Here is a 55,878-nt window from a genome sequence, read left to right on the forward strand (position 1 = left end):
GGTTGCGCAACTGGCGATAGTTAACATCCCGATGGGTCGCGGGTACGGCCTCAGCGCCCCGGCCCCGCCGTCGCCGCTCCCTGCCCCGCGCCGCCACGATCAGCCCCGCATCGCCTTGCCCTCGGGATCATAGGGCGACGGCGCGATCACTCGCGCGGGCCGCTCCACCCCGACCACGTGCACCGACAGTTCGGTTCCCGGCTGTGCCTTGTCGCGGTCCACCAGCGCCATCGCCAGCGACTTGCCGATATAGTGGCCATACCCGCCCGAGGTCACGAAACCCACGCGTTGGTCGCCCGCCCAGACCGGCTCGTACCCGCTGGCATCCGCATCCAGCGCGTCCACCTCGAGCGTCACCTGAACCTGCGCCGGGCCGTTGCCCTCACGCTCGGCCAGAGCTGCGTCCTTACCGACGAAATCCTTGTCCCAGTCGATCCAGCGGTCCATGCCGGTCATGCCGGGGGTGTAGGCCTGGGTGAACTCGGCCGACCAGATGCCAAAGCTTTTCTCAAGCCGCGTGGACAGCATCGCGTTGAAGCCGCATTCGCGGATGCCTTCGCTGGCTCCGGCCTCAAGCAGCGCGCGGCGCAGGGCGATGTGGTCGCCATAGCGGCAGTTGATCTCATAGCCCTTTTCGCCGGTGACCGACATGCGGGCCACGCGGGCGCGCACGAGGCCGATGTCGTAGTCACCGCAGCCCATGAATTTCAGGGTTGAGATATCCTGCTCGGCCAGTTTCTCGACCACCGCCTGCGATTTCGGGCCAACCACGGCAAAGCCGCAGACCTCCTCGCCCAGGTCGCGCACGGTGACCCCGTCGATCATGTGATCGTCGAACCAGCGCATGTGCCAGGCCCGCAGGTAATAGCTGCCCATGATCCACCAAGTGCCGTCGCCCCAGTTCAGAACCGTCAGGTCGCCCTTGAGCCGCCCGTTCTCGCCCAGCATCGGCGCCAGTTTCGCGCGGCCCGGTCCCGGCAGGTTCGAGGCCATCACCTTGTTAAGCCAGATTTCCGCATTCGGCCCCGAAACCTCGAACCGTGAAAACCCGGTGATGTCCATCAGGCCTACGCCTTCGCGGATGGTGCGGCATTCCTCGGCCACGATGTCGAAGGCATTCGAGCGTTTGAGCGTCGGCGTTTCCTCGAACCCCTTGGGCGCGAAATAAAGCGGCACCTCGAGATCCCAGCTGACCCCCCATTTGCAACCCGCCTCGGTCATTGCGTCATGGGCTGGCGACATCTTCAACGGGCGTCCGGCGGGCAGCTGCTCGTTCGGATAGGTCATCACGAAGCGTCGGGAATAGAATTGGCCGGTGGTTTCGCGGATGTAGCGCTTGTTCTGGGCAAAGTCGCCATAGCGCGCCACATCCATCGGCCAGGCGTCGGCCTCGGGCTCGCCATGGATCATCCATTCGGCCAGCGTCTTGCCGACGCCGCCGCCCTGCAGGAACCCGGCCATCACCGCGCAGGCAGTCCAATAGCCGCGCTTGCCCGGCACCGGACCGACCAGAGGGTTGCCGTCAGGCGAGAAGGTGAAAGCACCGTTCACCCATGTCTTGATGCCCACGTTCTGGATCGCCGGGTAGCGCTGGAAGCCCAGCGTCAGTTCGTTCTCGATGCGGTCCAGCTGCTCCTGGAACAGCTCCTCGCCATAGTTCCATGGCGCGCCGTCCATGGCCCAGTGCTCGTGATCGACCTCGTAGATGCCAACCAGAACGCCCTTCTGGTCCTGCCGCATGTAGGTGAAGCCCTCCAGATCCACGGTCATCGGCATCTCGAAATCGGCCGCCGCGACCTCGGGCACCGTGTCGGTGATCAGATAGTGGTGTTTCAGCGGAGATACCGGCAGCTCGACCCCGGCCATGCGCCCCACCTGCTTGGCCCACAGGCCGGCAGCGTTGACCACATGTTCGCAGGTGATCGTGCCCCGGTCGGTCACCACCTGCCAGCCATCGGCGGTCTGGATCAGTTCCTCAACCTTGGTTTCCTCATAGTATTCCGCCCCGCGCTTTTTGGCTGCGGTAGCATAAGCCTGCACGGTGCCCGTGGTATCAATATAGCCTTCGCGGTCGGCCCACATCGCGCCCAGAATGCCGTCGGTGGACATGATCGGGCAGCGTTTCTGCGCCTCTTCCGGGCTCAGCAATTCGCAATCGTCTATGCCGATGGACTGGAAGATGCGGTAATTCGCCTGCAACCACTCCCACCGTTCGGGGGTTCCGGCCAACGTCAGACCACCGGTCATGTGCAGACCGATATTCTGACCCGATTCCTTCTCGATCTCGCTCAGAAGGTCGATCGTGTAGGCCTGCAGCGCCGCCATGTTCGGATCGGCGTTCAGCGCGTGGATACCCCCCGCCGCATGCCATGACGACCCCGACGCCAGACGCCGTCGTTCCAGCATGACCACATCCGACCAACCGAACTTGGCTAGATGATACAGAACCGAGGCGCCGACGACGCCACCCCCGATCACCACAACGCGATACTGCGATTTCATCCCGACCTCCCCTGGACGATTCCAAAAGGACGCTAGGGGCACTGTTCACTTCTGTCTAGACATTTCTGTACAGTGCTGTCAGGCACTGGCGCTGGGCCGCGCCTGCACGCTGTCGAACCAGGCTCGGGTTGCCGTGTTGCCCTCGGGGATGCGCATCTTGATGACACGGGCGAAATCCACGAAAACGAAGGTCGAGATATCGGCCAGCGAGAACGCCTCGCCCGCGATGAAGGGGCTGTCTTGCAAGCGTTCTTCGAGCAGGTCGAAGAACGCCCCGACGCGCGCGATGCCGCGTTCGGCCAGTTCAGGGATCTGCGCGTGGTTCTGCGGGCCGGGAACGGCGCGGTCCTTGAAGGCCGGATGCGTGTTGCGCAGCGCGTCGGCGATGGGCGCCCCGCCCTGTTGTTCGACGATCGCGTTCCACATCAGCACCAGCCCTTTCTCGTCCGGCGTCCGCCCCATCAAAGGGGGCTCGGGGAAGCGCGCCTCGAGATAGGCGGCGATACCGAGGTTCTCGGTCAGAACGGCGCCCTCGTCGGTAACCAGCACCGGAATGGTGGCGCGGGGGTTCACCTTGCGAAACGCCTCGCTCAGTTGCTCGCCCTTGGCGATCGAGATGTCGCGGGTTTCGATCTGCAGCCCTTTTTCGGCGATGAACATGCGGGCGCGGCGCGGGTTCGGAGCGGTAGAGCAATCGTAAAACAGCATGGGCGGTCCTTTGCGTGAACGTCACGCGAAGGTTAGACCGCCCGCCGTGCCGGGATCGAGTCCCTGCGCAAAGTGACCCTGCGGAACGCCGCTCAGCGCCGGTAGATGAAGCAGCGACCCGGAACCGCGCCTTCGGGGAGGGGCTGTTCCGTCAGCGTTTCGAAATACATCCGGTCGCTCGAGACCATCAAACCGCCTTCGGCCAGTAGTGGTTCTATCAGCGGCGACACGAAGCGGGCGAAGGCATCGTTCTTTTCCCTGTTGTGGCCGCCCAGATCGGCGTGAATCAGGCTGGCGGTTGCGCCGAACCGATCCAGCGCGGCGGGCAGCGTATCGCGCACGTCGCCCAAGATCAGACGATCTTCGGACGGGGTTGAATCCGGGTGCGAGGCCACCGCGCGCTCGAACACATAGACCGGACGATCCTGGATGCGCTGGATCATGTGATGATAGGTCCGCCCGTTGCCCAGCCCCAGTTCGAACACCGGACCGGCCATGCCGGACGTCTGGGCGATGGCGGCATCCAGGCAGGCCCGCTGCGAAACCATGCGGTCGATGAACAGGTCCAAGCGGCTTTGTTGATGTGGCACGATCTGATCTCTCCGTGATACCTTTGCAGGCCCGTTGGCGCGGACCGGTCGGGCCTTGGATGACAAAAACTCAAGGCTTTGTGTAGGGACAATGCACCAAGGGACGCGAGTCCGCGACGTTTTCCCCCAAGAAGGTGTTTGACTAGTTGCCCCCGGGCGCGCGAAACTGCGTCCAAAAAACAGGGAGTTGATCAAAGCCATGCCCACCGGCGGCCAAACGGGCGGAACCTCCGCATGACGGCCTTGCTGTCTGTCCGAGACCTGAGCATTGGTTTCGGGGACGGAGACTCCGTCGTCAAAGATGTGAGCTTCGATGTCGAGGCCGGACAAACGCTGGCTTTGGTCGGAGAGTCCGGGTCGGGCAAGACCATATCATGCCGGGCGGTGCTGCGTATCCTGCCCCGCGCGGCGCAGATACGGAAGGGCACGATCACCTTCGGCACCGGGCAGGATCAGCTTGATCTTGCCACGCTCGGCGAGCGCAGGATGCGCGACATCCGGGGGAACCGGATCTCGATGATCTTTCAAGAGCCGATGCGGTCGCTGTCGCCGCTGCACAAGATCGGCAACCAGGTCAGCGAAGTCTTGTGGCTGCATCGCGGGGCCTCGGAATCCGAGGCCCGCAAGGAAGTGCTGAAACAGTTCGAACGTGTCGGCTTTCCCGATCCCGTGCGGGCCTATGACTCGTATCCTTTTGAAATGTCGGGCGGGATGCGACAGCGGGCGATGATTGCCATGGCCATGGTGGCCAAGCCCGACCTGCTGATCGCCGACGAGCCCACCACCGCGCTGGACGTGACGACGCAGGCGCAGGTTTTGGGGCTGATCAAGGACCTGCAGCAGGAAACCGGGATGGCGCTGATCCTTGTGACGCATGACCTGGGCGTGGTGGCCAACATGGCCGAACAGGTGGTCGTGATGCACAAGGGCCGCGTGATGGAGGCGGGTCCCGCCGCGCTGATTCTGAGCGAACCGGCGCATCCCTATACGCAGCAATTGTTCGAGGCCGCGCCGGAAATCCCCGACGAGGACGCCGTAGGTATCCCCATGCCGGACGAGGATCTGATCCTCGAGATGAAGGGCGTTTCCAAGACCTACACAATGCGGTCGGGCCGCGGGTGGAAGGCCGACAAGCTGATCCACGCCTGTCGTGGCATCGACCTGAAGCTGGCAAGGGGCAAAACGCTGGCCGTGGTCGGCGAAAGCGGGTCGGGCAAGACCACGGCCGCGCGCATCGCGTTGGGCGCAGAACTGCCCGATCCCGGCGGCGAGGTTCTGTTTCGCGCCACGCCGCAGGACGATCCGATCCTGGTGCACCAGATGACGCGCGCCGAACGTACCGTGTTCCAGCGCAAGGCGCAGATGGTGTTTCAGGACCCTTACAGCTCGCTCAGCCCGCGGATGCGCATTCAAGACGCGATGACCGAACCGCTCGAGATTCACGGGATCGGCACCTCGGCGGAGCAACGCGAAAAGGCGGCCGAGATGCTCAAGCGCGTCGGGCTGAACGCCGACATGTTGAAACGCTATCCGCATGCCTTTTCCGGTGGCCAGCGCCAGCGACTGTCGATTGCCCGCGCGATGATGTTGGACCCCACGCTGATCATCTGCGACGAACCGACCTCGGCGCTGGATGTTTCGGTGCAGGAACAGATCCTGACACTACTTGAGGAACTGCAGGACAGCCTGAACCTGTCCTATTTCTTCATCTCGCACGACCTAGCAGTGGTGGCCCGAATCGCGGACGAGGTCGCCGTGATGCGGCAGGGGCTGGTGGTCGAACAGGCCCCGCCCGAGACGCTGTTCTACAATCCCCGCCACCCCTACACAAAGGCGCTGATCGCGGCCCAGCCCGAGCCCGACATCAACCGCCCTATCGACCTGAAGCTCGTCGCCCTAGGCGCCGGATCACCGGACAGTTGGGATGACGCCTTTCGTTTCTCGGACACCGTGATACCTTCACTGGTAGAGATGGAGCCCGGCCATAAGGTACGTTGCCATGTTTAAGACCCCTCGATTACTGACGCTGGCCACCGTTCTGGCCTCTGCCTTCGGGCTTGCCGCACAGGCGGACACCCCGCCCGATCTGCAGGAAAGCACATTCTGGAAAACCGAGGTCGATGCCGGGAACCTGCCACCGATACAGGACCGTATCCCGCAAGAGCCGCTGATCGTGGATCTGGAGGCCAAGGGCCGCGCCTTTGGCAAACAGGGGGGCACCCTGCGGACCATGGTCACCCGGTCCAAGGACATCCGCCAGATGGTCGTCTATGGCTATGCGCGGCTGGTGGGCTATGATGCCGATTACAACCTGGTTCCCGACCTGTTGGCCAGCTACGAGAACGAGGATAACCGCAAGTTCACGCTGCATCTGCGCAAAGGCCACAAATGGTCCAACGGCGAGCCCTTCACGTCGGAAGATTTCCGGTACTGGTGGGAGGACGTCGCCAACAACGAATTGCTCAGCCCCTCGGGCCCACCCGATTTCCTGCGGATCGAGGGCAAGTTTCCCGAGGTCTCGTTTCCCGATGAAACGACCGTGATCTATGAATGGGAAGATCCCAACCCGAACTTCCTTCAGTCGCTGGCGCAGGCGCGCCCGCCCTTCATCTATCGGCCGGCCGAATTCCTAAAACGCTATCACGAGAAATACGCCGACAAGGAAGAGCTTGCATTCCAGGTTGACGATGCCCGCGTCAAAAGCTGGGCCGCGCTGCACAACAAGCTGGACAACCTCTACAAGTACGACAACCACGAACTGCCGACTCTTCAGCCTTGGTTGAATGCCAGCTCGGGCAAGAAGATCCGGCACAATTTCGTACGCAATCCCTACTATCACCGCATCGACGCCAAGGGCGTGCAACTGCCCTATATCGACGTGGTCGAGATGGAGATCGTCGCGCCCGGCCTGGTCGCCGCCAAGGCCAATGCCGGCGAGACCGATCTGCAGGGCCGCGGGCTTGACTTCCGCGATGCCTCGATCCTGAAAAAGGGCGAGGCGCAGGGCAACTACAAGACCTTGCTGTGGAAGACCGGTGTCGCCTCGCAAATCGCGATCTATCCCAATCTGAACTATGAAGACGCGGTCTGGCGCGATGTGCTGCGCGATGTACGCGTCCGCCGGGCGCTGTCGCTGGCGATCGACCGGCAGACCATCAATCAGGCCCTGTATTTCAAACTGGCGCATCCGGCGGCCATGTCGGTCCTGCCGGCCTCGCCCTTCTACAGTGAGGAGAACGCGCAGGCCTGGGCGCAGTTCGATGTCGACCAGGCCAATGCCCTGCTGGACGAAGCCGGCTTGGACAAGCGGGACAGGAACGGCATCCGTCTGCTGCCCGACGGCCGCTCGATGGAGTTGGTGATCGAAACCGCCGGCGAAAGGCAAGAAGTCGAGAACGCGCTGCAGATCGTCACCGACACTTGGCGCGAGATTGGCGTCAAGCTGGTGATGCGCCCGCTGGACCGGGACATTCTGCGCAACCGGGTGTTTGCCGGAAACACGATGGCCTCGGTCTGGTACGGATGGGACAACGGGATCCCGCAGGTCTATACTTCGCCGCTGTATGTGGCGCCCACCGACCAGGTGTTTCTGTCCTGGCCGAAATGGGGTCAGCACTATCAAACCGGCGGCGGTTCCGGCGAGCCGCCCGATCTGCCCGAGGCGCAGCGCCTTCTGGAACTGGCCCATGACTGGCAGGTCGCCACCGACGACGACCAGCGCCGCGCGGCTTGGGAAGCCATGCTCAAAATCCACGCCGAACAGGTCTATGCCATCGGCATCCTGAACGGAGCGCCGCAACCGATCGTGTTATCCAACCGCCTGCGCAACGTGCCGGAACAAGCCATGTGGGCATGGGAACCCGGCGCACATTTCGGAGTGCACCGGCCCGACGAATTCTTCTTGGCGGACTGACGAGGGCTGACCGATGATCATGCTCCGCTATGCGGTGTATCGCTTTTTCACGATGCTGCTGACGCTTCTGGTGGTGTCGGTGATGATCTTCGTGATCATCAACCTGCCGCCCGGCGACTATCTCAGCAACCAGATCGCGGAATTGCAGGCCTCGGGGCAGTCGGCGGGCGTGGCCAAGGCCGAGTTCCTGCGCAAGGAATATGCGCTGGACCGGCCGATGTGGCAACAATACCTGATTTGGATGGGGTTTATCCCCGGCCCCCACGGGTTCGAGGGGCTGCTGCAAGGCAACTATGGCTGGTCTTTCGAATTCGACCGCCCCGTGGCCGAGATCGTGGGCGATACGCTGTGGCTGACGGTCGTGGTCAACCTGGCGGCCATCCTGTTCGTCTATGCCGTGGCCCTGCCGTTGGGCGTGATGGCGGCGGCCAAATCCCGGACCTGGGTCGATTACACGACCGCTTTCGTGGGCTATCTGGGGCTGGCCACACCCAACTTTCTGCTGGCGCTGATCCTGTTCTACTACGGCCACCGCTATTTCAACCTGCCCATCGGCGGGTTGATGGACCCGATCTACGAAGGCCAGCCGATGAGCTGGGACAAGATGAAGTCGATCCTGGTGCACCTGATCGTACCCACCTTCGTGATCGGCACCTCGGGCGCCTCGGCGATGATGCAGCGCCTGCGTGCCAACATGCTGGACGAACTGGGCAAGCCCTATGTCGAAACCGCCATCGCCAAGGGGATGGCGCCGTCGCGGATGCTGACGAAATACCCGCTGCGCGTGGCATTCAACCCCTTCGTGGCCGATATCGGCAACCTGCTGCCCTCGATGGTGTCGGGCTCGGTTCTGGTGTCGGTGGTGCTGGGTTTGCAGACCATCGGCCCCACTCTGCTGACGGCGCTTAAAACACAGGATCAGTTCCTGTCGGCCTTCATCCTGATGTTCGTGGCCCTGCTGACCCTGATCGGCACCATGATTTCCGACATCCTGCTGGTCATGCTTGACCCGCGCATCCGCTACGAGGGGCGTGAGGCATGAGTAGACTTCCCGATGGCCGCTATGTCGATGACGCCCCGTTCGACCCGCAGGCCGCCCTGCAGGAGCTGGAGCGCAAGGACCTAGACGCTCCCAACTGGGTGCTGGTCTGGCGCAAGTTCAAGACACACAGGCTGGGCCTAATCTCGGGCATCTTCCTGCTGTTGTGCTACCTGATGCTGCCCTTTGCCGGCTTCATTGCGCCCTACGGGCCGAATGACCGCAACGGAGAGCACCTGTACGCCCCGCCTCAATCGGTGAACTGGTTTCACGACGGAGAGTTCATCGGGCCCTTCGTCTATCCGACCGTGGCCGAGGCCGATCTTGAGACCTTCCAGTGGAAATTCGTGACCGACACGGACGACCCGCGCAAGATCCGGTTCTTCTGCGAGGGTTCGGAATACAAACTGGCTGGGTTGATCCCTTCCAACACGCACCTGTTCTGCCCGCCCGAGGGCACGACCCTGTTCCTGTGGGGGTCCGACCGGCTGGGCCGCGACGTGTTCAGCCGCATCCTCTACGGCGCGCAGCTGTCGCTGACGGTGGGCCTGATCGGCATTTCGGTCTCGTTCTTCCTGGGTATCCTGTTCGGATCGCTGGCCGGCTATTTCGGCGGGCGGATCGACTGGGTCATCAACCGCGTGATCGAGATCCTGCGGTCGCTGCCCGAACTGCCCCTGTGGCTGGCGCTGTCGGCGGCAGTGCCGTCGAACTGGTCACCGGTGGCTGTGTTCTTCATCATCTCGATCATCCTCGGCATCCTCGACTGGCCCGGCCTGGCCCGTTCCGTGCGCGCCAAATTCCTGTCGCTGCGCGAAGAGGAATATGTCCGCGCTGCCGAGATGATGGGCGCCAGTTCCGGCCGGGTGATCCGCAAGCATCTGCTGCCCAACTTCATGTCGCATCTGATTGCCTCGGCCACGCTGTCGATACCGGCCATGATCCTGGGGGAAACGGCGCTCAGCTTCCTGGGCCTCGGCCTGCGGGCACCGGCGGTCAGCTGGGGCGTGATGCTGAACGACGCGCAGAACCTCGCCTCGATCGAGATCTACCCTTGGACCGCCATCCCGATGCTGCCGATCATCGTGGTGGTGTTGGCTTTCAATTTCCTGGGTGACGGGCTGCGCGACAGTCTGGACCCCTATCAGCAATGAGCCTGCTGGCGGCGCTTCCGCCGGCCGGGGCCTATCGGGTCAGCGGGTCCGGTGCGCTGCCAAGCGCCTTTGCCGTCTCGGACCTGGCCACCGCCAGTTTCGCCGCCGTCGGGTTCGAACTTGCCCGGTTCATGCAGGCGGCCAACCTTGCCGCAGCGACGCCGGCCGTGTCGGTCGATCGTCGTCTGGCGTCCCTCTGGTTCGGGTATTCCTTAAAGCCCGACGGGTGGGAAATGCCGAACCTCTGGGATCCGATCGCCGGCGACTATCAGGCTGCCGACGGCTGGATCCGGTTGCACACCAACCTGCCCCACCATCGGGCGGCCGCGCTCAGGGTGCTGGACACCCTGGCCGACCGCACTGCGGTGACGCAGGCCATCCGCAACTGGTCGATCTCGGATCTGGAGACCCGGATCGTGGCCGAAGGCGGCGTTGCGGCAGCCATGCGCAGCCGCACCGAGTGGCTCGACCACCCGCAAGGCCGCGCCGTCGCCCGCGACCCCTTGATCGGCTGGCACGGTCCGCGCCGGATCACGCTGCGCGACCGGCCCCGGGCAACCGCCGCCCGCCCCTTGTCGGGGCTGCGGGTGCTGGACCTGACCCGCGTTCTGGCCGGGCCAGTCTCGACCCGGACACTGGCGGGTTTCGGGGCGCAGGTGTTGCGAATCGACCCTCCGGACTGGGACGAGCCCGGGGTGATCCCCGACATTTCACTGGGCAAGCGCTGTGCCTATCTGGATTTGAAATCGCCGGCAGGAATGGACCGACTGCAGGAGCTGTTGGCCCAAGCCGATGTGTTCGTGCACGGCTATCGCCCAGGGGCGCTGGACGCACTGGGCCTCGACAAGGCCAAACGCGACGAGATTGCACCCAACCGCATCGAGGTCACGCTGGACGCCTATGGCTGGCAGGGGCCTTGGGCGGCTCGGCGCGGATTCGACAGCTTGGTACAGATGAGCGCAGGCATCGCCGATGCCGGCCGTCTGTGGGCCAAGGCCGAAAAGCCGACCCCGCTGCCGGTTCAGGCTTTGGACCACGCGACCGGCTACCTGATGGCCGCCGCCGTCCTCTCGGCCCTGACCGAGGCCACCTTGGGCCGTTCCGTCATGGATGCCCGGCTGTCGCTGGCCCGCACGGCCGAGCTTCTGGCCAGCCTCGCCAAGACCGAGACCACCGAAGACATCACCAAGCCGACCCCTGCGGACTATGCCCACGACACCGAGCAATCGGGGTGGGGGCCGGGTCATCGTCTGAAGCCCGCACTGAACGTCGGGCCGGCCGGCATGCACTGGCCCCTGCACGCGTCCCGGCTGGGCACCTCCTCCCCCGTGTGGGAGCCGTCCTGACCCCACGCGCCACCGCCGCTCGGTCAGCGGTCATCGCCGCCCGGCCCGATATCGTCCAGATAGTCTTCGTCGATCGCGGCCTGAACCGCACCGGTCACCGCCTCGCGCTGCTGCGGCGTCAGGTCGCCGGCCTCCTTGCCGTCGGCCAGTCGCACAGTCACTTCACGGTGGGCGAACTGGATGCCTTCGCGCGCAAACAGTTCCCTGATCTCCTGATAGACCCGCTTGCGCACCAGCCATTGATCGCCCGGCTTGGTCATGAACTTGACCCGGATGATCATCGCGGAATCCTGCATCTCGATCACGCCCTGCGATTTGAGAGGCTGGATGAAATTGTCGCCGATCACCGGATCGCTCAGCAATTCCTGCCCCAGCTTCTTGATCAGCTTGCGCACCTTTTCGACATCGGTGTCATAGGTCACCCGCAGAGGAAGCTTCATGATGACCCAGTCGCGGGAATAGTTGGTCAGCACCTTGATCTCGCCGAAGGGTATGGTGTTCAGCGCCCCCAGATGGTGGCGCAGCTGCATCGACCGGACCGAGATCTTTTCGACCGTCCCCTTCACGTCGCCGATATCGACATATTCGCCCTTGCGGAACGCATCGTCCAACAGAAAGAACGCGCCCGAAAAGATATCCCGCACCAGCGTCTGCGCCCCAAAGCCCACCGCCAGGCCGACGACACCGGCGCCGGCAAACAGCGGGCTGACATTGATGCCAACCTCCATCAGGGCGATCAACCCGATCGAGACCACCACGATGGCCAGAATGGCGCCGCGGAACAGCGGAAGCAGTGTTGCCAACCGGCTCTGGCTGGCTTCGCCGCCCTCGTCGCCCAATTCGGCCTGACCGCCACCATCCTCGACTTCTTCGGCGATTTTCATATCGATCCAGATCCGGAAGAAATGGAACAGGATATACCCGATGAACAGGATCACCATCACGTCCAGCGCGCGCCCGACGGGCAGATCCTCGCTCCAACTGGCTTCGGGATTCCAGATGACCACCAGCGCATAGATGCCGACCACGAAGGCCAGAATGCCGGCCACCCGCCGGGCCAGATCCTCGTAGGTGACCATCGTGTGGCGCCGCTGCTCGGCCTCGGGCGTTTCCGAAGTCTCGCGCGCCTCGTAATCCGTGTCTGCCTCGGCGTTTATCGCCTCGATCTGGCGATTGCGGTCGAAATACCGTTCCAGAACATAGTTCATGGCTCCGTAGGCGATGACCACGGACATGAAGATCAGATAGCTGCTGGCCACGATCGGAATCGAATCCTCGGTTTCGAGAACCAGATCCACCGCCAACTTGAACCAACTGAACACCAGGTAGACGATCAGCACCGGCGCCCATCCGAAGGATACGAAGCGCAGCAGCCACGACACCTGATCCGGCCTGCGCCCGCCCCGGATTGCGTTCGAGATCGCCCGCGCGTTGAACAGGATCATCAGGATGTTTCCGACCAGCCCGATCAGGGTCAGGCTGCCATATACCATGGCATAAACGTTGTAGTTGAGGCCAAAATCCGCCACCCAGGTCGAAAACAGAACCGCGGTGATGTCGTAAGTCGCCAGCGCTGAGGCCCAGATGTAAAGCCGCTTGGCGTCCCGGTCCGAAAACGGCGGCAGGCGATATTGACTGAGATAGGGTGACAGCACCATGCGCCACAGGTCCGAAACCGTACGCGACAGGAAAAAGGCCGTGAAGATGGCGGTCACCGTGAACTGGATCGAGACGTCCTCAGACTGGCCGAAGAACAGATAGCCCACCAACAGCGCCATCAGCATGGCAAAGACGGTGGCCCCGATTCCCATCAGGAACCGGAACACGAGGAATGGCATCTTTTCTCGATACCCTTGCGGGTTTTCCTTGATCCGGGCGACGACCCACCGTCGGGCAAAACGCTTGCCGTACAGCTCGATCGACAGCCACCGACCCAGCAGCAGGAACAGGATGTTCCAGCCCAGAACCTCGAGATAGGTCATGATCCGACCATCGGGGCTGGTCTGTTCCAGAATGTATCGCACCTCGAAGATCGAATAGGGCAACGCCTCGAACCGCGAACGGACGGCCTCGCTGAATTTGGCAACGCGCTCCTGCGCCTTCATCAACTGCGAGCTTTCCGACATCGGATCATGCGGCGCATCCTCAGCCCGAGCGGTGGACCCGGCACCCGAGGGCACCACCTTTCCGGCACTGTCAATCACGATGACGCTGGCCCCTGCCTCGGTTGCCGCGCGTATGGCGGCGGCAATATCCGAGTCGCTGCTCGTCGCGACCTGGTCGTCCGACCCCGTCGGATACCCCGGAATCAGCGAGGTCTGGGCCGGCGCCTGCACCGCACCTGCGACCATCATCGCCCAACACAGGCACATCACGCGGACAAGAATTGTCAGATTCATAAGGCTTGGCACCCAATTTCATATCGGCTGTCCGCCAGCCTACAGGCGCGCGCGGCCCTGTTCAAACCGTCCGGCCGGGATTTCCCGACAACGTGTAGTGGCGTGTTTTTTTCCAACATTCCTGACGGCCGGCATATTTTCAAATGCCTGATTTCCGAGTAACACATCCGAGACCGGCCATCCCGCGCCAGCAAACCCGTTTCGGGTCCACGTCGGCAAATGCCCTAGGGCTGTTGCCGAATCGCAATGCCTGACGCATTTGCGGCGCTGAAACAGCGCCTTTGGCAAGCGGACCCGGAAAAGATACGCTATCAGGTGCGAACGCGCGGAAAATGCACCGAGACCAATGAAACGGGCGAAGGCATGGGCCTAGGCACAAAAGACCAAATCACCGGCCGCGCGCCGCGCATTCTGTTCTACAGCCACGACACGTTCGGTCTGGGCCACCTCAGACGATCACGCGCGCTGGCGTCCGCGATCACGCAGGCCAACGCGCAGGCCTCGGCGCTGATCCTGACCGGATCCCCGGTCGCCGGTCGGTTCACCTTTCCACGACGCGTCGACCATGTGCGCCTGCCCGGCGTGACCAAACGCGCGGATGGCTCCTATGCGGCGCAGACCATCGGCATGGGGATCGACGAAGTGACCGAATTGCGGTCAGGCCTGATCCAGACCGCCGTGCGCCAGTTCGCCCCCGATGTTCTGATCGTCGACAAAGAGCCCACTGGGTTCCGTGGCGAACTGCTGCCGACGCTCGAGCAGTTGCACGAAACCGGCCATGCCAAGCTGGTTCTGGGCCTGCGCGACGTGCTCGATGAACCCGAAGTTCTGGCCGCCGAATGGGCCCGCAAGGATGCGGTTACCTCCACCGAAAAATTCTACCACGAAATCTGGGTCTATGGTCTGCGTTCGGTCTATGACCCGACCCGGGGCCTGCCGCTCAGCCCCGCGACCCAGGCCCGCATTCACTGGACCGGCTATCTGCGCCGCGACCTGGGCCCGGTCGGCACTCCGCCGGAACAGCCGTACATCCTGATCACGCCCGGCGGCGGCGGGGATGGCAAGGCCATGGTCAACCTTGTGCTGTCGGCCTACGAGCAGGACCCGGACCTGTCGCCGCGCGCCGTTCTGGTCTATGGCCCCTTCCTGTCGGGCGAATTGCGCGACGAGTTCGAAGCCCGTGTCGCGGCCCTGAACGGGCGGGTGACCGCGGTGGGGTTCGAGTCGCAGATCGAGACCCTGTTCGCGGGTGCGGCGGGAGTTGTGTGCATGGGCGGCTACAACACCTTCTGTGAGGTGTTGTCGTTTGACAAACGTGCCGTGATCGTGCCGCGCACCACGCCGCGACTGGAACAATGGATCCGCGCCTCGCGCGCCGAAGACCTGGGCCTCGTCCGCATGCTGGACGAAACCCGCGATGGGTTGACGCCACAGGCGATGATTGCTGCCATCCGCAACCTGCCGAACCAGCCACTGCCGTCGCAGGCGATCCGCGCCGGCCTGCTGGACGGGCTCGACTATGTTACCGGCCGCGTCGATGCCCTGCTGTCGCAGGAACGGGAGCGCGCCACCGGATGAGCAGAACCGCGCCTAGGCTGGCGGTGTTGGTCAAGGGCTGGCCACGCCTGTCCGAGACGTTCATCGCCCAGGAACTGGTTGCCCTGCAAGAGGCGGGCCACGACTTCGACATCTGGTCGCTGCGCCACCCGACAGACACCAAGCGCCACCCGCTGCACGACCGGTTCGCCGGCACGGTCCATTACCTGCCGGAATACCTGTTCGAAGAACCCGAACGGGTCTGGGCGGGGCGCCGGGCCGCGCAAGCCTTGCCGGGATACGACCGCGCCTATCGGCAGTGGCGGCAGGATCTGCGCCGCGACCCCACGCACAACCGCATCCGCCGGTTCGGTCAGGCCTGCGTTCTGGCCGCCGAACTGCCCGCCGAAACCCGCGCACTGTATGCGCATTTCATGCATACGCCGTCCTCGGTCGCGCGCTATGCCGCGATTATGCGGGGTCTGCCGTGGAGCTTTTCGGCCCATGCCAAGGACATCTGGACCTCGCCCGACTGGGAAAAGCGCGAAAAGCTGCAGGCCGGCACCCATGGCGCGGCCTTCGGCGCCACCTGCACTGCGGTCGGCGCCCGCCACCTGCGCGAGCTGGCCGACGATCCGGCCCGGGTCGAGCTGATCTATCACGGGCTGGACCTGTCCAGATTCCCGCACGCGCCAGACCGCCCATTGCGAAAGGTCGGCGCGCCGTTCCGCATGCTCTCGGTGGGCCGGCTGGTCGAAAAGAAAGGCTTTGACCGTCTGTTGAAGGCGCTGGCGCTTTTGCCCGCGCAGCTCGACTGGCACTGGACCCATATCGGCGGCGGTGCCTTGTCGGACGGCCTGCGAGACCTGGCCACAACCCTGGGTCTGTCGGGCCGCATCACCTGGCGGGGTGCCTGCGACCAGCCCGAGGTGATCGCGGCCATGCGCGCAGCCGACCTGTTCGTTCTGCCCAGCCGCATCGCGGCGGATGGCGACCGGGATGGTTTGCCCAATGTGTTGATGGAGGCCGCTTCTCAGAAGCTGCCGATCCTGTCCACGCCGGTTTCGGCCATCCCCGAATTCATCGAAAATGGGGTGCACGGGGTTCTGTCCGCCGACACGCCTGACGCACTGGCGGGTGCGATCTCGGCCCTGGCGGCAGAACCCGCGAAAGCCGCGGCTATGGCCGACGCGGCCCATGACCGGTTGATTTCCGAATTCCGCATGGAACCCGGCATCGCACGGTTGTCGGCCCGGCTGCGGGCGTTGTGCGCGGATCAGGGGTGATGACGCGGGTGGCCTTCTACGCGCCGATGAAAGCGCCGGACAGTCCGATACCGTCGGGCGACCGGCAGATGGCTCGTAACCTGATGGCCGCAATCGGGGCCAATGGAACCCCGGTCGATCTGGTCTCGCGCCTGCGCATCTATGACAAGACGGGGGACGCATCGGTCCAGGCCGTGTTGCGTCGGGCCGCCCGGTCCGAGGCCGAACGGCTGATCGCCGACCTTCCCGGCGATACCGGGCTTTGGGTAACCTACCACAACTATTACAAGGCGCCCGATCTGCTGGGGCCGGTTGTGGCCAAGGCCCGCGGCCTTCCTTACGTGCAACTTGAAAGCACCCGCGCCCTGTCGCGCCTGACCGGGCCATGGGCCGGGTTCGCCCGCGCTGCCCATGACGCGTGCGATGCGGCCCGGGTGATCTTCTATCACACGGCGAATGACCTTATCACGCTGAAGCGGGAACGGTATGGCGATCAGGCGCTGATCGAGCTGCCGCCGTTCCTGCCGCATACGGATCTGCCGCCCCGGTCGCGCTGCGACGGACCGATGCTGGCCGTGGGCATGATGCGGCCCGGCGACAAACTGGCGTCGTATACGATCCTGGCCGAGACGCTGGCCCTGCTGCAAGGGGACTGGTCGCTGGACATCGCCGGCGACGGCCCGGCCCGGGCGCAGGTTCAGGCCCTGATGGCCCCTTTCGGCGCGCGGGTGCGCTTTCTTGGGCAATTGGACGCCCCCGCGATGCAGGATGCCTATACGCGCGCCGCGCTCTTGGTCTGGCCGGGCGTGAACGAGGCTTATGGCATGACCTATCTCGAGGCGCAGGCCGCCGGAGTGCCGGTGGTGGCGCAGGATCGCCCCGGTGTGCGGGACGTGCTGGCGCCCTCGTGCTATCCCAAGCCGGAGGAAGGGCCGCAGGCGCTGGCCGCCCGTATCGACAACTTTCTGGCCGATACCGACCTGCGACGAACCGAAGGCGGGAAGGCTCGCGTTCATATCGCCGAACGCCACCTGATGCCTGCGGCCTCGGACCAGTTCTGGGCTGGCGTCGCACCCCTGCGGGAGGACCGCACATGACACGTCTGGCCCTGCTGCGACACGGTCATACCACCTGGAACCGCGCCGGACGCATTCAGGGCCGCAGCGACATTCCTCTGGACGACGAAGCCCGCGCCCAGTTGTCCGGCCTGCGCCTGCCGCCCCCTTGGAACGAGGCGGAGTTGTGGTCCAGCCCGCTGAGCCGCGCGACCGAAACGGCACAATTGGTCACCGGGCGCGCGCCGCGCACCGATCCGGCCCTGACCGAGATGGACTGGGGCGACTGGGAAGGAAAGCGCGGTCTGGACCTGATCGCCGACCCCGACAGCGGCTACCGCCATATTGAGGATTGGGGCTGGAATTTCCGCCCCCCCGGCGGCGAAAGCCCGGCTGAGCTCTGGGCCCGGCTCGAGCCCTGGCTGGCCAGTCTGCAAACCGATGCGGTCGCCGTTTGCCATATCGGGATCATGCGCGTCATTCTGGCCCGGGCCTGGGGGTGGGGGTTTGCCGGCCCTGTGCCATTCCGTATCAAACGCAACCGCCTATATGTTGTCGATCTGGACCGGATGCAGCCCGAACCCGAACCGGTCCGCCTGACCCCGCGCGAGGACATGTCATGAAGGTCATGATCGCCGTCACCCATCTGTTGGGAACCGGACATCTCAGCCGGGCCCTGACGCTGGGGCGGGCTTTTGCCCAGGCCGAGCACGCGGTCACGGTCGTCTCGGGCGGGATGCCCGCGCCGCAACTGGATCGTACCGGCCTGAGCCTCGTTCAACTGCCGCCGCTGCGCTCGGACGGCACCGATTTCACGCGGTTGCTGACCGAAAGCGGCCAGCCCGCCGACCCCGACTATCTGGCGAAACGGACCGCAATGCTGGCGCACGCGGTGCAAACCGGTCAGCCCGATATTCTGATTACCGAGTTGTTCCCCTTCGGCCGCCGCAGCCTGAGCGCCGAGTTTCTTGCCCTGCTGTCGGCGGCAAAGGACCTACCGGCGCGACCGGTTGTGCTGAGTTCGATCCGCGACATCCTGGCACCCCCTTCCAAGCCCGCGAAGGCCGAACGGGCCGACGAGATCGTGGCCGAATTCTTCGACGGCGTGCTGGTGCATTCCGACCCACAAGTCACACCCCTTAGCGTCAGCTGGCCGGTGTCTGAGCGGTTGGAAAGCCGCCTGCACTACACCGGTTTCGTCGCACCGCCGGCGCCGCTGCCCCATTGCGACGGCATCGGGACAGGCGAGGTTCTGGTGAGCGCTGGTGGCGGTTCGGTGGGGCAGCCGATCTTTCGCGCGGCCATCGAGGCCGCCCGAAAGATGCCAGACAGCCGCTGGCGGCTGCTGGTCGGCGGCGGCGACGCTCAAACCCGCATGGATGAACTGCGCACACTGGCCCAAGGCTGGCCGATTACGATCGAGCCGGTCCGGCCGGATTTTCGCAACATGCTGCCTCTGGCGGGGGCGTCCGTCAGCATGTGCGGGTACAACACCGCAATGGACCTGTTGCAAGCGGGCACACCGGGCGTCCTGATCCCGTTTGATGACGGCAAGGAGGTGGAGCAGACCCTGCGAGCCCGTAGCCTCGCCCATTTGCCGGCGATGCGCGTTTTGTCCTCGGCAGAGCTGACCGGAGACGCTTTGGCCCGTTCGGTCGCAGCAGTCATGGAACAGGGCCCCCGCATTCCGGCCACGCAAGGCTTTGACGGTGCGCATCGGACGGTCGAAATCGCCCTGCAGCTGCGGGAGGCGCGCGGATGACCTGGGACTGGACCCCGTTGGCGGACGAACTGCGTATCTGGTCCCAGGCCGGGCATACATTGCCGCTGTGGTGGCGCGATGATGATGCCGTGGCGGCGACGCCGCAACTCGAACGCCTGACGGACCTGTCGCGGCGGCTGGGCCTGGCGGTTCATCTGGCCGTCATTCCGCAGGCGGCCCAGCCGGATCTTGCCACCCTGATCGCCCGGACGCCCGAGTTGATTCCGGTGGTTCATGGCTGGGCCCACCACAACCACGCACCTGCCGGTGAGAAGAAGGCCGAATTCCGCCTGCATCGGCCACTTGAGGCCATCAAGGACGATGCCCGCCGCGGCCTTGCGCAATTGCGCGACCATTTCCGGGACCGGCTGCGCCCGATGTTCGTGCCGCCCTGGAACCGGATCGCGCCCGAAGTCGCAGCGACGCTGCCCGAACTGGGCTATCGGTTCCTGTCGACGGCAACCCCGCGCACTCAAAGGCTGGCGGCGCCGGGGCTTGAGCAGGTGAATACCCATCTGGACCCGATTGATTGGCGTGGCACGCGCGGGCTAGCCGACCCCGATGGGCTGATCGCCCAAACCACGGCGTTGCTGCGCGACCGCCGGCTGGGCCGCGCGGACCTCCAGGAGCCTTTTGGCGTGTTGACCCACCATCTGGTCCATGATCAACAGATCTGGGATTTCACCGAAGCACTGCTGACGCACCTGCTGCAGGGTCCGGTCCGCATCTGGACAGTACCCGCGCACTGAACGACCAAGGGAGACCCCGATGAGCCGACTGGATTCCATGCTGCGCCGTCTGACCGCCCAGCGCGACGGACTGAACTGGGCTGCGGCGCAGATCGCGGGCCTGGACGGCGACGTGCTGGACATGGGTCTGGGCAATGGCCGCACCTATGATCATCTGCGCGAAATCCTGCCCCAAAGGCGCATCTGGGTGATGGACCGGGTGCTGCAATGCCACCCCGACAGCACGCCCCCCGCCGAGGATTTCCTGCAGGGCGAGGCCGAGCCGATGCTGGCCAGACTGGCCGATCGCGGCTCGTGCGTGGCGCTGGCGCATTACGATTTCGGACGCGGCATCAAGCACGAAGACGTGGCCGAAGCCGCCCGGCTCAGCCCGTTGATCGCCCGGGTCATGGTACCCGGCGGCTTCCTGATCTCGGGTCAGCCGCTGGTGGGGTTCGAACAGATACGCGGCCCCGACAGCATCGCGCCCGACCGCTATCTTTTCTATCGCGCCTGATCAAGCCACGCGGCGCCCGCGTGACCACACCGCGCGTAGGGCCGGCACCGCGTCCCGCATCCGGAACCGGATCAGATCGCCGCGCATTCCGGCTTCAATCGCGCCCCGATCCATCAGTCCGGCGGCCCGCGCCGGGGCCAAGGTCACGGTCTTCAATCCGCGCGCCATGTCCCCCCACATTCGGCCCAGTTGTACGGCAGACAACAGCAAGGCCGAAGGCACATAGTCGGACGACAGGATGTCCAGGTATCCGTGTCGGGCCAGGTCGCGCGCCGCCACGTTGCCGGAATGCGATCCGCCTCGGATCACGTTGGGCGCCCCCATCATCACTTGTATGCCGAGGTCATGGCAGGCCCGGGCGGCCTCGACGGTGGTGGGAAACTCGGCTAGGCGAATGCCGTGACCCGCCGACACCCGCACCTGCTCGGGCGTGGTGTCGTCATGGCTGGCCAGAACCGCCCCAAACCGACGCGCGGCCCGCACGACTTCGTGTTCGTGCCGGTCTCCGTTGCGGTCCCGCAAGGCCTTCAATTGGGCAACATGTTGCAGAAACATGTCGTCGTTCATCGCGTATTTGCCCTTCAGATAGGCCTCTAACTTGGACAGGTCGCGGAACTGGCGCTGCCCCGGCGTGTGATCCATCAGCGAAACGATGCCGACCCGGTCCTCGGGGCCGAAGTCGGCCAACTCCTCGATCAGGGTTTCCGAGCAGAGCTCGGCCCGCAGATGTAGAAAATGGCTGATCTTCAGCGCGTCCTGCGCCCGTAAGTCCCACAGTTCGCGCGAGAGCCCGCGCGCGTAGGGCAGATACCGCCGCGCACCCGACGGGATCGACCCGACCCGCATCGCATCGAACACCGTGGTGATTCCGGTACTGGCCAGTTCGGCGTCATGCGCGATGATCGCGGCGGCGTGGGGCCAGTCAACACCCGGCCGCGGCTGGATGTGACGCTCGAGATTGTCGGTGTGCAGTTCGACCAGACCGGGGCCGACGAAATCTCCCTCGCAATCGATCGCACCCCTGGGAACCCGAGGGCCGGGATCGACCGCGGCGATGGTTCCGCCGGCGACCCGGACACAGCCGCGTACGATCTCGTCGGGCAGAACCAGTGCGGCATTGGCAAGGATCAGTTCATCTGTCATCGGAATTTCACACGGTTTGTTCTAACAAGAGGCCACGCAACAGGAGGCCAAGGTGACATACAGGCGCTACGCGATCTATTTCGTTCCCCCCCGCAGCGCGGATTGGGCCGCATTCGCAACGGCCTGGCTGGGCTGGGACGCCGAGACCGGGACCGAGGTTGGGCATCCTGCGGTCGATGGCCTCGATATTGCCAGCATCACCGAGGTTCCGCGCAAATACGGCCTGCACGCGACGTTGAAGCCGCCCTTTCGCCTGCGCGCCGGGCAGACACTGCCTGCACTCGAGGCGGCCTGTACGCGCCTCGCGGCGGTACAGCGCGCGCTGACACTGGACGGGTTGGAAATCGCCCGGCTGGGCCGGTTCCTGGCCCTGCGCCCCTTGGGTGATACCGACGCGCTGAACGCGCTGGCCGCGGCCTGCGTCCGCGAGCTGGACGGGTTTCGGGCACCCTTGACCGATGCGGATCTGGCCCGCCGGCGCGCGGCCCGCCTGACGCCCGCGCAAGAGGCCAACCTGGCGGCCTGGGGTTATCCTTACGTGCTGGACGCCTTTCGATTTCACATCACCCTGTCCGGCAAGCTGGACAAAGACACCCTCGGCCGAACCCAGGCGGTTCTGGAGTATCACCTTGCCCCCTTGTTGCCTGCCCCGTTCCACATTGCGGATCTGGCGCTGGTCGGCGAGGCCGAGGACGGGCGGTTTCACGTGATCCATCGCTATGCCCTTTCGCCCTGAAGCTGCCGCAGGATCTGATCGACGGTCCGCGCGAGCGGGCCAGAATTGTCCACGGTGATCACCCGCCGCAAACCGTCCGGCAGCGGGGTCCTGGCCCGCCCCAACCGATTGGCCTGCGCGGACGTGCTTTCCCGCCCGCGATCTCTGAGCCGTCGCGCCAGAACCTCGGGGGAGGCAGTCAACGAGACGACAACCAGATCTCCGAACACTTCCTGCGCCGGCAGCAGGACCGAACGGGACAGGTTGACCAGAATGCCACGGGCCGCGCGCCGCTGGTCCAGGATCGAGGCCGGGACTCCGTAGAGCAACCCATGCGCGGGCCAGTGCAGCGCAAAGGCACCATTGGACGCCAGCAGATGGAACTGCGCCTCGGTCACGCGTTCGAAATCCTCGCCTTGTTCGCCCATGGGTCGGGTGATCACCCGCCGAACGCGGCAATATCCCGGTTCCCGGTCCAGAAGTGCCTGGATCACGCTGTCCTTGCCCACGCCAGACGGCCCCACCACGGCAATGACCGGCGCCAGACTCATATCATCCGCTCCGGCGCGAAGCCCGAAACATCCACCGCCCTGTCACAGACCCGATCGCGCGCCTCGGCGTCGTGGAATATGCCGACGATGGCGGCGCCACGCGCCTCGGCCTCGCCGATCAGCGACAACACGGTTTCGCGGTTCTCGGCATCCAGGCTGGCGGTCGGCTCGTCCAGCAACAGCGCCGGATAGTCATGCACGAAACCACGGGCGATGTTCACGCGCTGTTGCTCGCCGCCCGAAAAGGTCGTCGGGCTCAGGCCCCAAAGGCGTTCCGGGATGTTGAGCCGGCGCAGCAGTGCGCTGGCCCTCCCGCGTGCGGCCTGCCGATCCACGCCCAGCGCCAGCAACGGCTCGGCCACGACGTCCAGCGTCGGCACCCGCGGCACCACGCGCAGAAACTGACTGACATAGCCCAGAGTTTCGCGGCGCAGTTGCAGGATCTCGCGCGGTTGGGCCCGTGCGACGTCCAGGCCACCCACCCGCACCTGACCTGAGACCGCCAGGTAATTGCCGTAGATCACCCGCATCAGCGTGGACTTCCCGGCCCCGCTGGCCCCGGTCAGGGCCACGCATTCTCCGGCCCCCACGCACAGCGACGCGCCAGCCATCACCGGGATCACGGCGCCGCCCTGGTTGTGGAGGACGAAACTCTTGCTCACATCTGTCAGTTCGATCATCGCGGTTCACCCTTTCGCACGGTGTCAGACCTGCAGAACGCTGGACACGAGCAGTTGCGTATAGGCATGCTGCGGGTCGTCCAGCACCTGATCGGTCAGCCCCGCCTCGACCACCTCGCCATCCTTCATCACCATCAACCGGTCCGCCAGCAGCCGGACCACGGCGAGATCATGGGTGACGATGATGGCGCTCAGCCCCATCTCGCGCACCAGACCGCGCAGCAGGTCCAGCAGCCGCGCCTGCACCGAGACATCCAGCCCGCCGGTCGGTTCATCCATGAAAACCAGCCGCGGACCGGTCACCAGGTTGCGAGCGATCTGCAACCGTTGCTGCATGCCGCCCGAAAACGCGCTGGGTCGGTCGTCCACTCGGCTTTCTGCAATCTCGACCCGGCCCAGCCAATCCAAAGCCTGCCCGCGGATCTGGCCATAGTTCCGGCTCCCCACGGCCATCAGCCGCTCGCCGATATTGCCACCGGCGCTGACCGACATGCGCAGCCCGTCGCGGGCATGCTGATGCACTAAGGCCCAGTCGGTGCGCCCCAGCATCCGGCGGGCCGGTTCCGACATCGTGACCGTGTCCACCGGCCCATCGGTGCGGGTGTCGAAGATTACCTGCCCGGCATCCGGTTTCAGATGCCCGGCCAGACAGTTCAGCAGGGTCGACTTGCCCGACCCGCTTTCGCCGACGATCCCCATCACCTCGCCGGGGTAGAGGTCGAAACTGACATCCCGGCACCCGATCCGCGCGCCATAGCGTTTCTCGATGCCTTTGACCTGCAACAGCGGGGTCATGCCGCGCCCTCCTGCGTCAAACGCCCTTGGTGTCCGGCGTCGCGGCGGGACCGGCAGTAATCGGTGTCCGAGCACACGAACATCCGGTTGCCTGCATCGTCCGTGATCACCTCGTCCAGATAGCTGTCTTCGGCCCCACACAGATCGCAGGCATGATCGGCCTTGGTGGCCTCGAACGGGTAGTCCTCGAAATCGAGGCTGACCACCCGCGTATGCGGCGGCACCGCATAGATCCGCTGCTCGCGCCCGGCCCCGAACAGCTGGATCGCGTCCATTTCCAGTTTCGGATTGTCGAATTTCGGGATCGGAGACGGGTCCATCACATAGCGCTCAGCCACCCGGATCGGATAGGCATAGGCCGTGGAAATCGCGCCGTGCTGGCTGATGTCTTCGTAGAGTTTCACATGCATCAACCCGTATTCCTGCAGGCTGTGCATCTTGCGTGTCTCGGTTTCGCGCGGTTCCAGAAACCGCAGTGGTTCGGGGATCGGGACCTGATAGACCAGGATCTGATCGGCGCGCAGCCGGGCCTCGGGGATACGGTGGCGGGTCTGGATGATGGTCGCCTTCCCGGTCTGTTCGGTCGTGACCACGCCCGCCGTCCTTTCAAAGAACTTTCGGATCGACACGGCATTGGTCGTGTCATCGGCACCCTGATCGATCACCTTGAACACATCGTCGGGGGTCAGCGTCGCGGCCGAGACCTGAACCCCGCCCGTGCCCCAGCCATAGGGCATGGGCATCTCGCGGCTTGCAAAAGGCACCTGATAGCCGGGCACCGCCAAAGCCTTGAGAATGGCCCGACGGATCATCCGCTTGGTTTGTTCGTCCAAATATGCGAAGTTATACTCATTCATTTGATGTATCACTTTCGGTTTTTGGTGTTGTTGTGGACGGTTATCTGGTTGCCTCGGCCTTCGCGGTCGTCATGGTGTACTTTCTCTGGCGCAGGATACACTCCCGGCGACGGCGCCGGGCCATGCGACGCGACCAACATGGCGAATGGGCCGCGATCGGCTCGGAAACCGCCACACGGCCGTTTGCTGCCGACAAGACAACCCATCAAGCGGACAGGATGCAGGCAGATCACGGAAGTCATTCTGCCGCCTCCGGTGATGCCACTCGTTCTTGGGCCTCGCGGCGCAATTTGCGCACCAGTTCCAGTTCGGACTGGAAATCGACGTAATGCGGCAGCTTGATATGCTCCAGAAAGCCGGTCGCCTGAATGTTATCGGCATGGCTTAGGACGAATTCCTGATCCTGCGCCGGGGCACCCAGATCGTCTTCGCCCAATTCCTCCCAGCGCAAGGCGCGGTCCACCAGGGCCATGGCGATGGCTTTGCGCTCGGACTGGCCGAAGACCAGCCCATAGCCGCGCGTAAACTGCGGCGGCTCGGTTTTTGATCCCTTGAACTGGTTCACCGTTTCGCATTCGGTCAGGGCGATCTCGCCGATCTCGATCGCGAAACCCAGTTCGGGGATTTCCATCTCGACCGCGACGGTGCCGATGCGCAACTCGCCCACGAAAGCGTGGTTGCGGGCATAGCCGCGCTGGGTCGAATAGGCCATGCCCAGCACGAACCCCTCGTCCCCACGCGTCAGCGATTGCAGGCGCAGGGGGCGGTCGGCCGGGAACTCCATCGGTTCGCGCGTAAGGTCGCCCGGCGGTTCATCGCTGGCGGGTTCATCTTGAATTAGACCTTCGTCCTTGAGGAATTCGGTGATGCGCGGGGTCGGCTCATGGCGCGGCGCGGCGGTGGGGGCTGCAGGCACCGCGCCATCGGCGGCCAGTTTGAAATCCAGCAGACGGTGCGTGTAGTCGAAGGTCGGGCCCAGAACCTGCCCGCCCGGTGCGTCCTTGAACGTGGCCGAGATCCGGCGATCGCAGGCCATGCCGCCGGTATCGACCGGGGTCGAATAACCGAACCGCGGCAGGGTGGTACGGTAGGCGCGGATCAGGAAGATCGCCTCGATCAGATCACCGCGCGCCTGCTTGATCGCAAGTGCGGCCAGATCGGGGTCGTACAGAGAGCCCTCGGCCATCACGCGGTTCACCGCAAGGCTTAGTTGTTCGCGGATCTGCGCCAAGGACAATTCAGCCACGCTGGGATCGCCCCGGCGTTCCTCGGCCAGCCAGGCATGGGCGTTTTCGATCGCTTTTTCGCCCCCTTTGACGGCTACGTACATGGCCTAACCCTCGGGCTGGATGCGGGTGCTGCGCGGCAAGGCCGCGACCGTATCCCCGCAGGTGAAGAAGAAATCGCACCCCAACGGATACAGGTCCGAATTGGCCTGCAGCGCCGCAACGTCGGGCACGGAAAGGCGTGCGGCGTCGCGGATGCCCGGACCTCGCAGGACTGCACCGGAAAGGTCCAGCGCGTCGCACTCCACGATCAGGGTGGCGGATCGGTCCGGATATTCCGGTGTGCCGATCCGGTATTGGTCCAACGGCACCAGGTCCGGCCAGCAGCCTACGGCGAAATCCGCCTGCTCGGCGGGCACGAGGGGCGCACCGGTATGGAAGGTCAGCCATTGGCGAATGGCCGAACTATCGGCCCCGCCCGCCAGATAAACGCCCGTATCCGGGTCGCATAGCGTCAGCAGAAGCGTTCCCGCGGCGACCGACAGGCCGTCGGGCGGGGTCGCGCCGACCAGCTGCCGCAACTCGCCCGGCCGGGCCATCACGGTCATGGCCGCACGAAAGGCGTGGGCCGCCTGAATCGGCGCGTCGGTGAAACCGCCTGAAAAACGGGTCTGTGGGGTCATTGATCCTCTCCCCGAACCATCGTGAAAAACTCGACCTTGGTGGCCGCGGCCTTCGCGGCCCGGGCCGATTTGGCCGCCTGGACCTGGCGGGTCAGCGGCTCCAGAATTTTCGCACGCACCTCGTCTGCGCCCCCGGTCTGCATCAGCGCGTCGATCAGAGCGGCGGTTTCGGCATGGGTCTTGTCGCGCCCCTGCACATATCCGTGGCCCTCGGTTCCATCGGCCAAGACCAGAGCGCAGCGCGTGACCGTCATCTCGCCCAGGTTGAACGGCGCGCCCGTACCGCCTGCCCGCCCCCGCACCATGACGCCGCCAATCTCGGGCGTGCGCAGCCACTGGAACTCGGGACGCGCGCCATAGCCGGACCACAAGGCCGCCAGCTTCTCGGCCGGCGCACGTGCCAGAAGGCCCAGCCAGGCCCGTCGATCACCTGTCGCAATTTTTGTCTGTTCCGCCATCAAAGCCTCTTGGCCAAGTTGTCTACAACTACTATACAACTAGACAAATCATAATGAGGCAATGGGTGACTCGCAACGAATATGCTGTGAAGTTTTGATGACATGAGCCAAACACCGATCTGGAAGACCATCGCGCTGGCGCTGACCGCCGACATTGCCGAGGGCCGCTTTGCCACCGGCGACCGCCTGCCGACCGAGGCGCAGCTGGCCGCAACCCACGGCGTGAACCGCCACACGGTGCGCCGGGCCCTGGCCGAACTGGCCAAGCAAGGCCTGGTGCATCCACGCCGCGGGGCCGGCGTGTTCGTTTCGGCAGCAGCGACCGATTACCCGATCGGCAAACGGGTCCGGTACCACCAGAACATCTCGGCCAGCGGCAAGATTCCGGGCAAGCGGGTACTGTCGCTGATCACCCGCGCCGCCGACAAGACCGAGGCCGAGGCGCTGAACCTGACCCCCGGCGACCCGGTGCATGTCTATGACGGGTTGTCGCTGGCCGATGGACAACCGATCGCGGTGTTCCAAAGCGTCTTTCCTGCCGCCCGCCTGCCGGACCTGCCCGAGGCGCTGGCCGAGAACGGCTCGGTCACGCGGGCGCTGCGGTACTGCGGCGTGGCGGATTATACCCGGATCTCGACCCGCCTGACTGCCCGCGCGGCCGACGCGGTTCAGGCCCGGCACCTGCAACTGATCGAGGGCGCGCCGGTTCTGCATTCGGTCGGCATCAATGCCGATCCGCAGGGGCATCCGGTTGAATACGGCAAGACCGTCTTTGCCGGTGAGCGGGTCACCCTGACGCTGGATGACGACCACGGGTGATGCCGGTCAATCTTCGTATTTCTCCAGGAACGCCTCGGCGGGCAACGCGCGGAAATCGGGCAGCGCCGCGCGCAGGCGGGCATTGTCCCAGTCCCACCAGGCCAGAGCCATCATCCGCTCGGCCACCCGCTCCGGGAACCGGCGTCGGATGGGTTGGGCAGTGACACCGCCGACGATGGTATAAGGCGGCACGTCCTTGGTCACGATCGCCCCGGAGGCGACGACTGCCCCGTGCCCGATCGTCACCTCGGGCTTGATGATGGCCGCGTGGCCGATCCAGGTGTCGTGTCCGATATGCGCCAGCCGCCCCGCGCGCAGGGCGAACCAGTCCGCATCATCCTCGGCATCGTCCCAATAGTCGGCCGAGCGATAGTGGAAGTGATGCAGAGACGCTTTCTCGATCGGATGGTCGGTGGCCCCGATCCGGGTGAAACTGGCGATATTGGCGAATTTTCCAATCCGGGCATTGGCGATGTCGCAGGTCCGGTCGCAATAGGAGTAGTCCCCGATAACCGAATTCGTCACCCGCGTTCCGGCACCGATTTCGACAAAGTCGCCAAAGCTGCTGCCGGTTATCTGGCAATCCGGGTGGATGACGGGCTGGTCCGGTCGCAAGCGCGCCATGGTCTGCAAGTCCTCGTATGCGATTCAGGGCAACATCAGGGGCTTGGCCTGCGGGTCGCACGGTTTTCGCGCCTTGGGTGGCCCGCCCTGGATCAGCCGCCTGCGCAGCCAGCCCGAGAACCAGTCCATCAGCATGACCATCAGGATGACCAGCACGATGTAATAGGCCACCTCCTCCCAGTCTTTCTGGGTGATGATCGCCTGTGTCAGCAACAGACCGATCCCACCGCCGGTGATCGCCCCGATCACGGTCGCGCTGCGGGTGTTGGATTCCAGGAAGTACAGGACCTGGCTGAGCAGTACCGGCGTGATCTGCGGGATTACCCCGAAACGATATTTCTGCGGCGCATTGGCCCCGGTGGACTCTACGCCTTCGATCTGCTTTTGGTCGACGTTTTCCAGCGCCTCGGAAAAGATCTTGCCGAAGGTGCCGGTATCAGTGACGAGGATGGCCAGCGCCCCAGTCAGCGGCCCGGGCCCGAAGGCGCGCGCCAGCACCACCGTCCAGATCAGGCCATCCACCCCGCGCAGAAAATCGAAGACGCGACGCACGATGAACCGGACAGACCGCAACGGGTTGAAGTTCCGCGTCGCCATGAAGGCCAGCGGCAGGGCGATCAGCGCTGCGCCAAATGTTCCCAGAAAGGCCATCAGGATGGTTTCGAAAATCGCCCAGGCCACGTCCTGATGGCGCCACATCTTGTTGGTCCAGAAATCGTTGAATATGGCCCCTGCCTGACCGCTGGCGGCCAGCCCGACCAACTGGGCAAAGGACTTGCCATGATAGGGGCTGTCCAGCGTGAACCAGAACAGCTCCCAGCCAGTGAAGTATCGGAACACCTCGGCCCGGTTGCGCGTCACGGTCAGGCGCCCGGCTTCGGTGGTGATCGCCAGCCGGTTTCGCGACAGGCTGATCCACTCGGGCACCGCGTCCGAAGGCAGCTGGGCCTGCACTCCCGCCGATCGGCTGGGCGTGGCGCGCACCGTTCCATAGCCGGGGATGTCATATTCGACGGTATCCGGCCCGAAACGAACGACATGGCCGCCCTCAAGTTCGATCACCGTGGTTTCGCCGAGGGTCACCCAGTCGGGCGCCTGACCCTCGGGATAGGCGCCCTTGCGCTCGCCCTCGATTGCGACCGAGACGTCGCCAGTGCGGTTGTCGCGGGTCACATGGGTCTTGTAGCTGAAGCTGTCCGAAATCAGAGTCCGGCCGTTTTCCCAGTTCGCCCGTCCGGCAAGACCGGGCATGTCGAAGGCAAAGAACACATAGATCAGGTAGACCAGAACCAGACCGGGCAGCGCGAGACTGGTCAGGCGTTTGCGCGCGAACAGGCGGTCGGCCCGGGCCTTCAGCGCCTCGCGGGGCAGATCGGTGGCAAAAGTCGTCATGCGGCGGTTCCTTTCTGCGTGCCCTCGGTCAGGCGGGTTCGCACCGATCCCGAAACCTGGTCGACGATCACGATCGTAACGAACAGCAGCAGAAAGATTGCCGCTGCGTCGTCATACCGCCCCTGCCCCCACGACATCGCATTGCGCAGCTCGTAGCCAAGGCCCCCCGCGCCGACGAACCCCAGGATGGCCGAGGCGCGGATGTTGATCTCGAACCGCAGCAGGGCATAGCTGACATAGTTCGGGCCGACTTGTGGGATCACGCCCAGAACCATCCGCTGCGTCCAGGTGGCACCGACCGACTGCAGCCCCTCGACCGGCTTCAACGACGCGTTTTCGTTGACCTCAGAAAACAACTTGCCGAGCGCACCGGCGGTATGGATGGCGATGGCGATCATGGCCGGAACCGGACCGCCACCCAGCACGAAGATCAGAACCAGCGCGATCACGATCTCGGGGACGGCCCTGCAGACATCGGCGAGGCGGCGAAACAGGGGGATCAGCCGAGGCCAGGGCGCCAGCCCCCGTGTCGAGACCAGCGCCAGAAATGCTCCTGCCAGCGTGCCGACCAGTGTGGCCGCTGCCGCGATGTTCAACGTTTCGACCAGGGCCGGAAAATACGCGACAAGGTTCGCGGGCATGTCCGCAATCTTGTCCCACGCCTCGGACAGCACCTCGGCCGGATAGTCCAGAACGCGGTGCAGGCCGTCGGTGAAACTGCCGGCATTGCGCCTGTCGGCGGTGCGGAACCCCGCAGCCATCAAGGCCACGAACAGGATCAGAAGAATTCCGCCATAGACCCGCTTTCGGCGGGTCATCGCGACATAGTCGTCGCGGACATCGTCTACGCTTCGGGCGCTGGCGGTCAGATCTGTCATGGAATTCTCCCGGATGGACGGCGAGGCCCGGCCTCAGGCCGGACCCCGGGGCGGCAAGGCTTGGCGTCAGTTCGACTTCAGCTTGCGGGCCTCGATGATGCTTTCATAGGCCGCATGGGTGATCGGTTCGAACCCTTTGGCTTCTCCCGCCGCCACGCCATAGAAACAGTCACGGTCCTTTTCGGCCAATCCGGCCATCAGCGCCGTCATCTTCGCCTTGATCTCGGCCGGCAGCGCCTTTCGCAGCACGATCGGGCCTTCAGGGATGGGTTTCGAGCGCCAGATCTCGACCAGATCGTTCATGTCCACCAGACCGGCATCGACCGCCTTGCGCAGGGCACCCGAGTTGTATCCGTCTTCCCATTCACCCAGACCGTCGGCCCAGGTCACGCCGGCATCCACGTCGCCATTGCTGACGGCCACGATGGTCTGTTCGTGCCCACCGGTGAACTTGACTTGGCCGAAATAGTCACCCGCCTCCATCGTGGCGCCGATGGCCTGAGGGATCTCGATCGACGGGATCAGGTAGCCCGAGGTCGAGTTGGGATCGCCGAAGCCGAAGACCTTGTCCTTCATGTCGGCCAGCGACGCGATGCCGCTGTCCTTGCGGGCGAAACCGATGGAATGATACCCGAACCCGCCGTCGGTGTTGACCTTGACCAAAACCGGCTCGACCGCCTCGGGGTCGCTCAGATAGGTCTTGGCATAGGCCGAGGCCCCCAGCCAGGCCATATCGATCGTGCCGCCCAGCAGTCCCTGGATCACGCCGTTGTAGTCCGCCGGGGCGAAAAGCTTGGTTTCGACGCCCAGCGTGTCCTCGGTGTACTCACGCAGACATTCGTTGTTGTTCAGCCGGTCCTGTGCGTTTTCTCCGCCCAGGATGCCGATACGGAATTCCCCGATCTCCTCGGCCATGGCAGGCGCGCTCAGGGCAGTGGTCGCGACCAGGGCGGCAACAAGTTTCTTCATCTGTCTCTCTCCGGGTTGATTGGCCCACCCCGTTCATCGGGCCGGGCGATGAATGAGGTAGTTGGGGCTCAGATCGTGGCCTCGGCTTCCATCAGAGCCTTCCGGGAGGCATCCAGCGTTTCGATCTCGGTCGAGGTCGCGGCCTCGGAGAAGCTGGCATCAGCTCCGTAGATCTCGCGGGCGACGCCGGTGGTCAGCTGCTCGGGCAGGCCGTCGAACAAGATGCGTCCGTCGCGCATGCCGACCACGCGGTCGCAATAGCGGCGCGCGGTGTCCAGCGTGTGCAGATTGGCGATCACGGTGCGGCCATCCTCTTCGTGGATGCGGCGCAGGGCCTGCATCACGACCTGCGCATTCATCGGGTCCAGCGAGGCGATGGGCTCATCGGCCAGGATGATCTTGGGGTCCTGCATCAGCGCCCGCGCGATGGCGACGCGTTGCTGCTGCCCGCCCGACAGCGCCTCGGCTCTTTTGGGGGCATGTTCGGCGATGCCCAGACGGTCCAGAATGTCGATGGCGCGGTGGATGTCCGCGGTCGGGAACAGGTTGAACAGGGTCGCCAGCGTCGAGTGCCGGTTCAGCGTTCCATGCAACACGTTCGAAACCACGTCCATGCGGGGCACAAGGTTGAATTGCTGGAAGATCATCGCGCAATCCGCCTGCCAGGCGCGTTTGTCGCGCCCCTTCAGGGTGGTCACGTCGCGCCCGTGAAACAGGATCTGCCCGGCGCTGGCATCGGTCAGGCGGTTGATCATACGCAGCAGGGTGGACTTGCCGGCACCCGACCGCCCGATGATCCCGATCATGCACGGTTTATCGACGTCCAGCGTTGCGGTGTCGACGGCGGTAATGTCGCCGAAGCGCTTGGTCAGGTTTTCGATGCGCAGCACGGGCCACCCCCAGTTGTTGATGGCGGTCAGCTACTGACCCTGTTCAACGTCTGTGTGTCGGTCTGGTAAAACTTTTGCAAAGGCGCGACATTGATGCGGTGCGGTGGGGCTGGGCAATGCCGCTCGTCCCGTCTATACGCGGGCCCAACACCTGAAACGTCAGATCTGTCACATGAGGCCGCCATGAGCTTTGACCGCAAGATCAAGATCGCACCGTCGATCCTATCCGCCGATTTCGCCAATTTCGGACAGGAGATCCAAGCCATCGAGGCCCAAGGCGCCGACTGGGTCCATGTTGACGTGATGGACGGGCATTTCGTGCCAAATCTCACCTTCGGCCCGCCGGCGGTCAAAGCGTTCCGGCCGCATGTCAAGACGGTGATGGACGTGCATCTGATGATCACGCCGGTCGACCCCTACATCCAGGCCTATGCCGATGCCGGCGCGGATTTTCTGACAGCCCATGTCGAAGCCGGCCCACATACGCACCGCACACTGCAAGCGATCCGAGCGGCCGGGATGAAGGCAGGCGTGGCGCTTAACCCGGGCACTCCGGCCGAAGCAGTCGAGCATCTGCTGGATCTGGCCGATCTGGTCTGCGTGATGACGGTGAACCCCGGCTTTGGCGGGCAGAAATTCATCGACATGACCGCGAAGGTGCGCCGCCTGCGCGAGATGATCGGCGACCGCCCGGTGCATATCGAAATCGACGGGGGAGTCGACCCCTCGACCGCCCCGCTGGTCGCAGCGGCCGGTGCCGACGTTCTTGTTGCCGGTTCAGCGGTCTTCAAGGGCGGGTCGGTTGCGAACCCGGACGTTTATGGCCAGAACATCCGCGCCATTCGCGCCGCAGCCGAAGACCACGCGGTCTGACGGCCGCCCCCGCCAATCGTCGACGTTTTTTTGACAAAACGCCTCCTCCTGTTGGGCCCGGCGCAGCAGATGTCGCGCGGGCGCGAAAGCGTTTTCCCGGCCCTGCCCCTAGGCCAGTTGATTCGCGAAATGCGTCAGCAGCTTGTGCTTGAGGATCTTGCCCGTGGGCGCGGCGGGCAGTGACGTGGCCAGCACGATCCGGCTGGGCCGTTTGTAGCCCGCAAGACGTGCGGCCACGAACTCCGCCAACTCTGCCTCGGACACAGCGCCGATTTCAGGCACTTGAACAAAGGCCAGCACCTGTTCGTCGCCGCCCACCCGATGCCCGATCACCGCAGACTGGATCACCAGCGGGTGGTCGTTCAGCGCGGCCTCGACCTCAGGCGGATAGACATTGAAGCCGCCGTGAATGATCAGTTCCTTGGCGCGGCCAACGACGTGTAGATTTCCCTGCGCGTCAAGACGGCCGAGGTCGCCCGTGCGCAGCCACCCCTGGGCAAGCACCCGGCCCGTTTCCTCGCCGTTGCGATAGTACCCCTTCATCACATGGGGGCCGCGCGTCAGGATCTCGCCCACGCCATCTCCGCCGCCTGGTATGGTTTCGTCAATGCGCAGTTCGACCCCCGGCAAAGGCGGGCCGACCGAGATATCTGGATCCCCGATCCGGTTGTGCGAGGCGCAGATCCCCGCCGTGCTTTCGGTCATGCCATAGCCATTCTGCAGCGCGACGCCATAGAAGGCCTCGGCCTTGCGTTTCCACGCCGGGTCCAGCGGGGCGGCCCCGGACGAGGTATAGCGCAGGGCGTCCGACGGCAACCGCTCCAACCCCTGTTCCTGGGCATATTGCATCAGCAGGGCATGCATCTGCGGCACACCCGAAAACACCGTGACGCCCGCGTTCAACGCGGCAAAGGCGCGGTCCGCCGCGAACCGGGCATCCAGTTGGACGAAGGCCCCGGCCAGCGCCGATCCGGTGACGATCGAGGCCAGCCCGAAGATGTGCGAAATCGGCAGTACCCCATAGACCACGTCATCCTGCGTCAGTCCTCGAAAATTTGCCGATGTCAGCCCGCCGAACCGCAGGTTTTCATGGGTCAGCATCACGCCCTTGGGCGTTCCGGTCGTGCCGGTGGTGAACAGCATCGCCGCGACATCCGCCAGATCGGGGTCGGGCGCGCTCGGGTACGGCGCGGCCAGGTGCAACTGCCCGAAGGCCCCGGAAACAGGCTGGGCCCCGGCCCTGTGCGCATGGCGTCGCGCCTCCGAAGACGCCGCCGATGTGAACAGGATCACTGACGGAGTAACGTGTTCCACGATGCGCGCCAACTCAGCCGCGGTCTGACGGGCGTTCACCGGCACCACGCAGGCGCCGATTCGGGAACAGGCAAACAGCGCGGCCACCGCCGCACAGCAATTCTCGAGCACCAGCATGACCCGATCGCACGGGCGCACCCCCGAGGCCAGCAGGATGTCTGACAGCTCGGAAATCGCGCGGTCGAGGTCAGCAAAGCTCCAATCGGCGCCGAACCCGTCGGCAAAGGCGCGGGCCCGCGGGCGGGTCCGGATCTGGGCATCCGGATAGTCATGCCATTTGTTCATGCTCCTTCGCCCTCCCCTGCGCCGGAACCGGTTTTGCGCTCAGCGTTTCATGGTGCGCTTGAACACTCCCGCCGCCGTTGCGATCAGGGTTCCGTCGTCGCTGTGCAACTCTCCGGTCACATAGGCCAGCGTGCGCCCGCCACCCGTTGCGCGCCCCGTGGCCGTCACGCGCCCCTGACGCACCGCCGCCACATAGCTTGTGTTCAGCGACAGGGTCAGAACCAGCGGATGTTCGTCCCGGTCGAACCAGGCCGAGGCGGTGTTACCGCAAGCCACGTCCAGCAGCATGGCGATGATGCCGCCATGCAGGATGCCCTGGCTGTTCAAGTGATCCGCCCGGATGGTCAAATGACACCGGACACGGCCGTCGGGGTCGGACAGATCCACCTCGAACCCGATCGCGTTCTGACAGCCCGATCGCCGGACCCTTGGGTCGTCTTCAGGCCGCGCCGAGTGCAATGAACCTCTCCAAGTGATAATCCGCGTCGCCAAACCTGTGATCCGACATGACGATTCGCTTGGCAATATGCGCCAGCTCATATTCCTGCGTCATGGCGATGCCGCCATGCATCTGGATCGTTTCCTCAGCCACCAGCCGGCCTACCCGCGACACAAGGTTGCGGGTCGCGGCGATCTGCCGGTCGCGGTCGGGTGCTTCAAGGTGACCGGCCGCGTTGATCACCGCCGAGCGCGCCTGCTCCAGCTCGATCAGCATATCCGCGAACCGGTGCTGCAGGGCCTGAAAGGTCCCGATCGGGCGGCCGAACTGCTTGCGCGTCATCAGATATTGCCGTGTCAGTTCCACCGCACTTTCCATAGCGCCCAGAACCTCGGCGACCAGCGCGCAATTGGCTGCGGCCACAACGTCCATCAGCGGATCGAACCCCTGCCCCGCGGCGCCCAGACGCGCGCTTTCCGGCAGGCGCACATCGTCCAGAGTGACCTCGGCCGCTCGGCCTCCGGCCAGCATCGGATACCCGCGCAGACCCAGCCCCGGCGTATCAGCTGGCACCAGGAACAGAGATATGCCGTCCAGATCGAACGGCCCGCCCGTTTCGCGCGCGGATACGATCAGCTGCCCGGCGGCCTCGGCATTCACGACCACGGCCTTGCGCCCGTTCAGGATCAGATCCGTGCCGTCGGTCCGCACGGTGGTCTCGACCCGGCTCAGGTCATACCGGCTGGCAGGCTCACCATGCGCCAGCGCCAGATGCAGCGCGCCCGAGATCACCTGATCCAGCAACACTCGCTGATCGGGGGTGCCCGCCTGCGCGATCAGCCGGCCGCCCAGAATGCAGCTGTCCAGAACCGGCTCGACCACCCCGGCCCGGCCCAGTTCCTCGAACACGGTGGCGATGTCAAAGCCCGCCCCGCCGAACCCGCCATCCGCTTCGTCGAACAGCGCGCCCAGAACGCCCAGATCGGCCAGTTCGCGCCAGATGTCGGCGCTGAACCCCGCCGCGCTGTCCAGAATGTCGTTACGCACCGGAGTAGTGTAGCGGTCGGCCAAATAGCGCCGCAGAGTGTCCTGCAGCATCTGCCGTTCTTCGGTCAGGTTGAAATCCATCTCAGCCCCCCATCTTGACCTTGGCGATGATACCGCGCTGGATCTCGTTCGACCCGCCGAAGATCGACAGTTTCCGGTTGTTGAAATACTGGGCGGCGACCGGCGCGGCATAGTCCGGCCCGATCGGGTCGTTGTCGCCTGCCACCGCCTCGGAGGCGAAAGGCATCGCATAACGCCCCACCGCGCGGCGGGCCAGGTCGTTGATCTCTTGCCGGATGATCGTACCCTTGACCTTCAGCATCGAGCTTTCCACCCCCGGTGCCTGTCCGGCCGAAGCCTGGCTGATGATGCGCATGTTGGTGGTGGCCATGGCCATCAGGTCGATCTCGACCCGTGCCAGCCGGGCGGCGAAATGCGGGTTCTCGATCAGGGGGCGGCCATTCGCGGTTTCGATCCGGGCAATCCGCTTGACCATGTCCAGCCCCGCCTGGCTGAAGCCAACCCCGGCGATGTTGGTGCGTTCATGCGTCAGCAGATACTTGGCATAGGTCCAGCCCTTGTTCTCCTCGCCCACCAGATTTTCGACCGGGACGCGCACATCGTCAAAGAACACCTCGTTCACCTCGGGCGTTCCGTCCAGCAGGACGATGGGGCGCACTTCGATCCCCGGCGTATTCATGTCGATCAGCAGGAACGAGATCCCCTCCTGCGCCTTGGCCTCGGGGTCGGTGCGCACCAGGCAGAAGATCCAGTTGGCGTATTGCGCCAGCGTGGTCCAAGTCTTCTGGCCGTTCACGACATAGTTGTCGCCGTCGCGCACCGCCCGGGTCTTCAGCGAGGCCAGGTCCGACCCGGCGCCCGGCTCGGAATAGCCTTGGCACCACCAGTGTTCACCATTCAGGATGCGCGGCAGAAAATAATCCTGCTGCGCCTTCGAGCCGAATTTCTGCAGCACCGGGCCCAGCATCGACAGGCCAAACGGCACGATGCGCGGCGCATAGGCGGCGGCGCATTCCTCCTCGAAGATATGGCGCTGAACCGCGTTCCACTCGGCGCCGCCAAACTCCTTCGGCCAGTTGAAATTCAACCAGCCGCGCTCGTTCAGCGTGGCATGCCACCACTCATACCCTTCCTTGCCGATGTTCCGGCCAGCCCGGATCTTGTCCGAGATCTCATTGGGCAGTTTCTCGGCCAGAAAACCGCGTACCTCGTCGCGAAAGGCCTTCTCCTCGTCCGTATAATTCAAGTCCACAGCCGCCCTCCTCCTCGACGCGATCGGAACCTTGCCTGCTCGGCCCTATGGGCCGGGCTGCGCTGGGCCGGCCCTCGATGGGCTGGCCCGGCGCCCCTTTTCTTCAATAGATCTCGAACAGACCGGCCGCGCCCATACCGCCGCCGATGCACATGGTCACGACACCCAGCTTGGCCCCGCGCCGCCGCCCTTCGCGCAGCAGATGGCCGACCATCCGCGCGCCGGTCATGCCGAATGGATGCCCGATGGCGATCGAGCCGCCGTTCACGTTGCATTTCTCGTCATCGATCCCCAGACGGTTGCGGCAGTACAGCGCCTGCGAGGCGAAGGCCTCGTTCAGCTCCCACAGGTCGATGTCATCAACGCTCAGACCATGCCGTTCCAGCAGGCGCGGCACAGCAAAGACCGGGCCGATACCCATCTCGTCGGGCTCACACCCCGCCACGCAGAACCCCTTGAACGCGCCCATGGGCTCCAGACCCCGGCGCTCTGCCTCGGCGCTGTCCATCACGACAACGGCGGCTGCGCCGTCCGACAGCTGGCTGGCATTGCCGGCAGTGATGTAGTTTCCGGGGCCACGCACAGGCTCCAGACCGGCCAGACCCTCCAGCGTCGTGTTCGGCCGGTTGCATTCATCCCGGTCCACGGTGACCTTCCGGTGCGAGACCTCGCCCGTCTCTTTGTCCTTGACCGCCATGGTGGTCTGCATCGGCACGATCTCGACGTCGAACTTGCCCGCCGCCTGCGCCGCCGAGATGCGCTGCTGCGACCGCAGGCCATAGGCGTCCTGTTCTTCGCGGCTGATACCATAGCGCTCGGCCACGATGTCGGCGGTCTCGATCATCGTCATGTAGATCGCGGGCTTGTGCTCCTGAATCCACGCCTCGGGCACGGGGCGGGTTTTCGGCTGGACCAGCGAGATGCTCTCGACCCCACCGGCCACGATGGGGCCCGCGCCGCCCTCGGTGATGGCCTGCGCCGCCAGCGCCACGGTCTGCAGCCCCGAAGAGCAGAACCGGTTCACCGTCATTCCCGAAACGCTGACCGGCAGACCGGCCCGGATGGCGATCTGGCGGGCGATGTTGCCACCGGTCTCGCCTTCGGGGAAACCACAGCCGATGATGCAATCCTCGATCTCGGCGCCATCCAGCCCCGACCGTTCGACCGCGGCCCGAACCGCGTGGCCGCCCATCGTGGCGCCGTGGGTCATGTTGAACGAGCCCCGGAACGACTTGGCCAGCCCGGTGCGCGCGGCGGATACGATTACGGCTTGCTTCATCACTCGGCGCCCTTGTTCAGATCATCAAAGCTGCGGCCCTCTGCCACCAGTTTTTCCAGCAGTGGCGCGGGCTGCCAGAAATAGTCGTCCTCGGCCGACCAGGCGCGGATATCCTCCAGAATACCCGGCAGACCCTGCAGATCCGCCCATTTCAGCGGCCCGCCGCGATAACGCGGGAACCCATAGCCATAGAGCAGCACCACATCCACGTCCAAGGGGCGGCGCGCGATGCCCTCGCCCACCACCTTGGCGGCCTCATTGACCATCGCCACCATATATCGCCGCACGATCTCGTCATCCGTGAATGTGCGCGGGTTGATACCCTGCGCCGCGCGGTCGGCCGCGATCAGGTCCAGAACCTCGGGGTTGGTCGTGCCACCGCGCTTGCCCTTTTCATAGACATAGAAGCCTTTACCGGTCTTCTGTCCGAAATGCCCGGCCTCACACAGTTTGTCGGCATAGCTGCTGTCGCGGGCACGCGGATCCAGCCCTTCGGCGCGTTTGCGTTTGCGCACCGCCCAGCCGATATCCAGCCCGGCCAGATCGGACACCGCGAACGGCCCCATGGCAAAGCCGAAATCGGTCAGCGCCTTGTCGATCTGGAACGGGCTTGCCCCGTCCAGGACCATGTGGTCGGCGCAGGTGCGATAGGTGCTGAGGATCCGGTTCCCGATGAACCCGTCGCACACCCCCGCCCGCACCGAGACCTTTTTCAGCCGATGCCCCAGCGCAAAGCCGGTGGCGACCACCTCGGGCGCGGTCTTGTCGGCCACAACGATCTCGAGCAGCTTCATCACATGGGCAGGCGAGAAGAAATGCAGCCCGATCACGTCATGCGGGCGCGTAGTGGCGGCTGCAATTTCGTTGACGTCCAGATACGAGGTGTTGGTCGCCAGAACCGCCCCCGGTTTGCAGACCGCATCCAGCTGGGCAAAGACCTGTTTCTTGACGTCCATATCCTCGAACACGGCCTCGATCACCAAATCGACGGCGCTCAGCGCGTCATAGCCGGTGGCAAGCTGCAACTGGTCCGACAGGATTGCGTCATGCTGTTGTTGGCTGATCTTGCCGCGCTTCAGGGCACCTGACAGGTTTCCGGCGATCCGGTCCTTGGCGGCATGGGCGGCCTCCTGCGTCATCTCCAGCAAGGTCACGGGCAGACCTGCCAGCAAGGCGGCGGTGGCGATCCCCGCGCCCATCGTGCCGCCGCCGATGACCCCGATCTGATGCACCGGACGCGGCTCGACACCCTTCAGTTCAGGCAGTTTGCCCACAGCGCGTTCAGCGAAGAAGGCGTGGATCAGGCCCTTGCGCTGATCCGACTCCATCAACTGCATGAACAGTTCCCGCTCGCGCGCCATGCCCTCGGCAAAGTTGGGCGCCTCGCAGGCGGCTTGCACCGCGCGCACGGCAACAGCTGGGGACAGCTGGCCCCGGCCCGTCTTCAGAACGGCCTCGTAGACCTCATCGAAATCGACAGAGTCCGGCGCAGGCATCTCTCCGACTGCGCGACGGGGCGCGCCCGAGTCAAGCAGCTCCTGCGCATAGGCCAGCCCGATCTCGCGCGGGTCGCCATCCTGCACCTTGTCGATCACGCCCAGCTTCAGCGCCTCGTCGGCCTGGACATGGCGGCCGGTTGTGATCATATCCAGCGCGGCCTCGACCCCGGCCACGCGCGGCAGACGCTGAGTACCGCCGGCACCGGGCAGGATGCCCAGATTGACCTCGGGCAGGCCGACCTTGGCTGAGGGGAGCGCGATGCGGTAGTGGCTGGACAACGCAACCTCGAGCCCGCCGCCCAGTGCCGTGCCGTGCAGCGCCGAAACCACCAGCAGGGGCGAGGCTTCGATCCGGTCGCACAGGCCCGGCAGCCAGGGCTCTTGCGGGGGTTTGCCGAACTCGCGGATATCGGCCCCTGCGAAATAGGTCCGGCCCTTGCCGTAGATCAACACCGCCTTTGCGCCCTCGGACTCGGCCCGTTCGATACCGGCCAGCAGGCCCCGGCGTACGTCCACGCCCAGCGCATTGACCGGCGGGTTGTTCGCCGCCAGCACCGCGATATCGCCAATCCGTTCGTATTCCACCGCCTCGGACATCACACTTGGTCTCCTCTTGCCAACCAGAGCTTGTTCCGCATTGCGGAACAATATTCCGCAACAGATTGAACCCGTCCGCGCGCGGGTTCAACCCCTTATACCCGACTACGGCTCCGGGCCGCATTTGTTGTCGGCGAGCGGGGTCAAAACAACTTGTGAACCGGATCGCGGAAAACCGTGCTAGGCTTTGCCCACCCGGCCAATGAATTCGACCGGGAACGAAAACAGATTGCAGAACAGGGAGTTTTGAAATGTGTGACGTTTGCGTAATAAACGCGGTGAAAGACCGGATGCTGTCCCGCCGTTCCTTTTTCAAGGCTGGCGCGGCGATGGCGGCAGGCACGGCGCTTGGAACGGTGGCAGCACCCCCTGCACTGGCCGCGGGTCATGGCGAGGTGCTGGACATGACCCATGTCTACGATGCCGATTTCCCCACTTATTTCGGCCAACCGGGGATCGAGGCGACCCAGGCCTTCAATTTCAAGGAACATGGCTTCAACCTGTTCAACCTGACCGTCAACGAACACACCGGCACGCATGTCGATGCCCCACTGCATTTCTCGGCGGATGGGCAGTCGGTGGACGAAATCCCGGTCGCGAACCTCGTCTGCCCTCTGTGCGTGGTGGACATTGCCGCCCGCGCGGCCGAGGACCCGGATGCGCAGGTGACCCCCGACGATCTGAAGGCGTGGATCGCGGCAAATGGCGACATCCCCGATGGCGCCTGCGTCGCCATGCATTCGGGATGGGCCGCCAAAACCGCCACGCCCGAGTTCCGCAACGCCGACGGCGAAGGCAAGATGCATTTCCCTGGCTTCCACGTCGAAGCGGCTCAGATGTTGATCGAAGGAACCGGCGCCGTTGCGCTGGCCGTTGACACGCTGTCGCTGGATCACGGGCCATCGGCTGATTTCGTGACGCATTACGCGTGGCTGCCCACCAACCGTTACGGCATCGAGAACCTGGCCAATCTCGACAAGGTGCCCGCCAGCGGAGCAACGCTGGTGGTCGGCGCGCCGGCCCATCGTGGCGGGTCGGGCGGCCCCGCGCGCATCTTCGCGATGGTCTGAGCATGGCAACGGTTCGCCTGTTGACGGACGAAGAGGTCAGCGCCGAGGCGCTGGCCGTCTTCGATGACATCCGCGCCACCCGCAACACTGATTACATCAACAATTTCTGGCGCGCTCTGGCCCATGACCCGGTGCTGCTGAAAGCGACGTGGGAGCGGCTCAAGACCGTCATGGCCCCCGGCGCGTTGGACCCGTTGATGAAGGAGATGCTGTATGTGGCGGTTTCGATCGCCAACAATTGCGAATACTGCGTGCACTCCCATTCGGCCGCGGCCCGCGCCAAGGGCATGACCGACCAAATGCAGGCCGAGCTGCTGGCGGTGATCGCGATGGCCAGCCAGACCAACGCTCTGGTCACAGCCTTGCAGGTGCCGGTGGATGACCGGTTCAAAGCCTGAAATCCTGCATTCTGCCCGCAGATTTGCATCAGACGCACGGCGGGTATTCGGGCAGAACCCTAGCTGCACCGCAGCATCGGATCTAACTACGCGGGGTCAACTTCAGACCAGAGGAGTTCTGCTCATGGCACATACGACGCGCCGCCCGGCGGTCTTCAACCTGCTGTCGACAGTGGCCGATGTGTTCTACGGCATCTACGAGGCGCTGATCCGCATGGGCGAGGCCAACGCCAAAGTCGTCAAGATCAAGCAACTGCACGCGCTGACCGACGAAGAACTGGCCGCGCGTGGCATGAAGCGCGAAGACATCGTGCGTTTGGTGATGGCGGGCGTCTACTAAGACACGCCCGCATCCTGCATCTCGACCACGGCCTGCGCGGCCTTGGCATAGGCGGCTTTGCACAGGTCGAAGTCCGCTTCGGCCAGCGCCAGGGACGGATAGGTCTTGCCCGGTGACTTGAACATCCCGTTCTGCATCAGAACCGCATTGAACCGGGTGGCCTTTGCCGTATCCGCGCGGACCACATCCCTGTAATCCCGCACTTTCCCGTCCGTGAACACGATCTCGAACAGGGTCGAATCGCCGATGATACGATGGGCGACCCCCTGCTTGGTCAGCGCGGCCGAGGCCATATCCATCAGACGCTGACCATTGGCGCGCAGCCGGTCGTACTGACCGGGACGGCGCAACACCTCCATCGTCTTGAGCCCGGCCACCGCTGCCACCGGATTGCCTGACAGTGTCCCCAGCTGCATCAGCCATTTCTCAGGCCCAACGGCGGGTTTGTCGAAATGGGCCATGATCTCGGCCCGCCCGGCGATCGCGGCCAGGGGAAAGCCGCCGCCGATGATCTTGCCCAGCGTGGCGATGTCGGGGGTCACGCCATACAGCTCCTGCGCGCCGCCATAGGCGAAACGAAACCCGGTCACCACCTCGTCAAAGATCAGCACGATGCCGTACTTGTCGGCCTCGTCTCGCAGTAGCTGCAAGAAGCCGGGTTCGGGCGGGATGATGCGTTGCAGCGGCTCGACGATGATGCCCGCGACCTGGTTGCCGTGCTCGGCCAGCAGCGAGCGGATGTAGTCCGGGTCGTTGAACGGCGCGATCAGCATTTCGGCCTGAACGCTGGCCGGTATGCCCGCGCTGTCGGGAACCGCCTGCGGGAAATTCACCATCCGTGACGGGGCCAGGCTCATCTGTGCTTCGGCGCTCATGCCGTGGTAGCCGCCTTCGAACTTCACGATCTTGTCGCGGCCAGTAAATGCGCGGGCCAGCCGGATCGCGTACATGTCAGCCTCGCCGCCGGACGAGACATAGCGGGTCTGATCAGCGCAGGGCACGGCAGCGCAGATTTCCTCGGCCAGTTCGACCGCGCGCGCGTTGTTGGCGAAGAACGTCATGCCCTTGGGCATCTGTTCGGCGACGGCCTCTAAGACCTCGGGGTGGCCATGGCCCAGCAGCATCGGCCCCGAGCCGATCAGCAGGTCGACATATTCCTTGCCGTCTTCGTCCCAGACGCGGCTGCCCCGGCCCTCGCGGATGAAGACCGACGGGTTGAAATTGCCAAAGCCGCCGCCGGGCAGCACCGCGCGGGCGCGCTGGCCCCAGTCGGATTGGCTGAGATGTCGCGGCATGGTCGCCTCCCTAATCCAGTATCACGTCCGGCGCGCCCAGGTATTCGCGGTCTGGCGAGACGCCGAGGCCGATCCCGTCGGGCGGCGCGATCCGACCGCCCTTGCGGGCCGGGCCATCCGGCGCCAGCCGCGGCGCGACATAGCCCGACAGGTCGCACACGTTCATCAAGCGCGCGGGTTCGGTGGCCGCGCCCAGATGCAGCAGGGCGGCTGTGGTGATGTCAGACCCCCAGGTGTCTTCGACGCACATCTTCGCCCCCAGATGCAGGCACAGATCACGCGCGCGGCGCGCCGCCGACAGCCCGCCGAATTTCGACAGCTTCACCGCGACCGCATCCATGCAGCCCAGCGCATGCGCGGCCAGCAGGCTGGCGGTGTCGTGTGCGCATTCGTCCAGCTTCATCGGCAGACCGGTGGCGGCGCGCACGCGGGCGCAATCTTCAATCGTGGCACAGGGTTGTTCCAGCATCACATCCAGATCCGCAACCGCCCGCCCCACCCGGCTGGCATCCAGAGACGTGGCGCCGCAGTTCCAGTCGCCATAGACCAGCGGCCCGTCGCCCACCGCCTCGCGCACCAGACGCAGGCGTTCGACATCGGCCTGCCAATCGGCATCCGCGCCCAGCTTGACCTGGAACTGGGTGATGCCCTGCGCCTGCGCCTCGCGGGCGATGCGGGCCATCTCGGCCGGGGCGATACAGGTGATCGAGTGATAGAGCGGCATCGTCTGCGCCCGCCGACCGCCCAGCAGCGCGTGCAGCGGCAGCCCTGCCACCTGCCCCGTCAGATCCCACAGCGCGATGTCAATCGCCGATTTGGCATAGACATGCCCCGGCAGGTGCCGGTCCAGCCGCGCCATCAACGCCTCGGGTCCGATCGGGTCGGCGCCCAGCAGAACCGCGGCCATGTCCTGAACCGCCGGAGCCACGCCGCGCGCATAGGCGGGCAGGTAATGCGGAATCGGGCAGACCTCGCCCCAGCCGGTCAGATCGTCATCGGTGTCCAGTGCCAGAACCACCGTTTCAACCGTGTCGCAGGCCTTGCCGTCAGCCATGTAATAGGCCTGGTGGCTGGTCAGCGGCACATGCCAGAGCGAAATGCGGGTGATGCGAGTCATTGGTACACGGCCTTGGGATCGCCCAGTGCATCTTCATCCGGGGCCAGGCCAAGGCCGGGGGCCTCGGGCAGTTCCAGATGACCCTGACGGTTGCGTGGGCCGCGTCCGCCCGCAACGTCCAGCGTTAGCATGTCCTGACAGGCCCCGACGCCCAGACGGTTGTGGTCGGGGATGGTGGCGGCCAGATGCAGCGCCTCGGTGTCGGCCAGAACCGAGCCGCCGGTGGCCATTACATACATGTCGATGCCATGCGCCAGCGCGATGTCCCGCATCCGAGCAGCCTTGGTCAGGCCGCCGACACGGTTGAGCTTGATCCCGAAGACCTCGGCCAGCCCGTCGCGGGCAATGCGCGCGGCGTCCTGCAGGGTGACCAGGCTTTCATCCACGCTGACCGGCGCGGAATGCAGGGCCCGGATGGCGGCGATGTCGTCCAGCGTCTCGCCCGGTTGTTCGAACATCACGCCCAGATCCTCGGTGGCCTTCATCACCCGCAGCGCCTGCTGCCGCGTCCAGGCGCGGTTGACGTCATAGAGGATGCGCTCACCCGCCGGGCGATGCGCCTCGACATCGCGTATGCGTTCTATGTCGCGATCCACGTCGCCGCCCACTTTGACCGAATGTACCCAATAGCCGCGGTCACGATAGCGATCCATCACCGCGCGGGTTTCCTCGATGGTCTTGGCCCCGACCGATGAGGCGATCGGCGCGGGGCTGCGCGACCCGCCGCCCATCAGATCGGCAATCGGCAAACCGGCCACCTGTCCGGAAATGTCCCAGCAGGCCATGTCGATCGGCGACTTGGCATAAAGATGCCCGGGCAGCGCGTGGTCCATCGCCCGCTCGACCTCTAGAACCCGGCGGGGGTCCAGCCCGAGGACGAAGGGCGCCATGGTCTCGATCCCCGCCCGGATACCCGGCCCGTGCGCGGGCACATAGGTGTGGCCCCACGGCGTGCCCTCGCCCCAGCCGGTCAGGCCGGCGTCGGTTTCGATCTTGACGAAGGTGGCATCCAGCACCTCGAATTTCAGACGTCCGCCAGACAGCCAATAGGGATGCTCGAGCGGCAGATCGACGTGAAAGACCGAGATGCGAGAGATCTTCATGCGGCGTCCATCCTGGGCAGGTCGTTCAACCCCTCGCCCCGCCACAGTACGAAAGTGAGGATCGGCTGATCCCCTGTGGACATGGCGTGACTTTTCCAACTAGCGTGCAACCGCGTGCCCTCAGCGCCCACAAAGGCCCGACCCCCGTCAACCTTGAAGACCGCGCCGCCCGCCAGCGTCAGATAGAGCTCCTCGGCCTGGTGGCTGTGCCAGTCATAGTCCAACCCGGCGCCCCAATAGGCGACATAGCCTCGCAACTGGGTCGAATGGAAATGCCCGGTTGGCCCGAACAGTTCGAAATACCCGTACCGATTGCGGAAATCGGCACCGACCTCTGCCTCGGAATAGGTTCGTTTCCAATGGGCAAGATGCGCCGCCGACCGGATCGCCTGAACGAGCCCCGTGGTCCGGGGTGATCCGGGCTGATCCAGCGCCTGCACCAGCGGCGTGGCGGGGATCGCCCGCGGTTGCAAACCGGTTGCGGTCAGGTCGGTGGGCCAGTTGCCGAATGCGGACAGCGCCGGCAGTGTTTGATGCAGTTGCCGCGCGGCTTCGAGAACGTTTTCCAGAGTCATGGGATCACCACGATGTTGCCGGTATGATGCTTGTCGATGAAGGCCTGCTGGGCCTCTCGCAGCTCAGTCAACGGGTAAGTGGCGGCCAACGCTGGCTTGATTTGCCCATTTTCTATGTATTTCACGACATCAAAGAAGTTCTGCGGCGTGTTTACGGTCGACCCGGTGAAGGTCAGATCGCGCAGGTAGAAGGTGCGCAGGTCGAATTGCACGATCGGACCGGCAATCGCGCCCGAACAGGTATAGCGCCCGCCACGCTCCAGCACGTCGATCAGTTTGGGCCACATCTTTCCGCCCACGACGTCGGCGACGACGGTGATCCGTTCGCCTTTCAGCTCGGCCCGCAAGTTCCTGGGGCTGCGCGGCAGGATGCGATCCGGACCCAGTTTGGCGACCTCGGGGTGCTTGGCCGCGCTGGCCATGGCGATCACACGTGCACCGCGCAGCTTGGACAGCTGGATCAGCGCCCCGCCCACACCGCCCGAGGCACCGGGGATCAGAACCGTGTCGCCCTCGCCGACCTGCGCCCTGTCCAACATGCCTTCGGCCGTCACATATGAGCAACTGAAGGTCGCCAGTTCGGCATCACTCAGGCCGGAGTCGATCGCCGCCACGCCGCGGATGTCGGCCTTGGTGTATTCGGCAAAGCCGCCGTCACATTCCGAGCCGAAATAACCGGCCTTGTCGCGATTCATCGGCTCGGACCAGTCGCGCAGCCAGCCCGCCACGATCACCCGCCGGCCGATGATCGCAGGATCGGCCCCCTCGCCGACGGCCACGACCGTGCCGACCGCATCCGCGCCCTGGATGCGTGGGAAGGTCAGAGGTGCGCCGCCCCAGGTGCTGTCGTCGTCATCCACCTCGGAATAGGCGCCGCCGGTGGTCGGCTCGTCCACCGCCTTGGAATACCAGCCGGTGCGGGTGTTCACATCCGTGTTGTTCAGTCCACAAGCACCAACCTTGATCAGCACCTCCATCGGGCCGGGTGTGGGCGTAGGCCAGTCCTCATGCCATTCGTATTTGTCCAGATCGCCATGCCCGGTCAGGACCATGGCTTTCATGGTTTTCGGGATCATTCCGCAGCCTCCATCGCGGTGTCGGTGCGGGGCCGGAGGCTTTGCGGGTCATAGGCGGGTGCGCCCAGGATCCGCCCGCGACGCGGCACGCCCGCAATCACCACCTGCACTTCGGTTCCCGGCACATTGGCCTGCGGTTTGACATAGGCAAAGGCAAGGATCTTGCCGACCGTATGCCCGTAGGCCACCGAGGCGGTAGAGCCCACGACCTTGCCGTTCAGCAGGACCGCCTCGCCGCCATGCCCATCGTTCTGGCCATCCGGTTCGATCTCCAGATAGGCGCAGACCCAGCGCAGATCGGGGTTCAGAGTCCGGTCCTTGCCCAGGTATTCCTTGTCCGTGCGGGCAAAGCGCAGCACGTCGGCTTCGGCCAGGGTGACCTCGTTGGTCAACTCACCCGCGCCCTTGAAGGCCTTCTCCATCCGCAGCGCGTTCATCGCGAACGACCCGTAATCGGCGATGCCATGCGGCGCGCCCGCGGCCCAGAGCGCATCGTAGACGGCCAAGGCGCTGTCACGCGGCATGTGCAGTTCCCATCCCAATTCACCGGCATAGGACATGCGGAAAGCCCAGAGCCGGTGACCCGCCACGTCGATTTCCTGCGCGGTCAGCCATTTGAAACCGGTATTGCTCAGGTCGGCATCGGTGCAGGCGGCCAGAACCTCGCGCGCCCGGGGGCCATTGAGGCTGAGCGCGGCCCAGTCGTCGGATCGCAGGATGATATCGACGTTTTCTTCGTCGCGATGCTGGGTCAGGTGGTCCAGTAGGCGCTGCTCGAAGAAGGCAGCACAGACGAGGTAGTACCGGCCTTCGGCCAGTTTCACGACCGTGGTCTCCAGCTCGATCCGTCCACGGCGGTTCAGCATGTGGGTCAGCGCGATGCCGCCCACCTTTTGCGGCAGGCGGTTGGCAACCAACCGGTCCAGCAGGGCCCGGGCATCTGGGCCGCTGACCTCGACCTTGGTGAAGGCCGAGATATCCATAATGCCGACCGCCTCGCGCACGGCCCTGCATTCAACGGCGACCATGTCATGCACCACATTGCGGCGGAAAGAATAATGGTCGCGCTGTTCAACGCCATCCTTTGCGAACCAGCGGGGGCGCTCGTGGCCATAGACCTCTTCGAACACCGCCCCCTTGGTTTTCAGCCGGTCATACAGCGGGGATGGCTTGATCGGCCGCCCGGCAAGACGGTTGAAATGCGGAAACGGAATTTCGTGGCGCAGTTTGTAATCCTCATGCGCCTTGGTGACCTGCCAGTCTTTGGTGGCATAGGCCCCGAACCGGCGCGGATCATAGTCGCGCATCGAAATGTCGGCCGCGCCATGCACCATCCACCGCGCCAGTTCGCGCGTCAGGCCCGGGCCCCAGCCGATGCCGATCTGCGTGCCGCAGCAGCACCAATAGTTACGCACCCCCGGCGCCGGGCCGATCAGCGGATTGCCGTCGGGCGGGTGCGAGATCGCCCCGTGAACCTCGCGCTGGATGCCCAGATCGGCGAAAATCGGCATCCGGTTCAGGCTCTCTTCGAGCCACGGCATGACCCGGTCGTAATCGGCATCGAACAGCCAGTTTTCGTAGTCCCACGGGCAGTGGTCATGCCAGACCGAGTTCGAATTTTCCTTTTCGTAGATCCCGATCAGCCCGCGCTTCTGCTCCATGCGGATATAGCCCGAGACCTTGCGGTCATCGCGGATCACCGGCAACTCGTGATCGAGGTCCTGGAACTGTGGCACCGGTTCGGTCACGAAATAGTGGTGGGTCATCGAGGTCATCGGCAGTTGCAGGCCCGACCATTCGCCCATCTGCCGGGCATAAGTGCCACCCGCATTCACCACGTGTTCGCAGCGGATCGTGCCCCGTTCGGTCTCGACCACCCATTCGCCATTGGCCGCCTGGGTGATGTTGGTGGCCCGGCAGCGGCGGATGATCCGCGCGCCCAGCTGACGCGCCCCCGCCGCCATGGCCATGGTCACGTTCGTCGGGTCCACATGCCCGTCATCCGGCGTGTGCAGCGCGCCCAGAACCCCGTCGAGGTTGTAGAACGGGTGCAGTTCGGCCACGCGGTTGGGGCCCACCAGCTCGATGTTGAAGCCCAGTGACCGGCCCACCGACAGGGTGTGGCGCAGCCAGTCCATCTCGTCCTCGGTATAGGCCAGCCGGAACGAGCCGCAGCCATGCCATGTCACCGCCTGCCCGGTCTCGGCCTCAAGCGCTCCGGAATAAAGCCCGATGTTGTAGTCCACGCATTTGCCCAGACCAAAGGAACTGGTCGAGTGGGTGATCTGCCCTGCCGCATGCCAGGTGCTGCCGCTGGTCAGCTCGGCCTTTTCCAGCAGAACGACATCCGTCCAGCCCTCTTGCGCCAGGTGATAGGCCAGACCCACGCCCATGACACCTCCGCCCACGATCACCACGCGGGCCTGTGACGGCAGTTCCTTCCCGGACATGATTTTTCCTCTCACCGAGTCGCATTTCTTCTCGACAGGCTAAGGCCACATTTGTACCATCGTCAATCATGAATGACACAAATGTATCAAATGCCGTTCTTGACCGGCTGACCCGTGAATGGGACGCACTAACGCCCGAGGCGCAGAAAGCCGCCCGCTATGTGCTGGAAAATCCGGCGGATGTGGGCGTTTCGACCGTGCGCGAGATCGCCGAGGCCGCGAACGTGAAACCCAACACCTTCGTCCGCATGGCGCGGCAGGTGGGTTTTGAGGGGTACGAGGATTTCCGCGCGCCGTTCCGCGACGCCATCCGGCGTGGCACCGTGTCGTTCCCGGACCGCGCCCGCTGGCTGCAGGAGATCGGCAAATCCGGCGAACTGGGCGGGCTCTATGCCGACATGGTCGGAGCCGCGATCCGAAATATCGAGGAAACCTTCGCCGGGATCGACGCCACCCGGTTGCAGGCCGCGGCCGAGGCGATCTGGACATCGCGGCAGATTTTCACGCTGGGCGTCGGCGTCAACAACGCGAACGCGCGCAACTTTACCTATTTGGCCTCGACCGGGATGAAGCAGTTCCACGCCATTCCCCGGCCCGGCTCGACCCCGGTGGACGATCTGGCCTGGGCCGACGAACAGGACGTGCTGATCGCGATGACTTGCCACCCCTACCGGACCGAGGTGATCGAGGCGGTAAAGCTGGCCCGCGAACAGGGCATGACCGTGGTCGGCATTTCCGACAGCCCCGCCAGCCCGGTCATTCTGAACGCGCAACATGGGTTTGTCGTCGCCGCCGACACGCCCCAGTTCTTTCCATCATCTGTTTCGACCATCGCGTTGCTGGAGACGCTTCTGTCTTTCGTGGTCGCCCTGTCCAGCGATGAAATCGTCGAGCGTGTCGAGCGGTTTCACCGCCGCCGGCACCAACTTGGCCTATATGCGGAGGAGCCTGAATGACCGCACCGCTGACCCGCTCGCTGGAAGCCCGCTATTACACCGACCCGGCGATATTCGAGCAGGAGAAACAGGGCCTTCTGGCCCGCACCTGGCAATTTGCCGGCCATGTGGCTCAGGTGCGCGAACCGGGCGACTATTTCGCCTTTGAAATCGCAGGTCAGAACCTGTTCTGCATCCGCGGGCGCGATGGCGAAATCCGCACCTTCTACAACGTCTGCCAGCACCGCGCGCATGAAATGGTGACCGGGGCCGGCAACACCCGCGTCGTCGTCTGCCCCTATCACGCGTGGACCTATGAGCTCACCGGGCACCTGCGCGCCGGACCCAACATCAAGTCGGTTCCGGGCTTCGACCGCAGCGCGATCTGCTTGACCCCGGTGAGGACCGAGCTGTTAAACGGCTTCATCTTCGTCAACCTCGACGATGACGCCGCCCCGATGGACGATTGGTACCCCGGGGTGCGAGCGGAAATCCGTGCATTCGTTCCACACATTGACGATCTTGAGCCGCTGGAATGGGTCGAGATTCCCGAAAACTGCAACTGGAAGGTCAGTATCGAGAACTACTCGGAATGCTATCACTGCCCGACCAATCACCCGACCTTTGCCACCGGTGTGGTCAAACCCGAAACCTATGACATTCAACCCGATGCAGGCGGCGGATACGTTCTGCGCCATACGACCGAGTGTCAGAGCCTCGACAAGATGACCTATCCCATCGACCTTTCGGTGCCCCATGCGGGCGACTATCGGTCATGGTTTCTATGGCCGATGCTCTCGTTCCAGTGCTATCCTGGCAATGTCCTGAACACCTATCACTGGCGCGCGCATGATGCCGATCACTGTACCGTCTGGCGCGGATGGTACACCGAGGGCGGGTCCGAAAGCGCGGTGATCCGCCAACTGGCGGTGCAGGACCGGGAAACCACGGTCGAAGAAGACATCCGGCTGGTTGAAAGCGTGCATCGCGGCCTGAAATCGCGCGGCTATCGCCCCGGCCCGCTGGTGCTGGACCCGGCTTGCGGCGTATTGTCGGAACATTCGATCGCCCGCTTGCAGCAATGGATGCGCGAGGCGGTGGATACAGATGCAAGCGGAGTAGACGATGGCCGACATCTTTGACGAAGACCTGTTCCTGAAAGGACTGGCACAGCGCAAGGCGACGCTGGGCGACGAATACGTGGAGAAGAACTTGGCCTCGGCGGATGATTTCACCCGCCCGTTTCAGGAGGCCATGACAGCCTGGTGCTGGGGCTTTGGCTGGGGGGACGAGGTGATCGATCCCAAGACCCGTTCGATGATGAACCTGTCGATGATCGGCGCCCTGGGCAAGATGCACGAGTGGGAGATCCACTGTCGCGGAGCCCTGAACAACGGCGTCAGCAAGGAGGAAATCCGGGCGATCATCCACGTCGTCGGCATCTATTGTGGCGTCCCGCAGGCGCTGGAATGCTTTCGCGTGGCGCGCAAGGTTCTGACCGAGGCCGGTCAGCTTTAGCCACCCCCCACCGCCGCAGATCGAGATCACCCGCCCCGCGCGGGTTTCCTCGTTTCAGCACGAATATGTTACTGAATTTCGATTTGGTGCACAGTTGCGTTACATTTTCCTTGCTGCGAATCGCTTCCGGGCGTATTACCCGACCAAGCGGTCACCTAATGACCTGAGCTCAAGACACGAGGTTCTGACGCATGGACGCTTTCATCTGCGACGCACAGCGCACCCCGATCGGACGCTATGGCGGGGCCCTGTCCCAGGTTCGCACCGACGATCTGGCCGCGATCCCGTTGGCCGCGTTGAAAGAGCGGAACCCGCAGGTGGACTGGGCTAGCCTGGATGACGTGATCCTGGGCGATGCCAACCAGGCCGGCGAAAGCAACCGGAACGTGGCCCGCATGGCCGCCCTGCTGGCCGGTTTCCCGGTTCAGGTGCCCGGCACCACGATCAACCGCCTGTGCGCCAGCGGCATGGATGCGGTCGGCATGGCCGCGCGGGCCATCAAGGCGGGCGATTATGACATGGCGATTGCCGGTGGCGTCGAAAGCATGTCGCGCGCGCCATTCGTGATGCCCAAGGCCACCAGCGCCTTTTCCCGCGCCAATTCGGTCTATGACACCACCATCGGCTGGCGCTTCGTGAACCCGAAGATGGAAAAAATGTACGGCACCGACACGATGCCGCAGACGGCCGACAACGTGGCCGAGGAATACAACATCAGCCGCGCTGATCAGGACGCATTCGCGGCACGCAGCCAGGCCCGCTGGGCCGCGGCGCACCAGGCCGGGGTGTTTGCGGAGGAGATCACCCCGGTCACCATCCCGCAGCGCAAGGGCGACGCCATCGTCGTCGATACGGACGAACACCCACGCCCCGGCACGACCGTCGAGAAGCTGGCCAGCCTGCACGGCGTCAACGGCCCGCACAAGACCGTGACCGCGGGCAATGCCTCGGGCGTCAATGACGGCGCCGCGGCCATTCTGCTGGCCAACGAGGCCGCCGCGCAGAAGAACGGCCTGACCCCGATGGCGCGTGTCGTGGGCATGGCGGTCGCGGGGGTCGAGCCTCGGGTCATGGGAATCGGTCCGGTCCCGGCCACCCGCAAAGTGCTGGCCCGCACAGGGCTCAGCATCGAACAGATGGATGTGATAGAATTGAACGAGGCCTTCGCAGCTCAGGGTCTGGCCACCCTGCGTGAACTTGGCGTGGCCGATGACGCACCCCATGTGAATCCCAATGGCGGCGCCATCGCCATCGGCCATCCGCTGGGCATGTCCGGCGCTCGGCTGGTCATGACGGCGGCCTTTCAACTGCGCCGCACCGGCGGACGCTATGCCTTGTGCACCATGTGCGTGGGCGTAGGCCAGGGCGCCGCGCTAATTCTCGAACGCGTGTAAGGGAGGAGACCCGACATGTATGCTCAGATGATCAAGACGGCAGGAACAGGCGTCAAATCCCGCGAGGAAATGACCGAGCAGGAACGCGCCTTTCAGGACAAGATCGACGCCGACATCAAGATCGAGCCCAAGGACTGGATGCCCGACGACTATCGCGCGACGCTGATCCGCCAGATCGGGCAACACGCCCATTCCGAGATCGTCGGCCAGCTGCCCGAAGGCAACTGGATCACCCGCGCGCCCACGCTGGAACGCAAGGCGATCCTGCTGGCCAAGGTGCAGGACGAGGCCGGGCACGGCCTGTACCTGTACTGCGCCGCCGAAACTCTGGGCGTCAGCCGCGATGAACTGACCGAAATGCTGCTGGACGGGCGGATGAAATACAGCTCGATCTTCAACTATCCCACGCTGAACTGGGCCGATATCGGCGCGGTGGGCTGGCTGGTCGACGGGGCGGCTATCATGAACCAGGTGCCGCTGCAGCGCACCTCGTACGGGCCTTATTCGCGCGCGATGATCCGCATCTGCAAGGAAGAAAGCTTTCACCAGCGCCAGGGCTATGACGCGATCCGCAAGATGGCCGAGGGCACGCCCGAACAGCGCAAGATGGCGCAGGACGCGCTGAACCGGTTCTGGTACCCGTCGCTGATGATGTTCGGCCCGTCCGACAAGGACTCGGTGCATTCGGCCCAGTCGATGGCGTGGAAGATCAAGATCAACACCAATGACGAACTGCGCCAGAAATTCGTGGATCAAACCGTGCCGCAGGCCGAGTATCTGGGCCTGACCATCCCCGACCCGGACCTG

The 55,878-nt window shown here is 64.5% G+C and carries 52 protein-coding genes (1 of these 52 only partly in view); 23 read left to right on the forward strand and 29 right to left on the reverse strand.

Going from position 1 to position 55,878, the window contains the following annotated elements:
• Positions 1-99 precede the first annotated feature (99 nt).
• The 3 genes from AC2FM3_RS03035 to AC2FM3_RS03045 all read right to left on the reverse strand — a co-directional run bounded on the left by AC2FM3_RS03035 (position 100) and on the right by AC2FM3_RS03045 (position 3,800).
• A complete protein-coding gene (locus AC2FM3_RS03035; RefSeq protein ID WP_496678955.1) occupies positions 100-2,502 on the reverse strand; it encodes a GcvT family protein in 2,403 nt (800 codons plus the stop codon).
• A gap of 78 nt (positions 2,503-2,580) precedes the next feature.
• The gene (locus tag AC2FM3_RS03040; RefSeq protein ID WP_496678957.1) at positions 2,581-3,210 is read right to left on the reverse strand and encodes a glutathione S-transferase family protein; all 630 of its coding nucleotides are present in this window, start codon (positions 3,208-3,210) and stop codon (positions 2,581-2,583) included.
• A 92-nt stretch (positions 3,211-3,302) separates the two neighbouring features.
• Entirely contained in the window at positions 3,303-3,800 is a 498-nt protein-coding gene (locus AC2FM3_RS03045) for a class I SAM-dependent methyltransferase (RefSeq protein WP_496678958.1), read from the reverse strand.
• A gap of 234 nt (positions 3,801-4,034) precedes the next feature.
• Between AC2FM3_RS03045 and AC2FM3_RS03050 the strand changes: the two genes are divergently transcribed.
• From AC2FM3_RS03050 to AC2FM3_RS03070, 5 genes are read left to right on the forward strand one after another with little or no spacing between them, the layout of a single operon-like run.
• Positions 4,035-5,807, forward strand: a complete 1,773-nt coding sequence (locus AC2FM3_RS03050; RefSeq protein ID WP_496678959.1) for an ABC transporter ATP-binding protein — start codon at positions 4,035-4,037, stop codon at positions 5,805-5,807.
• Positions 5,800-7,713, forward strand: a complete 1,914-nt coding sequence (locus tag AC2FM3_RS03055; protein WP_496678961.1) for an ABC transporter substrate-binding protein — start codon at positions 5,800-5,802, stop codon at positions 7,711-7,713. The genes AC2FM3_RS03050 and AC2FM3_RS03055 overlap by 8 nt, the downstream gene beginning before the upstream one ends.
• 13 nt (positions 7,714-7,726) lie before the next feature.
• Positions 7,727-8,755, forward strand: coding sequence for an ABC transporter permease (locus tag AC2FM3_RS03060; RefSeq protein WP_496678962.1), 1,029 nt, complete (start codon positions 7,727-7,729; stop codon positions 8,753-8,755).
• Positions 8,752-9,906 carry an ABC transporter permease gene (locus tag AC2FM3_RS03065; protein WP_496678964.1) on the forward strand — a complete coding sequence of 385 codons (1,155 nt, stop codon included), beginning with the start codon at positions 8,752-8,754 and terminating at the stop codon, positions 9,904-9,906. The genes AC2FM3_RS03060 and AC2FM3_RS03065 overlap by 4 nt, the downstream gene beginning before the upstream one ends.
• On the forward strand, positions 9,903-11,252 hold the full coding sequence (locus AC2FM3_RS03070) for a CoA transferase (RefSeq protein WP_496678965.1): 1,350 nt from the start codon (positions 9,903-9,905) through the stop codon (positions 11,250-11,252). The genes AC2FM3_RS03065 and AC2FM3_RS03070 overlap by 4 nt, the downstream gene beginning before the upstream one ends.
• Positions 11,253-11,275: 23 nt before the next feature.
• On the opposite strand, the gene AC2FM3_RS03075 is transcribed toward AC2FM3_RS03070, so the two are convergent.
• Positions 11,276-13,651, reverse strand: coding sequence for a mechanosensitive ion channel domain-containing protein (locus AC2FM3_RS03075; RefSeq protein ID WP_496678967.1), 2,376 nt, complete (start codon positions 13,649-13,651; stop codon positions 11,276-11,278).
• 363 nt (positions 13,652-14,014) lie between these two features.
• Here AC2FM3_RS03075 and AC2FM3_RS03080 point away from each other — a divergent pair, with 363 nt between their 5' ends.
• The 7 genes from AC2FM3_RS03080 to AC2FM3_RS03110 are packed head-to-tail and all read left to right on the forward strand — an operon-like array spanning position 14,015 to position 20,514.
• On the forward strand, positions 14,015-15,229 hold the full coding sequence (locus tag AC2FM3_RS03080; protein ID WP_496679224.1) for a glycosyltransferase family protein: 1,215 nt from the start codon (positions 14,015-14,017) through the stop codon (positions 15,227-15,229).
• Positions 15,226-16,473: a glycosyltransferase gene (locus AC2FM3_RS03085; protein ID WP_496678968.1), complete on the forward strand. Its 1,248-nt coding sequence runs from the start codon at positions 15,226-15,228 to the stop codon at positions 16,471-16,473. The genes AC2FM3_RS03080 and AC2FM3_RS03085 overlap by 4 nt, the downstream gene beginning before the upstream one ends.
• Positions 16,473-17,549, forward strand: a complete 1,077-nt coding sequence (locus AC2FM3_RS03090; RefSeq protein ID WP_496678969.1) for a glycosyltransferase family 4 protein — start codon at positions 16,473-16,475, stop codon at positions 17,547-17,549. Before AC2FM3_RS03085 ends, AC2FM3_RS03090 begins: the two co-directional genes overlap by 1 nt.
• Positions 17,546-18,130 carry a histidine phosphatase family protein gene (locus AC2FM3_RS03095; RefSeq protein WP_496678970.1) on the forward strand — a complete coding sequence of 195 codons (585 nt, stop codon included), beginning with the start codon at positions 17,546-17,548 and terminating at the stop codon, positions 18,128-18,130. The genes AC2FM3_RS03090 and AC2FM3_RS03095 overlap by 4 nt, the downstream gene beginning before the upstream one ends.
• On the forward strand, positions 18,127-19,269 hold the full coding sequence (locus tag AC2FM3_RS03100) for a glycosyltransferase family protein (RefSeq protein WP_496678971.1): 1,143 nt from the start codon (positions 18,127-18,129) through the stop codon (positions 19,267-19,269). Before AC2FM3_RS03095 ends, AC2FM3_RS03100 begins: the two co-directional genes overlap by 4 nt.
• A complete protein-coding gene (locus tag AC2FM3_RS03105) occupies positions 19,266-20,018 on the forward strand; it encodes a polysaccharide deacetylase family protein (protein ID WP_496678973.1) in 753 nt (250 codons plus the stop codon). The genes AC2FM3_RS03100 and AC2FM3_RS03105 overlap by 4 nt, the downstream gene beginning before the upstream one ends.
• 19 nt (positions 20,019-20,037) lie before the next feature.
• Complete coding sequence (locus tag AC2FM3_RS03110) at positions 20,038-20,514, forward strand: class I SAM-dependent methyltransferase (protein ID WP_496678974.1); 477 nt, start codon at positions 20,038-20,040, stop codon at positions 20,512-20,514.
• Here the strand turns inward: AC2FM3_RS03110 and AC2FM3_RS03115 are convergent, their stop codons facing one another.
• Positions 20,515-21,657: an alpha-D-ribose 1-methylphosphonate 5-triphosphate diphosphatase gene (locus tag AC2FM3_RS03115; RefSeq protein ID WP_496678976.1), complete on the reverse strand. Its 1,143-nt coding sequence runs from the start codon at positions 21,655-21,657 to the stop codon at positions 20,515-20,517.
• A 52-nt stretch (positions 21,658-21,709) separates the two neighbouring features.
• On the opposite strand from AC2FM3_RS03115, the gene AC2FM3_RS03120 reads away from it, so the two are divergent.
• Positions 21,710-22,393 (forward strand): DUF1045 domain-containing protein, encoded by a 684-nt coding sequence (locus AC2FM3_RS03120; RefSeq protein WP_496678977.1) that lies wholly within the window; start codon positions 21,710-21,712, stop codon positions 22,391-22,393.
• Here AC2FM3_RS03120 and AC2FM3_RS03125 read toward each other — a convergent pair.
• The 7 genes from AC2FM3_RS03125 to phnG form a co-directional block, all read right to left on the reverse strand.
• A complete protein-coding gene (locus AC2FM3_RS03125; RefSeq protein WP_496678978.1) occupies positions 22,375-22,923 on the reverse strand; it encodes a ribose 1,5-bisphosphate phosphokinase PhnN in 549 nt (182 codons plus the stop codon). The genes AC2FM3_RS03120 and AC2FM3_RS03125 overlap by 19 nt on opposite strands.
• Entirely contained in the window at positions 22,920-23,603 is a 684-nt protein-coding gene (gene phnL / locus AC2FM3_RS03130; RefSeq protein ID WP_496678979.1) for a phosphonate C-P lyase system protein PhnL, read from the reverse strand. Before phnL ends, AC2FM3_RS03125 begins: the two co-directional genes overlap by 4 nt.
• 24 nt (positions 23,604-23,627) lie before the next feature.
• A complete protein-coding gene (phnK, locus tag AC2FM3_RS03135) occupies positions 23,628-24,398 on the reverse strand; it encodes a phosphonate C-P lyase system protein PhnK (RefSeq protein WP_496678981.1) in 771 nt (256 codons plus the stop codon).
• A complete protein-coding gene (locus AC2FM3_RS03140; RefSeq protein WP_496678982.1) occupies positions 24,395-25,255 on the reverse strand; it encodes an alpha-D-ribose 1-methylphosphonate 5-phosphate C-P-lyase PhnJ in 861 nt (286 codons plus the stop codon). Before AC2FM3_RS03140 ends, phnK begins: the two co-directional genes overlap by 4 nt.
• Before the next feature lie 238 nt (positions 25,256-25,493).
• Positions 25,494-26,585: a carbon-phosphorus lyase complex subunit gene (locus AC2FM3_RS03145; protein ID WP_496678983.1), complete on the reverse strand. Its 1,092-nt coding sequence runs from the start codon at positions 26,583-26,585 to the stop codon at positions 25,494-25,496.
• A 3-nt stretch (positions 26,586-26,588) separates the two neighbouring features.
• On the reverse strand, positions 26,589-27,164 hold the full coding sequence (gene phnH, locus AC2FM3_RS03150; RefSeq protein WP_496678984.1) for a phosphonate C-P lyase system protein PhnH: 576 nt from the start codon (positions 27,162-27,164) through the stop codon (positions 26,589-26,591).
• Positions 27,161-27,622, reverse strand: a complete 462-nt coding sequence (gene phnG, locus AC2FM3_RS03155; protein WP_496678985.1) for a phosphonate C-P lyase system protein PhnG — start codon at positions 27,620-27,622, stop codon at positions 27,161-27,163. Before phnG ends, phnH begins: the two co-directional genes overlap by 4 nt.
• Positions 27,623-27,724: 102 nt before the next feature.
• Here phnG and phnF point away from each other — a divergent pair, with 102 nt between their 5' ends.
• A complete protein-coding gene (phnF, locus tag AC2FM3_RS03160) occupies positions 27,725-28,441 on the forward strand; it encodes a phosphonate metabolism transcriptional regulator PhnF (protein ID WP_496678987.1) in 717 nt (238 codons plus the stop codon).
• A gap of 6 nt (positions 28,442-28,447) precedes the next feature.
• On the opposite strand, the gene AC2FM3_RS03165 is transcribed toward phnF, so the two are convergent.
• The 5 genes from AC2FM3_RS03165 to phnC form a co-directional block, all read right to left on the reverse strand.
• Positions 28,448-29,065, reverse strand: a complete 618-nt coding sequence (locus AC2FM3_RS03165; RefSeq protein WP_496678989.1) for an LbetaH domain-containing protein — start codon at positions 29,063-29,065, stop codon at positions 28,448-28,450.
• Positions 29,066-29,089: 24 nt separating this feature from the next.
• Complete coding sequence (gene phnE, locus AC2FM3_RS03170) at positions 29,090-30,457, reverse strand: phosphonate ABC transporter, permease protein PhnE (protein WP_496678991.1); 1,368 nt, start codon at positions 30,455-30,457, stop codon at positions 29,090-29,092.
• Positions 30,454-31,335, reverse strand: a complete 882-nt coding sequence (gene phnE / locus AC2FM3_RS03175) for a phosphonate ABC transporter, permease protein PhnE (protein ID WP_496678992.1) — start codon at positions 31,333-31,335, stop codon at positions 30,454-30,456. The genes phnE (AC2FM3_RS03170) and phnE (AC2FM3_RS03175) overlap by 4 nt, the downstream gene beginning before the upstream one ends.
• Before the next feature lie 66 nt (positions 31,336-31,401).
• A complete protein-coding gene (gene phnD / locus AC2FM3_RS03180) occupies positions 31,402-32,304 on the reverse strand; it encodes a phosphonate ABC transporter substrate-binding protein (RefSeq protein WP_496678993.1) in 903 nt (300 codons plus the stop codon).
• 68 nt (positions 32,305-32,372) lie between these two features.
• On the reverse strand, positions 32,373-33,194 hold the full coding sequence (gene phnC, locus AC2FM3_RS03185) for a phosphonate ABC transporter ATP-binding protein (RefSeq protein ID WP_496678995.1): 822 nt from the start codon (positions 33,192-33,194) through the stop codon (positions 32,373-32,375).
• A gap of 183 nt (positions 33,195-33,377) precedes the next feature.
• Between phnC and rpe the strand changes: the two genes are divergently transcribed.
• Positions 33,378-34,067 (forward strand): ribulose-phosphate 3-epimerase, encoded by a 690-nt coding sequence (gene rpe, locus AC2FM3_RS03190; RefSeq protein ID WP_496678997.1) that lies wholly within the window; start codon positions 33,378-33,380, stop codon positions 34,065-34,067.
• Positions 34,068-34,175: 108 nt separating this feature from the next.
• Here rpe and AC2FM3_RS03195 read toward each other — a convergent pair whose 3' ends face one another.
• The 6 genes from AC2FM3_RS03195 to AC2FM3_RS03220 form a co-directional block, all read right to left on the reverse strand.
• On the reverse strand, positions 34,176-35,666 hold the full coding sequence (locus AC2FM3_RS03195; protein WP_496678999.1) for a class I adenylate-forming enzyme family protein: 1,491 nt from the start codon (positions 35,664-35,666) through the stop codon (positions 34,176-34,178).
• A gap of 39 nt (positions 35,667-35,705) precedes the next feature.
• Complete coding sequence (locus AC2FM3_RS03200; RefSeq protein WP_496679001.1) at positions 35,706-36,125, reverse strand: PaaI family thioesterase; 420 nt, start codon at positions 36,123-36,125, stop codon at positions 35,706-35,708.
• A complete protein-coding gene (locus AC2FM3_RS03205; protein ID WP_496679003.1) occupies positions 36,106-37,233 on the reverse strand; it encodes an acyl-CoA dehydrogenase family protein in 1,128 nt (375 codons plus the stop codon). The genes AC2FM3_RS03200 and AC2FM3_RS03205 overlap by 20 nt, the downstream gene beginning before the upstream one ends.
• 1 nt (position 37,234) lies before the next feature.
• On the reverse strand, positions 37,235-38,425 hold the full coding sequence (locus AC2FM3_RS03210) for an acyl-CoA dehydrogenase family protein (RefSeq protein WP_496679005.1): 1,191 nt from the start codon (positions 38,423-38,425) through the stop codon (positions 37,235-37,237).
• A gap of 103 nt (positions 38,426-38,528) precedes the next feature.
• Entirely contained in the window at positions 38,529-39,704 is a 1,176-nt protein-coding gene (locus tag AC2FM3_RS03215) for an acetyl-CoA C-acyltransferase (RefSeq protein WP_496679006.1), read from the reverse strand.
• Complete coding sequence (locus AC2FM3_RS03220) at positions 39,704-41,800, reverse strand: 3-hydroxyacyl-CoA dehydrogenase NAD-binding domain-containing protein (protein WP_496679008.1); 2,097 nt, start codon at positions 41,798-41,800, stop codon at positions 39,704-39,706. Before AC2FM3_RS03220 ends, AC2FM3_RS03215 begins: the two co-directional genes overlap by 1 nt.
• A 251-nt stretch (positions 41,801-42,051) precedes the next feature.
• On the opposite strand from AC2FM3_RS03220, the gene AC2FM3_RS03225 reads away from it, so the two are divergent.
• From AC2FM3_RS03225 to AC2FM3_RS03235, 3 genes are all read left to right on the forward strand, one after another.
• Positions 42,052-42,870 carry a cyclase family protein gene (locus AC2FM3_RS03225; RefSeq protein ID WP_496679009.1) on the forward strand — a complete coding sequence of 273 codons (819 nt, stop codon included), beginning with the start codon at positions 42,052-42,054 and terminating at the stop codon, positions 42,868-42,870.
• Positions 42,871-42,872: 2 nt separating this feature from the next.
• Positions 42,873-43,268, forward strand: a complete 396-nt coding sequence (locus AC2FM3_RS03230) for a carboxymuconolactone decarboxylase family protein (protein ID WP_496679011.1) — start codon at positions 42,873-42,875, stop codon at positions 43,266-43,268.
• A 124-nt stretch (positions 43,269-43,392) separates the two neighbouring features.
• Positions 43,393-43,608, forward strand: coding sequence for a DUF1127 domain-containing protein (locus AC2FM3_RS03235; RefSeq protein WP_496679012.1), 216 nt, complete (start codon positions 43,393-43,395; stop codon positions 43,606-43,608).
• Here the strand turns inward: AC2FM3_RS03235 and AC2FM3_RS03240 are convergent.
• Genes AC2FM3_RS03240 through AC2FM3_RS03265 form a run of 6 tightly spaced genes read right to left on the reverse strand, consistent with a single transcriptional unit; the run spans position 43,605 to position 51,224 of the window.
• Positions 43,605-44,903 carry an aspartate aminotransferase family protein gene (locus AC2FM3_RS03240; RefSeq protein ID WP_496679013.1) on the reverse strand — a complete coding sequence of 433 codons (1,299 nt, stop codon included), beginning with the start codon at positions 44,901-44,903 and terminating at the stop codon, positions 43,605-43,607. The two genes, AC2FM3_RS03235 and AC2FM3_RS03240, sit on opposite strands and share 4 nt — an antisense overlap.
• A 10-nt stretch (positions 44,904-44,913) precedes the next feature.
• Positions 44,914-46,020 (reverse strand): mandelate racemase/muconate lactonizing enzyme family protein, encoded by a 1,107-nt coding sequence (locus AC2FM3_RS03245; RefSeq protein WP_496679015.1) that lies wholly within the window; start codon positions 46,018-46,020, stop codon positions 44,914-44,916.
• Positions 46,017-47,123, reverse strand: a complete 1,107-nt coding sequence (locus AC2FM3_RS03250; protein ID WP_496679017.1) for a mandelate racemase/muconate lactonizing enzyme family protein — start codon at positions 47,121-47,123, stop codon at positions 46,017-46,019. Before AC2FM3_RS03250 ends, AC2FM3_RS03245 begins: the two co-directional genes overlap by 4 nt.
• Positions 47,120-47,698 carry a dimethylsulfonioproprionate lyase family protein gene (locus tag AC2FM3_RS03255; protein WP_496679018.1) on the reverse strand — a complete coding sequence of 193 codons (579 nt, stop codon included), beginning with the start codon at positions 47,696-47,698 and terminating at the stop codon, positions 47,120-47,122. Before AC2FM3_RS03255 ends, AC2FM3_RS03250 begins: the two co-directional genes overlap by 4 nt.
• Positions 47,695-48,774: an alcohol dehydrogenase family protein gene (locus AC2FM3_RS03260; RefSeq protein WP_496679019.1), complete on the reverse strand. Its 1,080-nt coding sequence runs from the start codon at positions 48,772-48,774 to the stop codon at positions 47,695-47,697. The genes AC2FM3_RS03255 and AC2FM3_RS03260 overlap by 4 nt, the downstream gene beginning before the upstream one ends.
• The gene (locus tag AC2FM3_RS03265; RefSeq protein WP_496679021.1) at positions 48,771-51,224 is read right to left on the reverse strand and encodes an FAD-dependent oxidoreductase; all 2,454 of its coding nucleotides are present in this window, start codon (positions 51,222-51,224) and stop codon (positions 48,771-48,773) included. The genes AC2FM3_RS03260 and AC2FM3_RS03265 overlap by 4 nt, the downstream gene beginning before the upstream one ends.
• Positions 51,225-51,292: 68 nt before the next feature.
• Here AC2FM3_RS03265 and AC2FM3_RS03270 point away from each other — a divergent pair, with 68 nt between their 5' ends.
• The 5 genes from AC2FM3_RS03270 to paaA all read left to right on the forward strand — a co-directional run.
• The gene (locus AC2FM3_RS03270) at positions 51,293-52,180 is read left to right on the forward strand and encodes a MurR/RpiR family transcriptional regulator (protein ID WP_496679023.1); all 888 of its coding nucleotides are present in this window, start codon (positions 51,293-51,295) and stop codon (positions 52,178-52,180) included.
• Positions 52,177-53,301, forward strand: a complete 1,125-nt coding sequence (locus AC2FM3_RS03275) for an aromatic ring-hydroxylating oxygenase subunit alpha (RefSeq protein WP_496679025.1) — start codon at positions 52,177-52,179, stop codon at positions 53,299-53,301. Before AC2FM3_RS03270 ends, AC2FM3_RS03275 begins: the two co-directional genes overlap by 4 nt.
• Positions 53,285-53,677: a carboxymuconolactone decarboxylase family protein gene (locus tag AC2FM3_RS03280; protein ID WP_496679026.1), complete on the forward strand. Its 393-nt coding sequence runs from the start codon at positions 53,285-53,287 to the stop codon at positions 53,675-53,677. Before AC2FM3_RS03275 ends, AC2FM3_RS03280 begins: the two co-directional genes overlap by 17 nt.
• 191 nt (positions 53,678-53,868) lie before the next feature.
• Positions 53,869-55,071: a 3-oxoadipyl-CoA thiolase gene (gene pcaF, locus AC2FM3_RS03285; protein WP_496679027.1), complete on the forward strand. Its 1,203-nt coding sequence runs from the start codon at positions 53,869-53,871 to the stop codon at positions 55,069-55,071.
• Between the two features lie 15 nt (positions 55,072-55,086).
• A protein-coding gene (gene paaA, locus AC2FM3_RS03290) for a 1,2-phenylacetyl-CoA epoxidase subunit PaaA (RefSeq protein ID WP_496679029.1) crosses the window boundary here: on the forward strand, positions 55,087-55,878 show its 5' portion. The gene runs 201 nt beyond the window's last position; 792 of the gene's 993 nt are visible here — the first part of the coding sequence; its start codon is at positions 55,087-55,089; its stop codon lies beyond the right edge, outside the window.

The sequence above is a fragment of the Ruegeria sp. BHSB172 genome (assembly GCF_059613165.1).

Coding starts and splice junctions, on each gene's coding strand:
- phnG (WP_496678985.1), bottom strand. CDS start 27,622: ATGGCGGAACAGACAAAAATTGCGACAGGTGATCGACGGGCCTGGCTG.
- AC2FM3_RS03240 (WP_496679013.1), bottom strand. CDS start 44,903: ATGCCGCGACATCTCAGCCAATCCGACTGGGGCCAGCGCGCCCGCGCG.
- AC2FM3_RS03115 (WP_496678976.1), bottom strand. CDS start 21,657: ATGACAGATGAACTGATCCTTGCCAATGCCGCACTGGTTCTGCCCGAC.
- AC2FM3_RS03050 (WP_496678959.1), top strand. CDS start 4,035: ATGACGGCCTTGCTGTCTGTCCGAGACCTGAGCATTGGTTTCGGGGAC.
- AC2FM3_RS03035 (WP_496678955.1), bottom strand. CDS start 2,502: ATGAAATCGCAGTATCGCGTTGTGGTGATCGGGGGTGGCGTCGTCGGC.
- AC2FM3_RS03265 (WP_496679021.1), bottom strand. CDS start 51,224: ATGTCCGGGAAGGAACTGCCGTCACAGGCCCGCGTGGTGATCGTGGGC.
- AC2FM3_RS03065 (WP_496678964.1), top strand. CDS start 8,752: ATGAGTAGACTTCCCGATGGCCGCTATGTCGATGACGCCCCGTTCGAC.
- AC2FM3_RS03280 (WP_496679026.1), top strand. CDS start 53,285: ATGGCCGACATCTTTGACGAAGACCTGTTCCTGAAAGGACTGGCACAG.
- AC2FM3_RS03140 (WP_496678982.1), bottom strand. CDS start 25,255: ATGAATGAGTATAACTTCGCATATTTGGACGAACAAACCAAGCGGATG.
- AC2FM3_RS03110 (WP_496678974.1), top strand. CDS start 20,038: ATGAGCCGACTGGATTCCATGCTGCGCCGTCTGACCGCCCAGCGCGAC.
- rpe (WP_496678997.1), top strand. CDS start 33,378: ATGAGCTTTGACCGCAAGATCAAGATCGCACCGTCGATCCTATCCGCC.
- phnF (WP_496678987.1), top strand. CDS start 27,725: ATGAGCCAAACACCGATCTGGAAGACCATCGCGCTGGCGCTGACCGCC.
- phnL (WP_496678979.1), bottom strand. CDS start 23,603: ATGATCGAACTGACAGATGTGAGCAAGAGTTTCGTCCTCCACAACCAG.
- phnE (WP_496678991.1), bottom strand. CDS start 30,457: ATGACGACTTTTGCCACCGATCTGCCCCGCGAGGCGCTGAAGGCCCGG.
- AC2FM3_RS03225 (WP_496679009.1), top strand. CDS start 42,052: ATGTGTGACGTTTGCGTAATAAACGCGGTGAAAGACCGGATGCTGTCC.
- AC2FM3_RS03145 (WP_496678983.1), bottom strand. CDS start 26,585: ATGTACGTAGCCGTCAAAGGGGGCGAAAAAGCGATCGAAAACGCCCAT.
- AC2FM3_RS03090 (WP_496678969.1), top strand. CDS start 16,473: ATGACGCGGGTGGCCTTCTACGCGCCGATGAAAGCGCCGGACAGTCCG.
- pcaF (WP_496679027.1), top strand. CDS start 53,869: ATGGACGCTTTCATCTGCGACGCACAGCGCACCCCGATCGGACGCTAT.
- AC2FM3_RS03205 (WP_496679003.1), bottom strand. CDS start 37,233: ATGGATTTCAACCTGACCGAAGAACGGCAGATGCTGCAGGACACTCTG.
- AC2FM3_RS03095 (WP_496678970.1), top strand. CDS start 17,546: ATGACACGTCTGGCCCTGCTGCGACACGGTCATACCACCTGGAACCGC.
- AC2FM3_RS03125 (WP_496678978.1), bottom strand. CDS start 22,923: ATGAGTCTGGCGCCGGTCATTGCCGTGGTGGGGCCGTCTGGCGTGGGC.
- AC2FM3_RS03100 (WP_496678971.1), top strand. CDS start 18,127: ATGAAGGTCATGATCGCCGTCACCCATCTGTTGGGAACCGGACATCTC.
- AC2FM3_RS03235 (WP_496679012.1), top strand. CDS start 43,393: ATGGCACATACGACGCGCCGCCCGGCGGTCTTCAACCTGCTGTCGACA.
- AC2FM3_RS03275 (WP_496679025.1), top strand. CDS start 52,177: ATGACCGCACCGCTGACCCGCTCGCTGGAAGCCCGCTATTACACCGAC.
- AC2FM3_RS03195 (WP_496678999.1), bottom strand. CDS start 35,666: ATGAACAAATGGCATGACTATCCGGATGCCCAGATCCGGACCCGCCCG.
- AC2FM3_RS03270 (WP_496679023.1), top strand. CDS start 51,293: ATGAATGACACAAATGTATCAAATGCCGTTCTTGACCGGCTGACCCGT.
- phnK (WP_496678981.1), bottom strand. CDS start 24,398: ATGACCCCGCTGTTGCAGGTCAAAGGCATCGAGAAACGCTATGGCGCG.
- AC2FM3_RS03245 (WP_496679015.1), bottom strand. CDS start 46,020: ATGACTCGCATCACCCGCATTTCGCTCTGGCATGTGCCGCTGACCAGC.
- phnD (WP_496678993.1), bottom strand. CDS start 32,304: ATGAAGAAACTTGTTGCCGCCCTGGTCGCGACCACTGCCCTGAGCGCG.
- phnH (WP_496678984.1), bottom strand. CDS start 27,164: ATGACCCCACAGACCCGTTTTTCAGGCGGTTTCACCGACGCGCCGATT.
- AC2FM3_RS03080 (WP_496679224.1), top strand. CDS start 14,015: ATGGGCCTAGGCACAAAAGACCAAATCACCGGCCGCGCGCCGCGCATT.
- AC2FM3_RS03105 (WP_496678973.1), top strand. CDS start 19,266: ATGACCTGGGACTGGACCCCGTTGGCGGACGAACTGCGTATCTGGTCC.
- AC2FM3_RS03085 (WP_496678968.1), top strand. CDS start 15,226: ATGAGCAGAACCGCGCCTAGGCTGGCGGTGTTGGTCAAGGGCTGGCCA.
- AC2FM3_RS03255 (WP_496679018.1), bottom strand. CDS start 47,698: ATGACTCTGGAAAACGTTCTCGAAGCCGCGCGGCAACTGCATCAAACA.
- AC2FM3_RS03040 (WP_496678957.1), bottom strand. CDS start 3,210: ATGCTGTTTTACGATTGCTCTACCGCTCCGAACCCGCGCCGCGCCCGC.
- phnE (WP_496678992.1), bottom strand. CDS start 31,335: ATGACAGATCTGACCGCCAGCGCCCGAAGCGTAGACGATGTCCGCGAC.
- AC2FM3_RS03075 (WP_496678967.1), bottom strand. CDS start 13,651: ATGAATCTGACAATTCTTGTCCGCGTGATGTGCCTGTGTTGGGCGATG.
- AC2FM3_RS03260 (WP_496679019.1), bottom strand. CDS start 48,774: ATGATCCCGAAAACCATGAAAGCCATGGTCCTGACCGGGCATGGCGAT.
- AC2FM3_RS03220 (WP_496679008.1), bottom strand. CDS start 41,800: ATGTCCGAGGCGGTGGAATACGAACGGATTGGCGATATCGCGGTGCTG.
- AC2FM3_RS03230 (WP_496679011.1), top strand. CDS start 42,873: ATGGCAACGGTTCGCCTGTTGACGGACGAAGAGGTCAGCGCCGAGGCG.
- AC2FM3_RS03060 (WP_496678962.1), top strand. CDS start 7,727: ATGATCATGCTCCGCTATGCGGTGTATCGCTTTTTCACGATGCTGCTG.
- AC2FM3_RS03165 (WP_496678989.1), bottom strand. CDS start 29,065: ATGGCGCGCTTGCGACCGGACCAGCCCGTCATCCACCCGGATTGCCAG.
- AC2FM3_RS03070 (WP_496678965.1), top strand. CDS start 9,903: ATGAGCCTGCTGGCGGCGCTTCCGCCGGCCGGGGCCTATCGGGTCAGC.
- AC2FM3_RS03215 (WP_496679006.1), bottom strand. CDS start 39,704: ATGAAGCAAGCCGTAATCGTATCCGCCGCGCGCACCGGGCTGGCCAAG.
- AC2FM3_RS03055 (WP_496678961.1), top strand. CDS start 5,800: ATGTTTAAGACCCCTCGATTACTGACGCTGGCCACCGTTCTGGCCTCT.
- AC2FM3_RS03250 (WP_496679017.1), bottom strand. CDS start 47,123: ATGAAGATCTCTCGCATCTCGGTCTTTCACGTCGATCTGCCGCTCGAG.